Here is a 43,573-nt window from a genome sequence, read left to right as displayed (position 1 = left end):
AAGGCTGGCAACCATGGCCTGACAGGTGTGGCACGTTGCAACAAATGTGGGAGCGGGCTTGCCCCGCGAAGCGCCGCGCGGGCGGCGCTCGATCTCGAATACACAGAAAATCCTCCGCCATGCACCAGCGGACTCACAATCTTTACCTTTTCTTAACATTTCCACACTTGACCTCAGGCATAGATGATAAGCATTATCATTAACCTTTCGTCGGCCAGGTCCCCCCGTGAGTCAGTCCCGGTTCAACTCTGTCTTCCTCGTCCAGCGCCTTACCCTGCTGCGCACCTTGCAGCGCATGGTCGGCAACCCCAGCACCGCCGAGGACCTGCTGCAGGAAACCTACCTGCGGGTGTCCCGCGCCCTGGGCGAGCGGCCCATCGAGCATATCGAGCCATTCGTGTTCCAGACCGCGCGCAACCTGGCACTGGACCACCTGCGTGCGCGCCGGGTGCAGGCCCGCATGCTGGTCGACGACGTGCCCGACGAAGTGCTGCACAGCGTGGCCGCCCCCGCCACCAGCAGCGAGGATGCCGCCCATGCCGAGCAGTTGCTCAAGCACCTCAGCGTCAGCCTCAACCAGCTGAGCGAACGCCAGCAGCGCATCTTCATCCTCAGCCGCCTGCATGGCGCCACCTATCTGGAAATTGCCGAGCAACTGAAGGTTTCAGCCAGCACGGTACAGAAGGAGCTGAAACTGATCATGGCGATCTGCATGGGTGTCGCCGACCGCCTCAAGTGAGCCGACCGCTGCCCGGCGGTTACGCAAAGCCCTTGCCACACCTCGCCTTAGCCTTGATCATTCGCGAAAAACCATTCAAGGACTCACCGTGACTGACAGCCCCGCCCCTCGCCCGTCACCCGCCGGGCCCAACGCCCGTGCTCGTGCCATGGACGAGGCGCTGGACTGGCTGGTGCGCCTGCAATGCGCCAGTGCCGAAGACACCCAGGCCTTTGAAGCCTGGCTCAGCGCCGCGCCGGAAAATGCCGAGGCCTATGTCGAGGCAGAAGCGCTGTGGAACGGTACGCCGCTGCACCAGGTAGCCACGCAGCTGCACCAGCAGCAACGCCGCTCGTGGCGGGGGCGCCTGCGCAGCCACTGGAAACCGTTGGCCACTGCGGCAGTGCTGCTGGTTGGGCTGTTCACTGTCGGTAACCTGCCCATGCGCCTGCAGGCTGACCACCTGACAGTGGTGGGTGAGCGCCAGCGTCTGCAGCTGGATGACGGTGCCAAGGTGCTGCTCAACACCAACTCGGCATTTGCCAGCGACCGTCGCGACGGCCGCCAGGTCGCCCGCCTGCTGCAAGGCGAGGCCTACTTCCAGGTACCCGAGGACGCGTTGCTGCCGCTGGAGGTGGAAGCCGGGCCGCTACGTGCACAGGTGCGTAACACCGACTTTGCCGTGCGCTACCTCGATGGCGAAGCCCAGCTGCGAGTGCAACGCGGTGATGTCGACCTGCAGGGCGCGCGCGACCAGCGCATCCGCCTGAGTGCCGGTGACAGCATCAGTGTCGGCCCGCAGGGCTTCAGCCAGCGCCAGCGCCCCGACATGCACAAGGACCTGGCCTGGGTCGACGGCCGCCTGGTCTTCGAGAACTGCCCGTTGAGCCAGGTGCTGGCCGAAGTGCGGCGCTACTACCCCGGCTGGATCATCAACCGCAATGCGCAACTGGAAGACGTTGCCGTCACCGGCAACTACCGCCTCGACCAACCGCTGGAAACCCTGCGCGCGCTGGCCCACATCACCTCGGCCCAGTTGCACGAGTACCCGGCGCTGGTCATCCTGAACTGACCCGGAAATTATTTTTACGCGATCGCGCTACCCCGCCCGTCTCGTTATAGCCAATGCAACTGATTCTTGTTTGAAAACGAGAACAGCCATCACCTATAACAACCCGCGCGTCTGGGAGCGCTTCCGATGTCCACTGGTCCTACCCGCTCGTCTACCCTTCCCCGTCTGTCCCTGTTGACCTTGGCCCTGCTCGCCAGCGGCGCCTGCAGCCTGCCTGCGCTGGCCGCCGAACCGGCCCAGGCCAGCAGCCCGCGCATGGGTGACTACCGCTTCAGCATCAGCCAGCAGCCACTGGTGTCGGCAATCAATGCCTTCAGCCAGGTCACCGGTTGGCAAGTCGGCTTCAGCGCCGAGCTGGCCGATGGCGTGGCTTCGCCGGGTGTACAAGGCTCACTGGCACCAGAAGCGGCACTCAAGCGCCTGCTGCACGGCACTGGCCTGGGTTTCCGCAAGATCAGCAACGGCAACGTGGTACTTGAGCGCCAGGCCAGCGGCAACGTGGTGGCCCTGCAGCAGGTGACCGTCAGCGCCACCCGTAGCGCCCAGGACGTCAGCCAGGTGCCGAGCACCGTCAGCGTGCAGACCCGCGAGCAACTGGACCGGCAGAACGTCAACAACATCCAGGACCTGGTGCGCTACGAGCCAGGCGTGTCGGTATCCGGCACCGGCCAGCGCAGCGGCCTGAACGGCTACAACATCCGCGGCATCGATGGCGAGCGGATCCTCACCCAGGTCGACGGCGTGTCGATCCCCGACAGTTTCTTCTACGGCCCCTATGCGCAAACCCAGCGCAACTATGTCGACCCGGAAATCGTCAAACGCGTCGAAATCCTTCGCGGCCCGGCCTCGGTGCTGTACGGCAGCAACGCCATCGGCGGCGCGGTGAGCTACTTCACCCTCGACCCGGACGACATCATCAAGCCCGGCAAGGACGTCGGCGCACGGCTGAAGACCGGCTATAGCTCGGCTGACGAAAGCTGGCTGAACTCCGCTACCGTCGCTGGTCGCGAGGGCGACTTCGATGGCCTGCTGCACCTCAGCCAGCGCAACGGCCACGAGACCGAAACCCATGGCAACCACAGTGGCGACGGCCTGTCGCGCACCGAAGCCAACCCGATGGACGTGCGCACCACCAACGTGCTGGCCAAGCTGGGCTGGAACTACGCCGACGACGCGCGCCTGGGCTTCACCTACGAGCGCTACAAGGACGACCGTGACCAGAACATCCTCAGCGCAGTAGGTGGGCCGTTCATACCTGGCTTTGGTGGCATGGGTTACTACAAGGCACGCAGCGGTAACGACACCATTACCCGCGAGCGCTTTGGCATCAACCATGAGTTCGGCCTGGATTCGCTGGTTGCCGACCACGTGAAGTGGAGCCTCAACTACCAGATCGCCAAGACCGACCAGCATACCGAAGAAGTCTACGCACCACCGGGTCGCCAGGTGCTGCGTACCCGCGACACCACCTACAAGGACCGCCAGTGGGTATTCGACGCCCAGCTGGACAAGGCCTTCAGCATCGGCGCCACCGACCACCTGCTGACCTACGGCACCACGCTCAAGCACGAGAAGATCACCGGCTCGCGCAGCGGCACCGGTACCTGCCTGGCCGTGGGCTCGGGTTGCTCGGCTGCCGGCGCCGAGCGCCCGGCAGATGGCCAGGTGCTGGTCAGCGACTTCCCGGACCCGACCGTGAACACCTACAGCCTGTTCGTGCAGGATGAAATCCGCTGGAACAACTGGACCTTCATGCCCGGCGCTCGCTACGACTACACGCACATGGAGCCCAAGTTCACCGAGGAATTCCTGCGTGGCCTGGAGTCCAGCGGCACGGCGCCCACCTCGCAGGACGACTCGGACAAGAAGTGGCACCGCGTCTCGCCCAAGTTCGGCCTGGCCTACGCCTTCAACGACAACTACACCTGGTATGGCCAGTACGCAGAAGGTTTCCGCACGCCGACGGCCAAGTCCATGTACGGCAAATTCGTCAATATCGACCAAGGCTACCGCGTCGAAGGCAACCCGGGCCTGGAGCCCGAGAAGAGCAAAAGCTACGAAACCGGCCTGCGCGGCAACTTCGACGCTGGCAACTTCGATGTGGCGGTGTATTACAACAAGTACCGCGACTTCATCGACGAAGACGCCGTGCAGGGCGCCAACCTGGAACAGACCTTCCAGGCCAACAACATCAAGCACGCCACCATCAAGGGCGCCGAGGTCAAAGGCCGCCTGAACCTCGACCACTTCGGTGCGCCGCAGGGCCTGTACACCCAGGGCTCGATTGCCTACACCTATGGCCGCAACGACGATACTGGCGAGCCCCTGAACACCGTCAACCCGCTGAAGGGCGTGTTCGGCCTGGGTTACGAACAACAGAACTACGGTGGCCTGCTGAGCTGGACACTGGTCAAGCGCAAGACCCGTGTCGACGACAGCACCTTCTACTCGCCGGACGGCTCGACCTCGAAGTTCCGCACCCCGGGCTACGGCGTGCTGGACCTGACCGGCTACTACAAGGTCACCGACGACGTCACCATCAACGCCGGCCTGTACAACCTCACCGACAAGAAGTACTGGCAGTGGGATTCGGTGCGCAGCTACGACGGCCAGGGTGAAGCGGCTGTGACCCAGCCGGCCAACATCGACCGCCTGAGCATGCCGGGGCGTAACTTCGGTATCAATGTGGTGTGGGATATCTGATCCCACTGCATCGTACTGGCCTCTTCGCGGGCACGCCCGCTCCCACAGGTATTGCGCAGGTCTTGAGGCCTGCGGTTTCCCTGTGGGAGCGGGCGTGCCCGCGAAGAGGCCGGTACAAACAACACTAAAACCCGGTTTTTTTACTGTCCCGCCCCCGCTGTTTCGTCTTGTATCTAGACGCCCCTTTTTCCAAGGACTGCCCCATGACCGACCGCCCAGCCCTGCGCTCCCAGCGCCTGAACCAGATCACCCACGCCCCGCACGCCGAGCTGGATGCCCTGGTCAAATCGCACAAGCCGTTCGACAGCCGCGAAAGCTTCGCCCGCTTCGTCGTAGCCCAGTACCTGTTCCAGTCCGAACTGCAAGCGCTGTACAACGACCCGCAACTGATCGCCATCGTCCCCGACCTGGCCGAGCGCTGCCGTGCCGACCAGGCCCGCCTGGACCTTGCCGACCTCGACACCGAAGTACCCGCTGCCGTGCCTGGCGCCTTGGGCAAACCAGGGCTGGGCGAGGCAATGGGCTGGATCTTCGTCTCCGAAGGCTCCAAACTGGGCGCTGCGTTTCTGATCAAGCGTGCCGTGGCCCTGGAACTGTCCGACAGTTTCGGTGCCCGTCATCTGGGCGAGCCGGCCGGTGGCCGTGCCGAAGGCTGGAAGCAATTCACTCGCATCCTCGATGGCCTTGAATTGTCGGCCGAAGAGGACGCCGCCGCCGAGCGCGGTGCAGTTGCCGCCTTCGAGCGTTTCACCGAACTGCTCAAGCATGCCTATGCTGCGGATGCCGCGCTGGCCTGATACGCCGTACCCGGCCACCCTACCGGTGGCCGAACCGCTTTTTGCAGTGAGACCATGACCCGACCTGCCCGCTCGAAGATCGCCCGCCTGTTGTACGGAATCCTGGCTTACGTCAGCCTTGGGGTGGGTTTGGTCGCGATCGTCATTCCTGGTTTGCCGACCACCGAATTCATCCTGCTGGCCGCCTGGGCAGCTACCCGCAGCTCGCCGCGTTTGTCTGCCTGGCTGGAGAACCACCGGCTGTTCGGGCCAATCCTGTACAACTGGCGCAACGGCAAGGTGATCCAGCGCCGGGCCAAGGTAAGCGCGACCATCAGCATGCTGCTGTGCGCAGGCCTGATGCTGACCTTCCTGGAACACCACTGGCCGGTGTTCCTGGCCATCGCCGGCATGACCCTGGGCAACCTGTGGATCTGGTCACGCCCGGAACACGCCTGCCCAGCCCCGTCACAAGCTCAACAGCCCTGAATACAAGGCGTAGGCCGCCAAGGCAGCGCCCGCCAGCACGGCAGCGAAAATCAGCTTTTCCCAGGTGGTGAACAACACCTGCCCCTGCTCGCGCCTGGCCCTGGCGAACAGGATCACGCCCGGTGCGTACAACAGCGCCGAAAGCAGCAAGTACTTCAGCCCCCCCGCGTACAGCAGCCACACGGCATACAGCAAGGCCACCAGCGCCACCAGCAAGTCCTTGCGCCGCAACCCCGGCTGCCCGGCATAGGTTTCTGCACGCGCCGCCAACAGCACGGCATAGGCCGCCGACCACAGGTACGGCACCAGGATCATCGACGAAGCCAGGTAGATCAGGCTGGTGTAGGTGCCGGCCGAGAACAGCGTAATCAGCAAAAAGCCCTGGATCATGCAGTTGGTCAGCCAAAGGGCATTGGCCGGCACATGGTTGGCGTTTTCCTTGGCCAGGAAACGCGGCATGGTCTTGTCCCGCGCCGTGGCGAAAAGGATTTCAGCACACAGCAGCGCCCATGACAGCAAGGCCCCCAACAGCGATACCGCCAGGCCAAGGCTGATCAGCAAGGCCCCCCAAGGGCCGACGATATGCTCCAGCACCGAGGCCAGCGACGGGTTCTGCAACCCGGCCAGTTCCGGCTGGGTCATGATGCCCAGCGACAGCACGTTGACCAGCACCAGCAGCGCCAGTACACCGAGAAAACCGATGACCGTGGCCTTGCCCACGTCCGAACGCCGCTCAGCGCGCCCGGAGTACACGCTGGCGCCCTCGATGCCGATGAACACGAACACGGTCACCAGCATCATGTTGCGGACCTGCTCCAGTACGCTGCCGAACTTGGGGTTGCTCAAACCCCAGATGTCACGGGTGAAGATATCGGCCCGAAAGGCGAACGCCGCAATCACCACGAACATCAGCAACGGCACCACCTTGGCCACGGTGGTCACCTGGTTGATGAACGCGGCTTCCTTGATACCGCGCAGCACCAGAAAATGCACCGACCACAACAGCAGCGAGGCACAGCCGATGGCGACCGGCGTGTTGCCTTCGCCGAACACTGGAAAGTAGAAACCCAGGGTACTGAACAGCAGCACGAAATAACCGACGTTGCCCAGCCAGGCACTGATCCAGTAGCCCCAGGCCGAAGAAAAGCCCATGTAGTCGCCAAACCCGGCCTTGGCGTAGGCATACACCCCCGAATCCAGCTCCGGCTTGCGGTTGGCCAGAGTCTGGAACACGAAAGCCAGCGCCAGCATGCCGACGGCGGTAATGCCCCAGCCAATCAGCACTGCACCCACATCGGCACGCGCCGCCATGTTCTGCGGCAGCGAGAAAATCCCACCACCAATCATCGAGCCGACCACCAGCGCGATCAGCGCGCCCAGGCGCAGCTTCTGTCCCGGTTCGCTCATGCAACCCCCGTTTTTTCGCGCTGTCATTACGCTGAAACAGCCCTGCGGGCCATATAAATGTTGTTACTTATAATGGAACAAGCCATTCAAGCTATAGCACTCATAACTGCTTTGTCTATGCAACAATCCTTATAACGCTAGCAGCTGACCAGCAACTGGAAAAGTTCCCGTTAAAACTGGAAATTCTTGTGAAAAATTTGCGAAAGCGGCAAAAGCGGCTAGCTTCAAGCATCGCAGGCTGAACAGAGCGTTTGCTCTAGAAAGACATGGAGGTGCCAGCGCGCAAGGCCTGCAGCTTAAGCTGTCGGCACTCTCCAGGAGCACCGTGAAGGAAATTTCCTACCTTCACGTCGCCTTAAACTGACACAAGTCAGGTTATGGCAGAGGCGTCAGATTTATTCTTACGTCAACTTTCTCCTGGCAGGAGTTGTTAAATGTCTGATTCATCCGGAAAACTAAAGCTCGGCGCGTTAGTTGCACTTGTCGTCGGCTCGATGATTGGTGGCGGGATCTTCTCGCTGCCACAAAACATGGCCGCCAGTGCTGGGGTTGGTGCCGTGCTGATCGGCTGGGGTATCACCGCCGTCGGCATGTTGACCCTGGCCTTCGTGTTCCAGACCCTGGCCAACCGCAAGCCTGACCTGGATGGCGGGGTGTATGCCTACGCCAAGGCCGGTTTTGGCGACTACATGGGCTTTTCTTCGGCCTGGGGCTACTGGATCAGTGCCTGGCTGGGCAACGTCGGCTACTTCGTGCTGCTGTTCAGCACCCTGGGCTACTTCTTCCCGATCTTCGGTGAAGGCAACACGCCGGCCGCCATCATTGGCGCGTCGATCCTGTTGTGGGCGGTGCACTTCCTGGTGCTGCGCGGCATCAAGGAAGCGGCATTCATCAACCTGGTCACCACCGTGGCCAAAGTGGTGCCGTTGGTGCTGTTCGCGCTGATCTGCCTGTTCGCCTTCAGGCTCGACATCTTCACCGCCGACATCTGGGCCGTAGGTACACCAGAGCTGGGCAGTGTGATGAACCAGGTGCGCAACATGATGCTGGTCACCGTATGGGTGTTCATCGGCATCGAGGGCGCGAGCATCTTCTCGTCCCGGGCGGAAAAACGCTCTGACGTGGGCAAGGCCACGGTCATAGGCTTTGTTACCGTGCTGCTGTTCCTGGTGCTGGTCAACGTGCTGTCGCTGGGCATCATGACCCAACCGGAACTGGCCAAGCTGCAGAACCCGTCGATGGCCGCGGTGCTGGAGCATGTGGTCGGCCACTGGGGCGCGGTGCTGATCAGCGTCGGCCTGATCATCTCGCTGCTGGGGGCCCTGCTGTCGTGGGTGCTGCTGTGCGCCGAGATCATGTTCGCCGCTGCCAAGGACCACACCATGCCGGAGTTCCTGCGCCGCGAAAACGCCAACCAGGTACCGGCCAACGCCCTGTGGCTGACCAACGCCATGGTGCAGATCTTCCTGGTGATCACGCTGTTTTCCAACAGCACCTACCTGTCGCTGATCTACCTCGCCACCTCGATGATCCTGGTGCCTTACCTGTGGTCGGCGGCCTACGCCTTCCTGCTGGCACTGCGCAGCGAAACCTACGAACAGGCCCTGGCCGAGCGCAAGAAAGACCTGATCATCGGTGGTATCGCCCTGTTGTACGCCATCTGGCTGCTGTACGCCGGCGGCGTGAAATACCTGCTGCTCTCGGCCCTGCTCTACGCGCCTGGCGCCATCCTGTTCGCCAAGGCCAAGCGTGAGGTAGGCCAACCTGTCTTCACCAACGTGGAAAAACTGATCTTCGCAGCCGTGGTCATCGGCGCCCTGGTGGCAGCCTTCGGCCTGTACGACGGCTTCCTGACCCTTTGACCCACGTCTTCGTTCAATTGGAGGAATGAAACCATGTCCGCTGAAAAACAGAAGTACGGTGTCCACTCCGAAGCCGGCAAACTGCGCAAAGTGATGGTTTGTGCCCCGGGCCTGGCGCACAAGCGCCTGACGCCGAGCAACTGCGACGAATTGCTGTTCGACGATGTGATCTGGGTCGACCAGGCCAAGCGTGACCACTTCGACTTCGTCACCAAGATGCGCGAACGCGGCGTGGATGTGCTGGAAATGCACAACCTGCTGACCGACATCGTCCAGCAACCCGAAGCCCTGAAGTGGATTCTCGACCGCAAGATCACCGATGACACCGTCGGCGTGGGCCTGAACAACGAAGTGCGCAGCTGGCTCGAAGGCCTTGACCCCCGCCACCTGGCCGAGTTCCTGATCGGTGGCGTGGCTGGCCAGGACCTGCCACAGAGCGAAGGCGCCGATGTGGTCAAGATGTACAACGACTACCTGGGCCACTCCAGCTTCATCCTGCCGCCACTGCCTAACACCCAGTTCACCCGCGATACCACCTGCTGGATCTACGGTGGCGTGACGCTGAACCCGATGTACTGGCCGGCGCGTCGCCAGGAAACCCTGCTGACCACCGCCATCTACAAGTTCCACAAGGAGTTCACCAATGCCGACTTCGAAGTCTGGTACGGCGACCCGGACAAGGAGCACGGCCAGTCCACCCTCGAAGGCGGGGACGTGATGCCGATCGGCAACGGCATCGTGCTGATCGGCATGGGCGAGCGTACCTCGCGCCAGGCCATCGGCCAGCTGGCACGCAACCTGTTCGCCAAGGGCGCGGTCAAGGAAGTCATCGTCGCCGGCCTGCCGAAGTCCCGTGCGGCCATGCACCTGGACACCGTGTTCAGCTTCTGCGACCGCGACCTGGTCACGGTATTCCCGGAGGTGGTCAACGAAATCGTGCCGTTCATCATCCGCCCGGACGAGAAAAAGCCCTACGGCATGGACGTGCGCCGCATCAACAAGTCGTTCATCGAGGTGGTCGGCGAGCAACTGGGCGTCAAGCTGCGCGTGGTCGAGACCGGCGGCAACAGCTTCGCCGCCGAACGCGAACAGTGGGATGACGGCAACAACGTGGTGGCCATTGAGCCAGGCGTGGTCATCGGCTACGACCGCAACACCTACACCAACACCCTGCTACGCAAGGCCGGCATCGAAGTCATCACCATCAGCGCTGGCGAACTGGGCCGGGGCCGTGGCGGCGGCCACTGCATGACCTGCCCGATCGTGCGCGACCCGATCGATTACTAACGCCCATCACCCCCGGCCGCCCTCACAAAGCGGCGGCCGGTGCGTTCACCAAACTCAAGGAGAAATGTCATGGCGTTCAACATCCATAACCGCAACCTGCTCAGCCTCGAACACCACACCACGCGCGAGTTGCGCTACCTGCTGGACCTGTCCCGCGACCTGAAACGCGCCAAGTACACCGGCACCGAGCAGCAGCACCTGAAGGGCAACAACATCGCCCTGATCTTTGAAAAAACCTCCACACGTACCCGTTGCGCCTTCGAAGTGGCTGCCTACGACCAGGGCGCCAATGTCACCTACATCGACCCGAACTCTTCGCAAATCGGCCACAAAGAGAGCATGAAGGACACCGCCCGCGTGCTCGGGCGCATGTACGACGCCATCGAGTACCGTGGTTTCAAGCAGGAAATCGTCGAAGAGCTGGCCAAGTTCGCTGGCGTGCCGGTGTTCAACGGCCTGACCGATGAGTACCACCCAACCCAGATGATCGCCGACGTGCTGACCATGCGTGAGCACAGCGACAAACCGCTGCACGACATCAGCTACGCCTACCTGGGCGACGCGCGCAACAACATGGGTAACTCGCTGCTGCTGATTGGCGCCAAGCTCGGCATGGACGTACGTATCGCCGCGCCCAAGGCACTGTGGCCACATGACGACCTGGTCGACCGTTGCAAGAAGTACGCAGAGGAAAGCGGCGCCCGCATCACCCTCACCGAAGACCCGAAAGCGGCGGTCAAGGGTGTGGACTTCGTGCACACCGACGTGTGGGTCTCGATGGGCGAGCCAATCGAAGCCTGGGGTGAGCGCATCAAGCAGCTCAAGCCTTACCAAGTGAATGCCGAGCTGATGAAGTCCACCGGCAACCCACGCACCAAGTTCATGCACTGCCTGCCGGCGTTCCACAACTCCGAGACCAAGGTAGGCAAGCAGATCGCCGAACAGTACCCGGACCTGGCCAACGGCATCGAAGTGACTGACGACGTGTTCGAGTCGCCGGCCTGCATCGCCTTCGAGCAGGCGGAAAACCGCATGCACACGATCAAGGCGATCCTGGTATCGACCCTGGCTGACCTGTAAGCAGCTCCCGCTACCGCCGAGACCTGCACGGTACCTGTGGGAGCGGGCGTGCCCGCGAAGGCACCAGCCGCATCATCGATGATGCCTGGTCTGGCCCCTTCGCGGGCACGCCCGCTCCCACAGGGAACCCAGCAGCCTTCTGCGCTGCGGCAGTTCATTCCTCTTTCGTTAAAGGACATTCCCCATGCGTATCGTTGTTGCATTGGGCGGCAACGCCCTGCTGCGTCGCGGCGAGCCCATGACCGCTGACAACCAGCGCGCCAATATCCGCACCGCCACCGAGCAAATCGCCAAAATCCATCCTGGCAACGAACTGGTCATCGCCCACGGCAACGGCCCGCAGGTTGGCCTGCTGTCGCTCCAGGCGCTGTCCTACAAGCCCGACGAGGCCTACCCGCTGGACGTGCTGGGTGCCGAAACCGAGGGCATGATCGGTTACATGATCGAGCAGGAACTGGGCAACCTGCTGGCCTTCGAGGTGCCGTTCGCCACCCTGCTGACCCAGGTGGAAGTGGACGCCAACGACCCCGCCTTCAAGGACCCGACCAAGTTCATCGGCCCGGTCTACAGCAAGGAAGAAGCAGAGCGCCTGGCCAAGGAAAAGGGCTGGGTGGTCAAGGCAGATGGCGACAAATATCGCCGCGTGGTGGCCAGCCCCAAACCCAAGCGTATTTTTGAAATCCGCCCGATCAAGTGGCTGCTGGAAAAGCAAAGCATCGTGATTTGCGCGGGCGGCGGCGGCATCCCCACCATGTACGATGAAAACCGCAAGCTCAAGGGCATCGAAGCGGTGATCGACAAGGATCTGTGCTCGGCACTGCTGGCAGAACAATTGGAAGCCGACCTTCTGATTATCGCCACCGACGTCGATGCAGCCTACATTGACTGGGGCAAGCCTACCCAGAAAGCCATTGCCCAGGCCCATCCCGACGAACTCGAACGCCTGGGCTTTGCCGCCGGTTCCATGGGGCCGAAGGTGCAGGCTGCCAGTGACTTTGCCCGCAGCACCGGCAAGGTGGCGGTGATCAGTTCATTGGAAAACATTGAAGACATCGTCAAAGGCACTGCCGGTACCCGTGTTTCCACCGCGAAGCCGGGGATCAGCTACCGTTGAATGCAGTCGGCGGGCCTTCGGTGCCCGCCATTTTCGACCTTCCAAAGGAGCTAGCCATGGCCCAGTACCACCCCGGTCATGTACACATCGAGCGCACTGCGCTGAACCCGGCAGACCACAGCTACGACCTGAGCATCGAATACGAGGCAGTGTCGGACCCCACGGAAGGCAGAGGCATTCAGTTCCACATGCATGGCAGCATCGAAGGCAAGGTGGTAGAAGAAAAGTTCTTCCTGCCCAAAGACCAGGTACTGCCCAGTTTTCTCATGCTGCTGACCCGCAAGGCCCAGTCGTATCTGGTGACACCGAAGAAATTCGAGAACCTGAGTTCGCCGCACAAGCTTTATGACTATATGTTCGCGGACATTCGCGAAAAGCTTGATGTGAAGTCGGGCGATCCGATCAAGCCTGAGCATCTGGAATAGCTCCAGAATTTTGGGGCTGCTTTGCAGCCCATCGCGACACAAGGCCGCTCCTACAGGGGTACGCGTTCCCTTGTAGGAGCGGCCTTGTGTCGCGATAGGGCCGCAAAGCGGCCCCGGCGATGTTGAGGCATACTACCGCCCTCCCCGGCCACCACTTCACCGTCCCCCATGCGCATCCACGTCAGCTTCATCGACCGCGTCGGCATCACCCAGGAAGTCCTTGCCCTGCTCGGTGCCCGCAACCTCAACCTGGACGCCGTGGAGATGGTCCCGCCGAACGTCTACATCGACGCCCCCACCCTCAGCCCCGCCGTTCTCGAAGAACTGCACGACGCACTGTTCGAAGTACACGGTGTGCAATCGGTGGACGTGGTCGACATCCTCCCCGGCCAACGCCGCCACCTGCAACTCGATGCCCTGCTGGCCGCCATGAGCGACCCGGTACTGGCGGTGGACAGCGCAGGCATGGTGCTGCTGGCCAACCCGGCATTGATCGGCCTGTGCGGTCGCGAATCTGCCGGGCGTTCGGTGGGTGACCTGTTCGGCGACCCGGCGCTGCTGCAAGCCCTGCTGGACAACAACTTCCACCTGCCCATGCGCGAGATGCAGCTCAACGGCCAGAGCCTGCTGCTGGACGCCATGCCGATCACCAACGCCGGTGGCCTGCTTACCCTGTACCCGCCTTCGCGCATGGGTGAACGCCTGTCCGCCCTGCACCATGACCACGCCGAAGGCTTCGATGCCCTGCTTGGTGAATCGCCGGCCATCCGTACCCTCAAGGCCCGCGCCTTGCGCGTGGCAGCACTCGATGCGCCGCTGCTGGTGCATGGGGAAACCGGCACTGGCAAAGAGCTGGTAGCCCGCGCCTGCCACGCCATCAGCAGCCGCCACGCCGCTCCGTTCCTGGCCCTGAACTGCGCCGCACTGCCCGAAAGCCTGGCCGAGAGCGAGCTGTTCGGCTACGCCCCCGGCGCCTTCACCGGCGCGCAACGGGGCGGCAAGCCCGGGCTGATGGAACTGGCCAACCAGGGCACGGTGTTCCTTGATGAGATTGGCGAGATGTCGCCGTACTTGCAGGCCAAGCTACTGCGTTTTCTCAGCGATGGCAGTTTCCGCCGGGTGGGGGGTGACCGTGAAGTAAAGGTGGATGTACGCATCATCAGCGCCACCCACCGCGACCTGGAGCGCATGGTCGCCGAAGGCACCTTCCGCGAAGACCTGTTCTACCGCCTCAACGTGCTCAACCTGCAGGTGCCGCCGCTGCGCGACCGGGGCCAGGATATCCTGATGCTGGCGCACTTCTTCATGCAGCAAGCCTGCACGCAGATCCAGCGCCCGCCCTGCCGGCTGACCCCGGCCACCCACTCGGCACTCCTGGCCAACCCCTGGCCGGGCAACGTGCGCCAATTGCAGAACGTGATTTTCCGCGCTGCAGCCATCTGCGAAAGCAACCTGGTGGACATCGGTGACCTGGACATCGCAGGCACCTCGGTGGCGCGTGGCCAGGATGGTGAAGTAGCAAGTCTTGAACAAGCAGTAGGTGACTTCGAGCGCGAACTGTTGCAACGGCTGTATGCCAGTTACCCATCGACACGGCAACTGGCCGGGCGCTTGCAAACTTCACATACCGCTATTGCCCTGCGCCTGCGTAAATATGGAATACCCGGGAAACTTTGACACATGTCGTCAAAACCCACAGTTCATTCAGACTTTTCCTAGCCGCTTGGCCGCAATTGACTGGAAGGCTCGCCGTAGAATGGTGACATCGTAATTTCGCATGTCACCTTGAACGAAGAGTACCTTGATGTTTGAACTCGATTTTTACGGGACACTTGTAGCCGCCTCTTTAGTACTGCTACTGGGGCGCGGACTGGTCGCACGCATTAATTTTTTGCGTGTTTACAATATCCCGGAACCTGTTGCAGGCGGGTTGGTCGTTGCCTTGACACTCCTGGCACTGCGCAGTTTCGATATACACGTCCAGTTTGATACCTCGTTGCAGGCACCGTTGATGCTGGCATTCTTCGCCACCATCGGTTTGAGTGCAGACTTCGCCAGCCTGAAAAAGGGCGGCCGCGTGGTCGCGGTGTTTCTGCTGGTGGTTACAGGCTTGCTGGTGGTTCAGAACGGCATGGGCATCGGCCTTGCTAAAGCATTGGGGCTCGACCCGCTGATGGGCCTGCTGGCTGGCTCCATCACCCTGTCGGGTGGCCACGGTACAGGCGCAGCCTGGAGCACGACGTTCACCGAGAAGTTTGGCCTGGCATCGGCCTCCGAACTGGCAATGGCCTCGGCCACTTTCGGCTTGGTGCTGGGGGGCCTGATTGGCGGCCCGGTCGCCCGGCTGCTGATCAAGCGGGTCAAGATATCGGGAATCAAAGAAGCAACTCCACAACTACCAAAAGGCTTTGAACAGCCGGAAAAAGAACGCCTGATCACCTCGTTTTCATTCATCGAAACCTTGGCGCTGATTGCCGTCAGTTTGCTGGCTGGCACATTACTTAACGCCTTCCTGAAAGGGACGGCACTCGAACTACCGACGTTCGTTTGTGTACTCTTCGTGGGCGTATTGTTGCGCAACGGGCTTTCAGCGCTGGGCTTTTACCAGGTATTCGAACGGGAAGTATCCGTGCTGGGCAATGTGAGTTTGTCGTTGTTCCTGGCGATTGCCTTGATGTCACTCAAACTGTGGGACCTGGCAGCACTGGCCTTGCCGTTCTTCATACTGCTGGCTGCACAGACATTGGTCATGGCACTGTTTGCGATCTTCGTGACATTCCGGGTCATGGGCCGCAACTATGATGCGGCGGTGCTGGCGGCGGGGCACTGTGGCTTCGGCTTGGGTGCAACTCCCACGGCGATTGCCAACATGCAGGCGGTGACCCAACGTTACGGCGCCTCGCACATCGCCTTTCTGGTGGTGCCGATGGTAGGGGCGTTCTTCATCGACATCATCAACGTGATCGTGATCAAACTGTACCTGGCATTGCCGCTGTTCATCACTGGCTAAACCACCGGCCATTCCCGGGCATGGCTAGCCCGGGAATGGCGCATGCCTGGGTTCAGGGACGAACCGCTGTCACCTCGATCTCGACACGCCAGGCAGGGTCGGCCAGGCCGGCAATCTGGAACGCCGAGCGTGCAGGAAGCACTGGCTGCTTGGCGGCTGGCCCGAAGAATTGGGTATAGCCGGCCATGAAGCCGTCAAAGTCCATTTTCCCGCCGTTCTCCGGCCCGCCCACCAGGAACACCTGCATCTTCACCACGTCGGCAAGACCAAGGCCCAGTTCTTTCAGCTGCTGCTGAATGTTGCCAAGCACACTGATGGTTTGTGCCTTGGTATCACCGTAGGCTTGCAGCGAGCCCTTGGGTGCATCAGGGTGAATAACCGACGGCACAGAACCACTCAGGTACACAACCGCCTTGCCGGCAGGCACCTCTACAGCCGACGAAATAGGGAAACTACCTGCGCCATGGCGCACGATTTCTTGTGCATGAACGCCACCGGCACCTGCGAGTGCCACGGCCATTGCTGCGGTCGTTAAAGCAACTTTCATTCTGTACTCCTGATGATTACCAAAAATGTGCACGCATCGACGACGCGCGCACGGGTCATTCCATTGCGCCTGGTGTACTTAGAACCGATACAGGCTGAAGGGTTTGGGGTCTAGCACCGGCGCCTTGCCAAGCAGCAAGTCCGCCGACAATTCGGACGACACGGGGCTTTCGGTCATCCCCCAACCGGTTGCAGTGTTGAGGACCAGCCCCGGGTACTCATTGACCTGCGAAATGATGGGGTTTTCGTCGGGTGCGATGGCCATGGCACCGCTCCACTGATCGATCAGTTTCGCATCGCTGAAGGCGGGGAACTCGACCTTGAGCTTTTCCAGTGAGGCATTCAGTTCCGGCAGGTCCGGGGCTGCGGTCATCAGCCGGTTTTTCTCGAAAGGCGAAACCTCGTCCAGCTTCCAGTGCGTTGGCTGAATGAACGAATCGATCAGTTGCTTGTTGAGTGAGATGTGCACCGGGAAGTCGGGGATGGCCAGCAATGGCAAGTACTTGTAGCCATACATGAACGACTCTTTGACGACCGGGGCAACGACGACGCGTGGCGAGGTGGCGTATGTGCCGTCAGCCTGCTCGCGGAAGTAGATATTCCCCGGCAATGCCACGTTGCCCCCAGGTGCACGGGGTGCCGCGCTGATGATTTGCTGGGACTGGTAGGCGGGCAAGGTAGGCACATCGACGCCCAGGTTCTGCATGAACAGCCGGGACCATGCGCCGCCCGCCACGATCACCCGAGACGCCCTGATGGCGCCCTTTTCCGTCACTACATCGGAGATGGCACCTGCCTGGGTTTCCAGGCCCCTGGCGGCGCAGTGGGTGTAGATCCGTACCCCTATTTTCTTGGCATACTCGGCTATGACGAACGATGCGCGCTCGGCATCCAGGCTACCGGAGTCTTCCTCAAAACCGGCAACCGACCAGCGCGATGACGCACCACGCAGACGCTGTTCGAGTTCACGGCCTTGAATGATTCGCGTCTTGAAAGGAATATCCGCACCAACTTCCCGGGTTTTGACATCGATCCACTTTCTGACGCCTTCCAGGTCTTCTTCATCGAAAGGTACTTCGACCCGACCTTGTGTACGGTAACTTGTATCCACCCCCACTTTGGCATTCATTTCTCGCCAACGTTGCTTGGCAAGATGGTGCAACTGGAATGTCGCATCAGGCATCTTGTAGGTCATGACCTGGCCATAGAACCTGCACGACTGTTCGCCGGCAATCTCACCTTTTTCAACGACAACTACAGAAAGCCCACGCTCGACGAGGTTGATTGCAGTCATCAGCCCCAGAATACCGGCGCCAACGACGACGACATCTGCCTGCCCGGGAAGCGCCCCCGCAGTGCCCTCTACATAGCCAAACCGCGGTTTGCCGGGGATCAACCTGCCTTCGCGGGTCAGCAAGGGGGTTAGAATCCCCGCGGCACCCGCCACCGCCACGACGCCACCGCCAATCATGAATTTACGCCTTGTCATTCCCATGACACTTTCCTTTCCTGGTATTCGGTGTTGGTTGCATGAGCCCAGGCAGCGAGACACATACTTGGCCGAAAGCCGTCTTGGCCAAAGTTGCGTCAGGCTGACGGTTCAAATTGAAGGGCGGCCATTCTGGTGACGCTCCACCGCAGGAAAAATCGCTGAGGGCAAATACTTAGTTCACCCATTTGGAAACTTTCGTGCAGCCGACATAAAAAGTTGATAGAGCGACGCGGAAGTTTCCAAAGTTGCTTCAAGCCCAGGATCTGAATTGCCAATTAACACCACCGACAAGGTCGGTGCAGACCACGCGCATCACGCCGTATCGATTTAAATACAGCGGATTGAAATCGATACACGCCCCTCTCGATGCGCACGCACAAGGGTTTGATCCCGAAACCCTTTTCCCTCGTCAGCTTGCTGTAGCGTTTTCATTCCAGCTGGATGCGCATCGACTCTCAGAAAAATACTAAATTCATGATTTTTAAGGACTTTTTACGATTGGCCGCATTTTTGCTTCGAGAATCCCACCCAAGAGCGCGGAGCCACCGCGCCCAACGCCCTGCTTCCCGAGGATTCCCCATGAGCGAGTTGCGTTTCACTGAAGATCACGAATGGCTGCGCGTCGAAGCCGATGGCCGCGTCACCGTGGGCATCACCGCCTACGCCCAGAACGCCCTTGGCGATGTGGTTTTCGTGCAACTGCCAGAGTTGCAGCAGTATGAGAAAGGCAGCGAAGCGTCCACCGTCGAGTCGGTAAAAGCCGCCAGCGGCGTCTACATGCCCCTGACCGGTGAAGTGGTCGAGGTCAACGCCCAGCTCGAAGACAGCCCGGAACTGGTCAACGAAGACCCGCTGGGCGAAGGCTGGTTCTTCCGCTTCATCCCGGCCGACATGAACGAAGTCAGCGCCCTGCTCGACCAGGACAGCTACGACCGCCTGATCAAAGCCAACGACGACGCCTGAGGAACTCCGACATGACCATCAACCTCAGCACCGCCAACGAATTCATCGCCCGCCACATTGGCCCGCGTTCCGCTGACGAGCAGGCCATGCTCGCTATCCTGGGCTTCGACTCGCTGGAGGCCATGACCGCCGCGGTCATCCCCGACAGCATCAAAGGCACCAGCGTACTGGGCTCGCACGACGGCCAGAGCGAAGCCGACGCGCTCGCCGCGCTCAAGGCCATCGCCGGCAAGAACCAGCTTTTCAAAAGCTACATCGGGCAGGGCTACTACAACACCCACACCCCGGCGCCGATCCTGCGTAACCTGCTGGAAAACCCGGCCTGGTACACCGCCTACACCCCGTACCAGCCGGAGATTTCCCAAGGCCGCCTGGAAGCGCTGCTGAACTTCCAGACCCTGATCAGCGACCTGACCGGTCTGCCGATCGCCAACGCCTCCCTGCTCGACGAAGCCACTGCAGCAGCCGAGGCCATGACCTTCTGCAAGCGCCTGTCGAAGAACAAGGCCAGCCACGCCTTCTTCGCCTCCGTGCACTGCCACCCACAAACGCTCGACGTGCTGCGCACCCGTGCCGAGCCGCTGGGTATCGAGGTTGTAGTGGGCGACGAGCGCGAACTGGGCGATGTCAGCGCTTTCTTCGGCGCCCTGCTGCAATACCCGGCCAGCAACGGTGAAGTGTTCGACTACCGTGAAATGGTGCAGCGCTTCCACGCCGCCAACGCCCTGGTTGCCGTTGCGGCCGACCTGCTGGCCCTGACCCTGCTGACCCCGCCGGGCGAATTCGATGCCGACGTGGCCATCGGCAGCGCCCAGCGCTTCGGCGTGCCACTGGGCTTCGGTGGCCCGCACGCGGCCTACTTCGCCACCCGTGATGCCTTCAAGCGCGATATGCCGGGCCGCCTGGTCGGCGTGTCGATCGACCGCTTTGGCAAGACTGCCCTGCGCCTGGCCATGCAAACCCGCGAGCAGCACATCCGCCGCGAGAAGGCCACCAGCAACATCTGCACCGCCCAGGTGCTGCTGGCGAATATTGCCAGCATGTTCGCCGTGTACCACGGCCCGGCCGGCCTCAAGCGCATTGCCGAACGTACCCATGCCCTGACCGCAATCCTGGCCGCTGGCCTGAAGGCATCGGGCATGCAGGTAGTCGGCGCCAGCGCCTTTGATACCCTGACCCTGGCCACCGGCACTGCCACCGCCGGCCTGCACGACAAGGCTCGCGCCCAGGGTCTCAACCTGCGCCAGGTCGACGCCACCCACCTGGGCCTGTCGCTGGACGAAACCAGCAGCCAGGCAGATGTCGAAGCCCTGTGGCAGCTGTTCGCCGGCGATCAGGCACAACCTGACTTTGCCGCCCTGGCCGCCAGCACAGCCCCGCTGCTGCCAGCCACGCTGCTGCGCCAGTCGGCCATCCTCGAACACCCGGTGTTCAACCGCTACCACAGCGAAACCGAGCTGATGCGCTACCTGCGCCGCCTGGCCGACAAGGACCTGGCGCTGGACCGCAGCATGATCCCGCTGGGCTCGTGCACCATGAAGCTGAACGCCGCCAGCGAAATGATCCCGGTCACCTGGGCCGAGTTCGGCAACCTGCACCCGTTCGCCCCGGCCGAGCAGAGCCAGGGCTACCTGCAGATGACCACCGAGCTGGAAGCGATGCTGTGCGCCGCCACCGGCTATGACGCCGTGTCGCTGCAACCCAACGCCGGCTCCCAGGGCGAGTACGCGGGCCTGTTGGCCATCCGCGCCTACCACCGCAGCCGTGGCGAAAGCCACCGCGACATCTGCCTGATCCCATCGTCGGCCCACGGTACCAACCCGGCCACCGCCAACATGGCTGGCATGCGCGTCGTGGTCACCGCCTGTGATGCTCGCGGCAACGTCGATGTCGAGGACCTGCGCGCCAAGGCTATCGAGCACCGCGAGCGCCTGGCCGCGATCATGATCACCTACCCGTCGACCCACGGTGTGTTCGAGGAGGCGATCGGCGAAATCTGCGCGATCATCCACGACAACGGTGGCCAGGTGTACATCGACGGCGCCAACATGAACGCCATGGTCGGCCTGTGCGCCCCAGGCAAGTTCGGCGGCGACGTGTCCCACCTGAACCTGCACAAGACCTTCTGCATCCCGCACGGCGGTGGCGGCCCGGGTGTCGGCCCGATTGGCGTCAAGTCGCACCTGGCGCCGTTCCTGCCAGGCCATGCCCAGCTGGAAAACACCGAAGGTGCGGTATGCGCCGCGCCGTTCGGCAGCGCCAGCATCCTGCCGATCACCTGGATGTACATCCGCATGATGGGCGGTGCCGGCCTCAAGCGTGCCTCGCAGATGGCGATTCTCAATGCCAACTACATCGCCCGCCGCCTGGAAGAGCACTATCCTGTTCTGTATACCGGCGCAAATGGCCTGGTGGCCCACGAGTGCATTCTCGACCTGCGCCCACTGAAGGACACCAGCGGTATCAGCGTCGACGACGTGGCCAAGCGCCTGATCGACTTCGGCTTCCACGCCCCGACCATGTCCTTCCCGGTGGCCGGTACGCTGATGATCGAACCGACCGAAAGCGAGTCTAAAGAAGAGCTGGACCGCTTCTGCGACGCGATGATCCAGATCCGCGAGGAAATCCGTGCGGTCGAAAGCGGTAGCGTGGACAAGGACGACAACCCGCTGAAGAACGCCCCACACACGGCGGCTGAACTGGTTGGCGAATGGACCCACGGCTACAGCCGCGAGCAGGCGGTTTACCCGCTGCCAAGCCTGGTGGAAGGCAAGTACTGGCCACCGGTCGGCCGGGTTGACAACGTGTTCGGCGACCGCAACCTGGTATGCGCCTGCCCGTCGATCGAGAGCTATCAGGACGCCTGATAGCCCTCTGGCCCGGCACCTGACCTGAGGTGCGGCCCTCTGTGGGAGCGGGCATGCCCGCTCCCACAGGGTTCACCATCCGCCCACTATCCATGGCAGGAGGTCCACCATGTCACTGAGCGTCTTCGACCTGTTCAAGATCGGCATCGGCCCCTCCAGTTCGCACACGGTCGGCCCGATGCGCGCCGCTGCACGCTTCGCCGAAGGGCTGCGCCGTGATGGCCTGCTGACCCGCACCACCAGCGTCAAGGCCGAACTGTACGGCTCGCTGGGCGCCACCGGCAAGGGCCACGGCAGTGACAAGGCCGTGCTGCTGGGCCTGGAAGGTGAACACCCCGACACCGTCGACACCGACATCATCCCCGCCCGCCTGCAAGCCATCCGCGACAGCGGCCGCATCAACCTGTTGGGCGAGCACAGCATCGCGTTCATCGAAAAGCAGCACCTGGCGATGATCCGCAAGCCGCTGGACTACCACCCCAATGGCATGATCTTCCGCGCCTTCGATGACGCCGGCCTGCAGATCCGCAGCCGCGAGTACTACTCGGTGGGCGGCGGTTTCGTGGTGGACGAAGACGCCGCCGGCCACGACCGCATCGTCGAGGACAGCACCGTACTGCCCTACCCGTTCAAGACCGCCAAGGAACTGCTCGGCCACTGCACCACGCAAAACCTGTCGATCAGCCAGGTGATGCTGGCCAACGAGGCCGCCTGGCGCCCAGAGGCACAAACCCGCGCCGGGCTGCTGCGCATCTGGCAGGTGATGCAGGATTGCGTCGAAGCCGGCTGCCAGCATGAAGGCATATTGCCGGGCGGGCTGAAGGTCAAGCGCAGGGCTCCAGCCCTGTACCGCCAGCTGAGTCGCCACCCGGAGGCAAGCTTGCGCGATGCCCTTTCGGTACTCGACTGGGTCAACCTCTACGCCTTGGCGGTGAACGAAGAAAACGCCTACGGCGGGCGCGTGGTCACTGCGCCCACCAACGGCGCGGCAGGCATCGTCCCGGCGGTGTTGCACTACTACATGCGCTTCGTCCCGGGTGCCAGCGATGACGGGGTGGTGCGTTTTCTGCTCACTGCCGCCGCCATCGGCATCCTGTACAAGGAAAATGCCTCCATCTCCGGCGCCGAAGTGGGCTGCCAGGGCGAGGTCGGCGTGGCCTGCTCGATGGCCGCCGGGGCGCTGTGCGAAGTCATGGGCGGTAGCGTGCAGCAGGTGGAAAACGCCGCTGAAATCGGTATGGAACACAACCTGGGCCTGACCTGCGACCCGATCGGCGGGCTGGTCCAGGTGCCCTGCATCGAGCGCAACGCCATGGGCTCGGTGAAGGCGATCAATGCGGTACGCATGGCCTTGCGCGGCGACGGGCAACACTTCGTGTCACTCGACAAGGTCATCCGCACCATGCGCCAGACCGGCGCCGACATGAAAAGCAAATACAAAGAGACCGCCCGTGGCGGCCTGGCCGTCAACATCATCGAATGTTGACCCGACAACAACAGCAAGGAGTCACCGATGTCCGAAACACTGCTCAAGACCCCACTGCACGCCCTGCACCTGGAACTGGGTGCGCGCATGGTGCCGTTCGCCGGCTACGACATGCCCGTGCAGTACCCGCTGGGCGTGCTCAAGGAGCACCTGCATACCCGCGAGCAGGCCGGCCTGTTCGATGTCTCGCACATGGGCCAGATCACCTTGCGCGGTGCCGACGCGGCTAAGGCCCTGGAAAGCCTGGTGCCGGTGGACATCATCGACCTGCCGGCAGGCATGCAACGTTATGCCATGTTCACGAACGACCAAGGCGGCATCCTTGACGACCTCATGGTTGCCAACCTCGGTGATGACACGCTGTTCCTGGTGGTCAACGCCGCCTGCAAGGACCAGGACCTGGCCCACCTGCAGAAACATATTGGCAACCGTTGCGAGGTGCAGCCACTGTTCGAAGAGCGTGCCCTGCTCGCCCTGCAAGGCCCGGCAGCGGTCAAGGTGCTGGAGCGCCTGGCCCCGGAAGTGGCCGGCCTGACCTTCATGCAGTTCCGCCCGGTGAAACTGCTGGGTGAGGACTGCTTCGTCAGCCGCTCGGGCTACACCGGCGAAGACGGCTACGAGATCTCGGTCCCCGCCCACGCCGCCGATGCCCTTGCCCGTCGCCTGCTGGCCGAGCCGGAAGTACAGCCGATCGGCCTGGGTGCTCGCGACTCGCTGCGCCTGGAAGCCGGCCTGTGCCTGTATGGCCACGACATGAACAGCGAAACCACCCCGATTGAAGCCAGCCTGCTGTGGGCGATTTCCAAGGTACGCCGTGCCGATGGCGCACGTGCCGCAGGCTTCCCGGGTGCCGAAGCGATCTTCGCGCACCAGTGTGACGGTGTGGCACGCAAACGTGTCGGCCTGTTGCCGCAAGAGCGTACGCCAGTGCGTGAAGGTGCGGATATTGTCGATGCCCACGATAAACCCGTAGGCAAAGTATGCAGCGGGGGCTTTGGCCCGACACTCGGTGCGCCTGTAGCAATGGGTTATATCGATAGTGAACATGCCACACTCGACACTGCACTTTTTGCCGTCGTGCGCGGCAAGAAGGTTGCCTTGAAAGTCAGCAAAATGCCTTTCGTGGCGCAACGTTACTACCGTGGTTGAAACGGCTTTGTGAAGGTTTAGGGCAGGCCCGTCATATTCGTTTTCGAACCTGCCCAATAACTTTTGAACATGGCGCCAGGCCAGGCGCCATGCCGTTTCCGACAAAGCGGTCGGTTATCGGCAAACGGCCATTTTTCCATACGACCAAGGGCTTGTTTTTCGCTCGGCAGTTGGCGTACATTCAAGGGACTGTGTTTGCATGGGTCGCAACAGTTCGTGACCTGGGCCAGTAGCCGATATTTGCTACAACCCGTTCGACGTCTCTTACTTTCCTGCAACCCAGCCCAGTAATCTTTCGCTTACAAAAAAGTGCGAAAGTAACTGTCATCAAAATTTAAGCTTCATAGGAAATAAGACAATGACTCAGCGTCAGAACGGTACCGTCAAGTGGTTCAATGACGAAAAAGGTTACGGCTTCATCACCCCAGAAAGCGGTGCTGATCTGTTCGTGCACTTCCGCGCTATTGAAGGCAACGGCTTCAAGAGCCTGAAAGAAGGCCAGAAGGTCACCTTCGAAGCAGTCCAGGGCCAGAAAGGCCTGCAGGCTGACAAAGTCCAGGTTCAAGGCTAAGCCGCACCCGACTTCAAAAAGCCCCTGCCAAGTGCAGGGGCTTTTTTTTGCCCGTAGAATAGCGGCTTCGATTTCTGGAGCTGTCCTGCATGACCAAGCCTCTGCTCACACCCCAGGGTGATTTTCCGCCGGTCGGCCTGGGCCGGCGCCTGGCGGCGATGTTCTATGACTTTCTGCTGTGCACGGCGCTGCTGATCGTGACTGCCGGCGCCTACAAGCTGATCCAGATGACGATCATTGGCGAAGCGCGCATGCGCGAGCTGACCGAGGCCGGCGCACTGGATGGCGACCCGTTGCTGTCGACGGTACTGCTGTTTGCCTTGTTCGGCTTCTTTGCCAAATTCTGGACCCACGGTGGGCAGACGCTGGGCATGCAGGTATGGGGCGTGCGGGTGCAGAACGCCGATGGCTCGGCCATCAGCCTGTGGCAGGCGTTGCTGCGCTTCGTGGTGTCGATTGCTTCCTGGCTGTGCCTGGGGCTGGGGTTTTTCTGGGTGTTGATCGACAAGCACAAGCGTGGCTGGCATGACATCTATTCGGAAAGCCAGCTGGTGCGGGTGCCGAAGCTGAAGAAATAAACCAAAGATTTTTGTTGGCGTTGCCGGCCTCTTCGCGGGCTCGCCCGCTCCCACAGGGATCGCACCCACCTTGATGCCTGCGCTGTACCTGTGGGGGCGGGCATGCCCGCGAAGAGGCCGGCACAGGCTGACACCCACAAAAAAGCCGACCCTCAGGTCGGCATTTTTGTGCAGCTCAGGCCACTACCCCGCCCGGCGCAATAACCACAAACCGGCCAAGGCACAGATGCCCGCCGGGATCACCACCGCCAACAGCGGCGGGAAGCCGAACACCTGGCTCGATGGCCCCAGCAGGTCCTGGGCGATGCGGAACACAAAGCCCACCAGCACGCCGGTGAACACGCGCTGGCCAAGGGTGACCGAACGCAGCGGGCCGAAGATGAACGAGATCGCCATCAGCACCAGCGCCGCCGTCACCATCGGCTGCAACACCTTGGTCCAGAACGCCAGCCAGTAGCGGGCATTGTTCAGGCCCTGATCCGACAGGTAGTGAATGTAGTCCCACAGGCCGGTAATCGACAGCGACTCTGGCGCCAGGATTACCGTATTGAGCAGTTCCGGCGTAAGCGAAACGTCCCAGCGCTCCTCTGGCGCGTTGACGACTTCGGTATGGTCGCCACGGAAGTAGGTGGTACGCACGTCGGCTAGCAGCCAGTGGTCGGCCTGGTACTGCGCGCGGCGGGCAAAGCTCGACGTCACGATCTTGCGCTCGCTGTCGAAGCGGTAACGGGTCACACCCAGCAACAGGCCATTAGGCTGCACAGCGTTGATGTGCACGTACTCCTCACCCTGGCGGTGCCACATGCCGCGCTTGGAGCTTTGCGCCTCACCACCGCCCTGGGCCAGGGAACGGTCGGCCTGGGCCTTGTTCTCGGTCACCGGAGCCAGGTACTCGCCGATCAGCAGGCCGACCAGCATCAGCACCAGCATCGGCTTCATCACCGCCCAGACGATGCGGCCGATCGACACCCCGGCCGCACGCATGATGGTGAGTTCGCTGCTACTGGCCAGGCTGCCCAGGCCGATCAGGCAGCCGATCAAGGCGGCCATCGGCAGCATGTCGTACAGCCGCCGGGGTGCAGTCAGCAGGACGAAGTTACCGGCCTCCATCACCGTGTAGGTGTCACTCAGGTCGCTCATCTCGTCGATGAAGGCGAACAGCGAGGCCAGGCCGAGGATGATGCCCAGCACGGCCAGGATGGCCAGCAGCACGCTCTGGCCGATGTAGCGGTCCAGCTTACCCATGGGCCACCTCCGCACGACGGGCAGCGCGCTTGAGGCGCAGCGGTTCCCAATACAACAGGGCCAGGCCGATCAGCAGGAACAGGCCGTGGACCCACCACATGCCCAGGCCAATCGGCAATTTGCCCTTCTCGAGGGCGCCGCGTACGGAAATCAGCATTGTCAGGTAGGCCATGTACAGGAGAATTGCCGGCAGCAGTTTGAGGAAGCGGCCCTGGCGAGGGTTGACCCGCGACAGCGGCACCGCCAGCAGGGTGACGACGAACACCAGGATCGGCAGCGACAGCCGCCATTGCAGTTCGGCACGCTCACGCAGGCCCTTCTTGCCGATCAGCTCGGAAGTGGGGATGGCTTCGCGCTCGGTCACTTCCTCGGCGACTTCCGGCTTGGGCAGCAGCACACCGTACGTGTCGTACTTGATCGCGCGGTAATCGGCCTGGCCAGGGTTACCGTCATAGCGGTAGCCGTTTTCCAGCACCAGGTAGCGGTTGCCGTCGGCCTGGATCTCCTGGTGGCCTTTCTCGGCGACCAGTACCGACGGGGCGCGATCCTTGGTCTTGTCCTGGTTGAAGCGCTTCTCGGAGATGAACACCCCGGCCAGGTTGACGCGGTCGTCCGACAGCTGCTCGGTGTAGGTGACCCGCGAGCCGTCACGCAAGGTCTGGAAGCGGCCCGGCACCAAGGTGTCGAACTCGGTCAGCGTGTCCTGCTGGGCGATGATCTGCTGCACCTGGGCCACGCCCAGCGGTGCCAGGCTCAAGCTCAGCCAGGCGACCAGCAGGGCGACCAGGGCAGCCGGCGCCATGGTCAGGCCCAGCAGGCGCTGCTGGCTCATGCCGGTGGCCGACAGCACGGTCATCTCGCTTTCCAGGTACAGCCGCCCGTAAGCCAGAAGAATGCCAAGGAACAGCCCCAGAGGCAGGATCAGCTGCAGGAAGCCCGGCAGCCGGAAGCCCATGATCAGGAACAGCACGCCCGGGTCGAGCACGCCCTGCGCAGCCTGGGCCAGGTACTTGATGAAGCGCCCGCTCATGATGATCACCAGCAGCACAGCGCTGACGGCGCTCAAGGTCACCAGGACCTCGCGGGACAGATAACGAAAGACGATCAAACCAGACACTCCTGGGTTGTCAGGGCGGACTGCCATGCAATGGCGCCAAACAATGACTTAGTACATCCAAGACCAATGCCGGTTCGCCAAAGGCGAACCTCCATGTAAAGTGCGCGCATTATCCTGTGATTGACCGCCCCTGTCACTTGGCCGCGCATGAAGGCGCAAAACGGGGTTGTCAGCACGCTTGCCGCAGGCTCAAACTGGCAGCTTTTCTGCTGGCACGCGACTACGCGGCCAGGCCCGTCCAGAGCGCTGGCACACACAGCGTCATTGGTATCGAACATTCGGGGATCCTGACATGGAACTGGTTGTAAAAAGCGTAGCTGCTGCATCGGTAAAAACTGCCACCCTGGTCATTCCGGTAGATGAAAACCGCAAGCTCGGCGCCGTTGCCAAGGCTGTCGACCAAGCCTGCGAAGGTGCCATCAGTGCCGTGCTCAAGCGTGGTGACCTGGCCGGCAAGCCGGGCCAGACCCTGCTGCTGCAAAACCTGCCTGGCCTGAAGGCCGAGCGCGTGCTGCTGGTAGGCAGCGGCAAGGACGAAGCCCTGGGCGACCGCGCCTGGCGCAAACTGGTTGCCAGTGTCGCTGGCGTGCTCAAGGGCCTGAATGGCGCTGACGCCGTGCTGGCCCTGGACGATATCGCGGTCAGCAACCGCGACGCGCACTACGGCAAATACCGCCTGCTGGCCGAAACCCTGCAGGACGGCGAGTACGTGTTCGACCGTTTCAAAAGCCAGAAAGCCGAGCCACGCGCCCTGAAAAAAGTCACCCTGCTGGCCGACAAGGCCGGCCAGGCCGACGTCGAGCGTGCCGTCAAGCACGCTACCGCCATCGCCACCGGCATGGCCTTTACCCGCGACCTGGGCAACCTGCCGCCTAACCTGTGCCACCCGAGCTTCCTCGCCGAACAGGCCAAGGACCTGGGCAAGGCGCACAAGGCGCTGAAGGTCGAAGTGCTGGATGAGAAAAAAATCAAGGACCTGGGCATGGGCGCTTTCTACGCCGTGGGCCAGGGCAGCGACCAGCCACCACGCCTGATCGTGCTCAACTACCAGGGCGGCAAGAAGGCAGACAAGCCGTTCGTGCTGGTGGGCAAGGGCATCACCTTCGATACCGGCGGCATCAGCCTCAAGCCAGGCGCCGGCATGGACGAAATGAAATACGACATGTGCGGCGCCGCCAGTGTGCTGGGCACCCTGCGTGCAGTACTCGAGCTGCAACTGCCAATCAACCTGGTGTGCCTGCTGGCCTGCGCCGAGAACATGCCGAGCGGCGGCGCTACCCGCCCAGGTGACATCGTCACCACCATGAGCGGCCAGACCGTGGAAATCCTCAACACCGACGCCGAAGGCCGCCTGGTGCTGTGCGACACCCTGACCTACGCCGAGCGCTTCAAGCCACAGGCGGTGATCGACATTGCCACCCTGACCGGCGCCTGCATCGTCGCACTGGGCAGCCACACCTCTGGCCTGATGGGCAACAACGACGACCTGGTCGGCCAGTTGCTCGATGCCGGCAAGCGCGCCGACGACCGTGCCTGGCAGCTGCCGCTGTTCGACGAATACCAGGAGCAGCTGGACAGCCCGTTCGCCGACATGGGTAACATCGGCGGACCGAAAGCCGGCACCATCACCGCAGGCTGCTTCCTGTCGCGCTTTGCCAAGGCTTACAACTGGGCGCACATGGACATCGCCGGTACCGCCTGGGTCAGCGGCGGCAAGGACAAGGGCGCCACGGGCCGCCCGGTGCCCCTGCTGACCCAGTACCTGCTGGACCGCGCTGGCGCCTGACGCCGTGAGACCGGTGGTGCCTTGCGCGCCACCGGCCGGCGATTCCCACCATGAGCAAAGTCGACTTCTACATCTTGCCCACCGACTCGCTGTCGGCGCGGCTCGATTTCGCCTGCAAGCTGTGCGAAAAGGCCTGGCGCCTGGGGCATCGGGTCTACCTGCATTGCCAGGACAGCGAGCAGCGCAACGCGCTGGACCAACGGTTGTGGCACTTCAAGGGCGAGGCCTTCGTGCCCCACGACCTGGCCGAAGCGCATGCCGATGCCAGCGTAGCCCTGGGCCTGGCCAGCGACAGTGCCGGCGATCATCGCGACCTGCTGATCAACCTGGGCGCCAGCGTGCCGGGCTTTGTCGGCCAGTTCGAGCGGGTGGCCGAAATCGTGGTCGAGGAGCCTGGCATCCGCCAACCGGCCCGCGAGCGATTCCGTTTCTACCGTGAACAGGGCTATGCTCTGCAAGACCACCGCTTACAGCGACTTTGACGACGATGGACAAGCCCTCACCCCTGCCCGACTCCGCCCATCTGCTCGATGATCTCGAGTCGATTCGCCAGCTGCTTGGCGACGCCGACCTGCAACCGCCGCTGCTCACCGAAACGGTGGAACAAATCCCGTTGCTGCTGGAGGAGCCTGCCGGCAACCCGGCACGGGTTGTCGAGCCGGTGGCTGCCGAGCCCGCGGATGACCCCCAGGCCCGCCGCCAGGACACCCTGCTGCACCTGGAAAGCGAGTTGCGCGCAGCGGCACAGATGATCATGCAGGACGTGATCAACGACTTCACCCCGCATATCGAGAACGAGATCAAGCGCCGGCTGGATGCGCGGATCGAACGGTTGATCAAGCGTTCCGAGTAAAACCTGGCATCGGTGTTGCCTGCTTCGCGGGCATGCCCGCTCCCACAGGACCTGCGGTGGACTTGTGGGAGCGGGCGTGCCCGCGAAGCAGGCGACACAGTTCCGACAGTTGTCAGCAGCTTGTCGCCTGCGGCCCCCAGCTTGGTTATACTTCCCGGCTTTCCCGAATAAATGCACAGGGTCCCGCCGCGCATGGATAAGACCTACCAGCCGCACGCCATCGAAACTTCCTGGTACAACACCTGGGAGTCCGAGAACTATTTCGCCCCACAAGGTGCAGGCGAGTCCTACACCATCATGATCCCGCCGCCGAACGTGACCGGCAGCCTGCACATGGGCCACGGGTTCAACAACGCGATCATGGACGCCCTGATCCGTTTCCGCCGTATGCAAGGCCGCGACACCCTGTGGCAGCCAGGCACCGACCACGCTGGTATCGCCACGCAGATGCTGGTCGAGCGCCAGCTCGAAGCCAAGGGCCAGAACCGTCATGACCTGGGCCGCGAAAAGTTCCTGGACAAGGTCTGGGAATGGAAGGACCAGTCCGGTGGCAACATCAGCCGCCAGATCCGCCGCCTGGGTTCGTCGGTCGACTGGAGCCGTGAGCGCTTCACCATGGACGACGGCCTGTCCGGCGCGGTCAAGGAAGCCTTTGTGCGCCTGCATGAAGACGGCCTGATCTACCGCGGCAAGCGCCTGGTCAACTGGGACACCAAGCTGCACACGGCCATCTCCGACCTCGAAGTGGAAAACCACGACGAGAAGGGCCACCTGTGGAACCTGCGCTACCCGCTTGCCGATGGCGCCAAGACCGCCGAAGGCCTGGACTACCTGGTGGTTGCCACCACCCGTCCGGAAACCCTGCTGGGTGACGCTGCCGTTGCGGTCAACCCGAACGACGAACGCTACCAGGCACTGATCGGCAAGTTCGTCGAACTGCCGCTGGTCGGCCGCCGCATTCCGATCATCGCCGATGACTACTGCGACCCCGCGTTCGGTACCGGCTGCGTGAAGATCACCCCGGCCCACGACTTCAACGACTATGAAGTCGGCAAGCGCCACAACCTGCCGCTGCTGAACATCTTCGACAAGAACGCCTTCGTGCTCGCCAGCGCCCAGGCCTTCAACCTCGACGGCAGCGTCAACGAGCAGGTCGATACCAGCCTGCCAGCCCAGTACGCCAACCTTGACCGCTTCGTCGCGCGCAAGCAGATCGTTGCCGACCTGGATGCCCAGGGCCTGCTGGTGAGCATTGATGACCACGCCCTGAAGGTGCCCAAAGGCGACCGTTCGGGCACTGTCATCGAGCCATGGCTGACCGACCAGTGGTATGTCTCCACCAAGCCGCTGGCAGAGCCGGCCATCGCTGCCGTGGAAGATGGCCGCATCCAGTTCGTGCCCAAGCAGTACGAGAACATGTACTTCTCCTGGATGCGTGACATCCAGGACTGGTGCATCAGCCGCCAGCTGTGGTGGGGCCACCGCATCCCGGCGTGGTACGATGAGGCCGGCCAGGTCTACGTTGGCCGCGACGAGGTAGAAGTGCGCGCCAAGCACAAGCTGGGTGCCGACGTGGTCCTGCGCCAGGACGACGACGTACTCGACACCTGGTTCAGCTCGGGCCTGTGGACCTTCTCCACCCTGGGCTGGCCGGAACAGACCGAGTTCCTCAAGAAGTTCCACTCCACCGACGTACTGGTGACCGGCTTCGACATCATCTTCTTCTGGGTTGCGCGCATGATCATGCTGACCATGCACCTGATCAAGAACGAAGACGGCACCCCGCAGGTACCGTTCAAGACCGTGTACGTGCACGGCCTGGTCCGTGACGGCCAGGGCCAGAAGATGTCCAAGTCCAAGGGCAACGTACTGGACCCGCTGGACATCGTCGACGGCATCACCCTCGATGCCCTGCTGGAAAAACGCACCAGCGGCATGATGCAGCCCAAGCTTGCCGAGAAGATCGCCAAGCAGACCAAGGCCGAGTTCCCGGAAGGGATCGCCAGCTACGGCACCGACGCCCTGCGCTTCACCTTCTGCTCGCTGGCCTCCACTGGCCGCGACATCAAGTTCGACATGGGCCGCGTCGAAGGCTACCGCAACTTCTGCAACAAGATCTGGAACGCCGCCCGCTACGTGCTGGACAAGGGCGAGGACTGCGGCCAGAACGGCGAAGCCTACGAACTGTCGCTGGCTGACCGCTGGATCATCTCGCAGTTGCAACGCACCGAAGCCGAAGTGACCCGCCAGCTGGAGCAGTTCCGCTTCGACCTGGCCAGCCAGGCGCTGTACGAGTTCATCTGGAACCAGTACTGCGACTGGTACCTGGAGCTGTCCAAGCCGGTACTGTGGGACGAAAATGCCCCGGTCGAGCGTGCCCGTGGCACCCGCCGTACCTTGGTACGCGTGCTTGAAGTGGCGCTGCGCCTGGCGCACCCGTTCATGCCGTTCATTACCGAAGAAATCTGGCAGCGCATCGCGCCGCTGGCGGGCATCGAAGGCAAGACCATCATGCTGCAACCTTGGCCTGTGGCCAATGAAGCACGCATCGATGCCGCCGCCGAAGGCGACATCGAGTGGCTGAAAGAGCTGATGGTTGGCCTGCGTAACATCCGTGCCGAAATGAACATCGGCCCGGGCAAGCCGCTGCCGCTGTTCCTGAAGAACGCCAACGCCGAAGACCAGCGTCGCCTGCAGGAAAACGAAGCCCTGCTGAAGAAGCTGGCCAAGGTCGAATCGTTCACCGTACTGAGCGACGCCGACGAGGCGCCGCTGTCGGCCACTGCACTGGTCGGTGACCTGCAAGTGCTGGTGCCAATGGCCGGGCTGATCGACAAAGATGCCGAACTGGCGCGCCTGAACAAGGAAATCCAGCGCCTGCAGGGCGAAGTGGCACGCGTGGGTGGCAAGCTGTCCAACGCGGCCTTTGTCGACAAGGCACCGCCTGCGGTGATCGAGAAGGAACGAGCCAAGCTGGCCGAGTCCGAGCAGGCCCTGGCCAACTTCACCGAGCAGCATGCGCGGATTGCAGCGCTGTAACCAAAAGTGAAGCCATAGCGGGCTGCTTCGCAGCCCATCGCCGGCAAGCCAGCTCCCACAGGAAAGCGTCATACCTGTGGGAGCTGGCTTGCCGGCGATGCTTTTCAGGACCCAATCATGACCGAAAAACCCACCCTGCACCCGCGCAACCGCCACCAAGGCCGCTACGACTTCCCCAGCCTGATCAAGGCCCACCCTGACCTGGCCCGTTTCACCATCACCAACCCCCACGGCAAACCCAGCATCGACTTCGCCAACCCCGAAGCCGTGCGCGTATTCAACCGTGCCCTGCTCAAGGCCCAGTACGGCATCCAGCACTGGGACATCCCCGCCGACTACCTGTGCCCGCCCATTCCCGGGCGCGCCGACTACATCCACGTGGCCGCCGACCTGCTAGCAACAGACAATGCCGGCGAAGTGCCCAAGGGCGCACAGGTGCGGGTGCTGGACATCGGCGTGGGCGCCAACTGCATCTACCCGCTGCTGGGTCACAGCGACTACCGCTGGCGCTTCCTGGGCTCGGATATCGACCCGCTAGCCCTGGCATCGGCCAAGGCCATTGTCCAGGCCAACAACCTGGGCAAGGCCATCAGCCTGCGCCAGCAGGCCAACCGTGCGCACATCCTCAGCGGGCTGCTGCAGGAAAACGAACGCTTCGACCTGACCCTGTGCAACCCGCCCTTCCATGCCTCACGGGACGAAGCAACCCGTGGCAGCCAGCGCAAATGGAAGAATCTTGGCAAGCAGGACCCCAAGCGCAAGTTGCCGGTGCTGAACTTTGGTGGCCAGAACAATGAATTGTGGTGCGAGGGCGGCGAAATCCGCTTTGTCACCCAACTGGTAGGCGAAAGCGTGCAATACGCCGAACAGGTGTTGTGGTTTACCAGCTTGGTGTCCAAGGCCAGCAACCTGCCGGGGATCGAAGCGGCGCTGAAGAAGGCCGGTGCCAAGGCCGTGCGCATTGTCGAAATGGGCCAAGGGCAGAAGCAGAGCCGCATGGTCGCCTGGAGCTTCCACGACGACGCCGCACGCCAGGCCTGGCACGCCCAGCGTAAATCACAGGCATGAAAAAACCGCGCCCGGGCAAGCCGGGCGCGGTTTCGTCAAAGCGTCAACAATTACTTGTTGACGGCGTCGGTCAGCACTTTGGCTGGAACGAACTTGACGACTTTCTTGGCAGCGATTTCGATGGCAGCGCCAGTCGAAGGGTTGCGGCCGGTACGGGCAGGACGCTCGGAGACTTTCAGCTTGCCGATGCCTGGCAGAGTGATTTCAGCGCCGTTTTCCAGCTGGTCGGCAACGATCTGGCCCAGTTGCTCCAGAGCGTTCTTGGCGGTGGCTTTTGGCGCGGCGATCGATTCGGCGATGTCGGCAATCAGTTGGTCTTTGGTCAATGCCATGGTGATGTTCCTTCCCTATCAAATTCGATGGTTATGCAGCGAACTACGACGTTATCGGGCCAGCCCCTGAAAGTGGAGGGCCGCGCCAATCGCGTATGTAGATACGTAAATCGGCGTTTGGTTCGACACGACGACAGCACGCTGCCAGCAATGCGCCACACGCGGGGCACAAGACCGCGCAAAGCTACCACAGGAATGCATAAATATCCGCTGCGCACTTCGATTTAATGCAGGTTTTTCGGGGGTTTTAGCCTAAAACGCAGAAAACTGAACAAAAAACGAACAACCGACATATCCGCCAACATACGGCCACTGCATCACCTTGTGTCTAGGGTAAACTTGACGACTTTTGCAGCTCGCCGAGAATCCCATGCCAATCCGTCATTGCATCGTTCACCTGATCGACAAAAAGCCCGATGGCAGCCCCGCTGTACTGCACGCCCGCGACGCGGAGCTGGCCGCTTCCGACGCCATCGAAAACCTGCTGGCAGACCTGAATGACAGTTACAACGCCAAGCAAGGCAAGGCCTGGGGGTTTTTCCACGGTGAGTCTGGTGCCTACCCGCTGAGTGGCTGGTTGAAGCAGTACCTGGACGAGGAAAAGGACTTTACCGCCTTCAGCCGCATGGCGGTGGAGCACCTGCAAAAGCTGATGGAAGAGTCCAACCTGTCCACCGGCGGCCACACCCTGTTTGCCCACTACCAGCAAGGCATGACCGAATACCTGGCGATTGCCCTGCTGCACCACAGCGAAGGCGTGGCGGTGAACGCCGAGCTCGATGTGACGCCTTCGCGCCACCTCGACCTCGGCCAGTTGCACCTGGCGGCGCGCATCAACCTGTCGGAGTGGAAGAACAACCAGAACTCCAAGCAGTACATCTCCTTCATCAAAGGCAAGAACGGCAAGAAGGTTTCGGACTATTTCCGTGACTTCATCGGCTGCCAGGAAGGTGTCGACGGCCCAGGCGAAACCCGCACCCTGCTCAAGGCCTTCAGTGACTTCGTCGAGAGCGAAGACCTGCCGGAAGAGTCCGCCCGCGAAAAGACCCAGACCCTGGTCGACTATGCCACCAGCCAGACCAAGATGGGTGAGCCTGTGACCCTGGAAGAGCTGTCCAGCCTGATCGACGAGGACCGGCCCAAGGCGTTCTACGACCACATTCGCAACAAGGACTACGGCCTGTCGCCGGAAATTCCCGCAGACAAGCGCACCCTCAACCAGTTCCGCCGCTTCACCGGGCGTGCCGAGGGGCTGTCGATCAGCTTCGAGGCGCACTTGCTGGGCGACAAGGTGGAGTATGACGAGGTGGCGGGCACCCTGATCATCAAGGGGCTGCCGACAACGCTGGTGGATCAGCTGAAGCGGCGCAAGGACTGATGGCCAGGGGGGGGCGCTTCGCGCCCCTTTCGCGACACAAGGCCGCTCCTACAGGTATCGCGATCTCCTGTAGGAGCGACCTTGTGTCGCGATGGGCCGCAAGGCGGCCCCGGCAATCTCAAGCCGAGCCGATCAGGTAAGACGCCACCAACGCTTCTTTCGCCGACTTGCGCAGCCGTTTTACCAAGCGTTCCTGGCGCAACGCTTCGCCCTTGTCCGGCCATTGTTCTACATAAACCAGCGCCTGGGCCGGGCTGGTCTTGAAATAGCGCGCACCCTGCCCCTTCTGGTGGGCGGCAAAGCGCCGTTGCGGGTCATCGCTGATGCCGCAATACAACGAACCATTGGCCGCCCTTACCAGGTACACATACCACGGTTTGCCAACGACAGATTCGACAGCTTCACTCACCTTGGGCCTGCTGGAATGCGCGCAAACCCTTGAATGCCTGCAGCCGTACCTTGTTCTGCACCAGTGGCGACCAGCCGAGCAGCACGCCTGGCGCACCCAACGCCTGCCGCGACCAGCGCCACAGGTCGAAGGTGTCGTCGTGCTGGCAGATCAGCCCATCGCGAATGACAAAGCGCGCCTGGATGTCGTTGACCACAACACGGCCGGTCTGGCTGAACAGGTAAGTCGCCACCCAGTGCGCGCCGCCGCCACGCTCATCGGCGCGGACGCTGTCGAAGGTCAGAGTAAAGTTTTTGGCGCGAGAAGTGAGCATGCGCCACATGTCGCCCGCATCCCTGCCGCGCAGGGTGCCGAAAACCGGGTCACTGAAAACGATATCGTCGCTGTAGCAGGCGATCATCGCCTCGGCGTCCAGGCGCTGGAAGGCCTGGTAAAAGCGCGTGATCAGATCGCGGTTGGCGTCGCTCATGGGGGCTGGTCCGTCCTGGGTCGAAAGCAGCACGATAATCTGCCCCGAATGTATATGCCAGTACCGGCCTCTTCGCGGGCACGCCCGCTCCCACAGGGAACGCACAAACTGTGAATGTGTGGTGATCCCTGTGGGAGCGGGCGTGCCCGCGAAGAGGCCGGTACTGCAAATACATGCCTCAGACTTTTTCGCTGGTCACCTGCACATGCAACGCCCGTCCGGCACCTAACCCGAACACGATGGCACCCACCCCCAGCACGGCAAAAATCCACCCCAGCGCAGCCCAGCCACCGGTCATGTCATGTACCAGCCCCACCGCAAACGGCCCCATCGACGCCAGGGTATAGCCCACGCCCTGAGCCATGCTCGACAGGTTTGCCGCCACATGGGAGTCTTTCGAGCGCAACACGATCAAGGTCAGCGCCAGGGCAAAGGTGCCACCCTGCCCCAGGCCCAAGACCACTGCCCAGCCCCACAGCCCCGAAATCGGTGCATACAGGCAACCGAACAGGCCTGCCAGGGTAATCAGCATGACCAGCACAATCGCCAGCCGCTGGTCCTTGCCGCGGGTGGCCAGCCAGGGTGCACTGAGCGAGCTGACCAACTGCACGATCACCGACCCCGACAACACCAGCCCCGCCTCGGTCGGGCTCAGGCCGCGGCCGATCAGGATCGATGGCAACCAACCGAACACGATGTAAGCCAGCGATGACTGCAAGCCCATGTACAGGGTTACCTGCCAGGCCAGCGGGTCACGCCAAAGGCCACGCACGCGGTAGGCCACCTTGTGCAGGCCATGCCCCTGCCGGGCTTGCGGCAGCCACACCAGCATGGCCAGCAGGGCCGGCAGCATCCAGAAGCCCAGCCCCAACGCCCAACTGCCCTCAAAATGTTGGGTCAACGGTACGGTGGCACCCGCAGCCATGGCCGCGCCCAGGCACAAGGCCATCGTGTACACACCGGTCAACGTCCCTGCGTGCTTCGGGAAGTCGCGCTTGACGATACCCGGCAACAGCACGCCGATAATGCCGATGCTGGCCCCGGCCACCAGGCTGCCGAGAAACACCCCGATTACCCCCAGGCTACTGCGCACCACAATGCCCAGCGCCAGCGTGACGAGAATACCCAGGATTACCCGTTCGCTGCCGAAGCGTCGCGCCAGCAAGGGTGCCAGCGGGGCGAACAGGCCCAGGCACAACACTGGCAACGTGGTCAGCAGGCCGGCTTGCGAGGCACTCAGCCCCAGGCCCTCGGACACCTGCCCCAGCACCGGCGCCATGCTCGACAGCGCAGGGCGCAGGTTCAATGCAACCAGCACCAGGCCAAGCAGCAACAGCCAGGGCCGGCGCAAAACCACAGGCTGTTGCTGAACCTGTTCGTCGTCAGCTTCGGCGTCGATCAGCAGTTCATCGAGGTCCCGCTCGTTCGGCGGAGTTCTACGGGTGATGGATTCAGCCATGGCCTTCTCGGGGTCAGGATTCAATGAGGGTACGGCTCAGGCACTTGGCCCGCTCCGCATCACGTTGCTCGATGGCGTCGAGGATCTGCCCATGCAGATCGAACGTGGCCTGGCAACGGGGCACGGTTGCCATGTTGTGCTGCAGGGCGGCAGCCACCACACCGGAAAAGTACCGGTACAGCTCGCTTAATGCCGGGTTGTGCGCAGCATCGACCAGCCGCTGGTGAAAGACCAGGTCACACGCTACATAGGCATCGACATCGCCGTGAAAGTGCCCGGCACTGCCGGCCAATGCATCACGCAGCGCTTGCAGGTCGGTCTCCGTGCGGCGCAACGCGGCCAAGCCGATGGCCTCGGCCTCGAGGATGTGCCGGGTTTCCCGGGCCTGCTCGGGGGTGCAGCGGGACATCGCCTGTACCGCCTGCAATGGGTCCTGAGCCGTGCGCAGGTAGCTGCCGTCGCCCTGGCGTATTTCCACCAGGCCGCTGAAAGCCAGTACACGCATGGCCTCGCGCACGGTGTTGCGGCTGATGCCCAGTTGCAGGGCCAGCTCTGGCTCGGTGGGTAAACGCTGGCCGACTTGCCAGTCACCCAGCACGATGCGCTCGCGCATACGCTCCACCGCCAGTTCGACCAGGGAACGCTTGGTCAACTCGGTACTCATGCTACTCAACCAATCATCCGATGAATTCGCACAGCTTACTGGATGCCGGACATCCCCGCAAACCACCTGGTATTTCTGCCAGTTGTGAACAAAACCCTTTGTTGCAACGCTCGTGGCGTACTTTCAAGGACGTACCTACATGCGACTGGTGAGCCTGCTGTTACTGCTATTTCTGACCATGCTGCCGGGTTGCGACCCAGCCCGGAGCCCGAGCCGGCCCAAAGCCTTGTTTATCGGGCTCGACGGTGTGCAATTGCAGCAATACCTGCAGCTGGGTGACGCCACCAACCTGAAACAACGGCTGTACTACGGCAAGGCCTACGCTGGGGGGATCAATGGTAAAGCCAGCGAGCAACCCACCTTGAGCGGTCCCGGTTGGGCCACCTTGCTGACCGGCGTGTGGAGCAACAAGCATGGCGTTGACACGGACGCCGACTCGCAACGCCTGAACCCGGCGTTTCCGAGCCTGTTCAAGCGGCTACGCTCGGCCTTGCCCAATGCCTACCTCTCCAGCATCGTCAACTGGCCCCTCATCAACACCGCCTTGCTACTGGAGGACGCGCATGGCGCCGATGTACGCGAAAGTGGCTTATCGGATGAACAGGTGATCGAACGAACCTTGAAGGTTCTGGACAACACGCCCGCTGACTTCACGTTCATTCAACTGGGCGAACCTGACGAGGTTGGCCATGACAAGGGGTTCGGCGACAGCTATCAGCAAGCATTGCGCCATGCCGACAGCCAGATCGGGCGATTGCTGGACAAGGTAGAGCAGCGACATCGCCTGTTCCCGAACGAAGACTGGCTGGTAATTGTCAGCACCGACCACGGCCGAGACTATTGGGGCAAAGGCCATGGCAGCGTTTCCGAGCAGGAGAAGAGCATCTTCATCGCCAGCAACAAGCCGCTGAATCAGGAGCTGACCGACCTGAGCACTCCTGTGGAAATGCCAGGGCCAAACAACCTGTACGGGCTACCCGCACAAACATCGGTAGCGCCCACGTTGCTACGCCACATGGGCCTCAAGCTACAACCAGAATGGCTATTGGACGGCACCCCTTTACTGGGCGATACCGGCGTGCGCAAGGCACGGGCCGATGAGAATAAAGGGCGGCTGCGCTGGAACAGCAATGCCAACGGCTACCTGACGATTATCAAGAATGGGCACGTGGTTGCCCAGGTTGCGGCCAGAGACGGCAAATGGACTGATCCGGAGGGCATGGGGCAGCAAAATGACTATGTGCTGGTGCTTGATGGTACGCCGGCAGCGGTGCGTAACCGGCCGGCGGCCAAGGCATTTGTCATTGAAGAACGCAGCTATTAAGGCCGGAAACAGCAACTGCTGCGCTCATTTCTCGTAGGCTGACACTCCACCTGTGGGGGTAACTGTCTTGTTCAAGATCTGAAAGCTTGCGCAATCCCTGTGGGAGCGGGCGCGCCCGCGAACACCGGCAAAGCCGGTGCCATCCACCGCGTAGCCTGTTTCGCGGGCATGCCCGCTCCCACAGCGACTGCGCTGGCTTCGAGTTAACGCGGTATCTGTGGGAGCGGGACTGTTTCCAGGATACCTTCAGTTCAACGCATCCAGCAGCGCCTGATTCATCTCTGGGGTGCCGATGGTGATACGCAGGAACTGAGCGATACGCGCCTGCTTGAAGTGGCGCACGATCACCCCCTGCTCGCGCAGGCGGGCCGCCAGCTCTGCGGCATCCTGCTGCGGGTGGCGGGCGAAGATGAAGTTGGCCGCCGACGGCAGTACCTCAAAGCCCTTGGTCTCCAGCTGCCCGACCAACACTTCGCGGCTCTCGATCACCTTGCGGCAGGTTTGCTCGAAGTACTCGCGGTCTTCGAACGCCACCGCCGCGCCAACGATCGCCGCACGGTCCAGCGGGTAGGAGTTGAAGCTGTTCTTGATCCGTTCCAGTGCCTCGATCAGGTCCGGGTGCCCTACCGCCAGGCCAACCCGCAAGCCAGCCAGCGAGCGCGACTTCGACAGGGTCTGGGTAACCAGTAAATTGTCGTAGCGGTCCACCAGGCTGATGGCTGTTTCGCCACCAAAGTCGATGTAGGCCTCATCGACCACCACCACCGAGTCACGGTTGGCCTGCAGCAACTGCTCCACCGCCTGCAGCGGCATCAGGCAGCCCGTTGGCGCGTTGGGGTTGGGGAAGATGATGCCGGCATTGGGCTTGTTGTAGTCCTCAATGCGGATCTGGAACTGCTCGTCCAGCGCCACCTGTTCGAAGGGGATACCGTACAGGCCGCAGTACACCGGGTAGAAGCTGTAGCTCACATCCGGGAACAGCAGCGGACCACCGTGCTGGAACAGGCCGTGGAAGATGTGCGCCAGCACTTCGTCCGAGCCATTGCCTACAAACACTTGCGCCGCCGTCACACCGTAATAGTCGGCAACCGCCTGCTTCAGCCGGTCGCCGTTGGGGTCCGGGTACAGGCGCAGGTTGTCGTTCAGCTCGCCGCGCATGGCCTCCAGCGCCTTGGGCGACGGCCCATAAGGGTTTTCGTTGGTGTTGAGCTTGACCAGGCGGGCCAGCTTGGGCTGCTCGCCCGGCACGTAAGGCACCAGGTCCTTGACGAAAGGGCTCCAGAATCGACTCATGCTCAGTTCCCCTTCTCTTGGGTCAGGATACGGTATTCAGCGCTACGGGCGTGGGCAGTCAGCGACTCGCCACGGGCCAGGACCGATGCGGTGTGGCCCAACTCGGAGGCACCCTGCTCGGAGCAGAAAATGATCGACGAACGTTTCTGGAAGTCATACACCCCCAGCGGCGACGAGAAACGCGCAGTACCGGAGGTCGGCAACACGTGATTGGGGCCTGCGCAGTAATCGCCAAGCGCTTCACTGGTGTGGCGGCCCATGAAGATCGCCCCGGCGTGGCGGATGTGCGGCAGCCAGGCTTGCGGGTCGGCCACCGACAACTCCAGGTGCTCGGGTGCGATACGGTTGGCCACGTCCATGGCCTGTTGCATGTCACGCACCTGAATCAGCGCCCCACGGCCGTTGATCGACTTCTCGATGATCTCGGCGCGCTCCATGGTTGGCAGCAGCTTGTCGATGCTGGCGGCAACACGGTCAAGGAATGCCGCATCCGGGCTGACCAGGATGGCCTGGGCGTCTTCGTCGTGCTCGGCCTGGGAGAACAGGTCCATGGCGATCCAGTCCGGGTCGGTCTGGCCGTCGCACACCACAAGGATTTCCGACGGGCCGGCGATCATGTCGATACCGACCTGGCCGAACACGTGGCGCTTGGCGGTGGCGACGTAGATGTTGCCTGGGCCGACGATCTTGTCCACCTGCGGCACGCTTTCAGTACCGTAGGCCAGTGCAGCAACGGCCTGTGCTCCGCCGACGGTGAACACGCGGTCGACACCGGCAATGCAGGCGGCAGCCAGCACCAGCTCGTTGACCTCACCACGCGGGGTCGGTACTACCATCACCACTTCAGTCACGCCGGCAACCTTGGCCGGGATGGCGTTCATCAGGACCGAAGACGGGTACGATGCCTTGCCGCCCGGCACATACAGCCCGGCACGGTCCAGCGGGGTAACTTTCTGACCCAATACGGTGCCATCGGCTTCAGTGTACTGCCAGGAGTCCTGCTTCTGCCGCTCGTGGTAAATACGCACACGGTTGGCGGCTTTTTCCAGGGCTTCGCGCTGGGTCGGAGTGATACGGGTCAGCGCCAGCTCCAGGCGCTCGCGATTGAGGATCAGGTCATCAATCGACTTGGCATCGACACCATCGAAACGCTGGGTGAATTCCACCAGCGCCGCATCACCGCGCTCGCGCACGGCCTTGATGATGTCGAGCACGCGCTGGTTGACCGCGTCATCGGACACACTTTCCCAGCTCAGCAGATGATCCAGATGTCGGGCGAAATCCGGATCAGCAGCGTTGAGACGGGCAATTGCAGTGGACACGGTCATGGCGGGGCCTCGATTATTAGCGAATGCTCAGGCGCCCTAGGCTACCAGTCCATCCGCGCGGGCACCCGAGAAAAGTGGCTATGACGCGGATAGACGGGCGCGACAGCGAAGGTCGCGCACAGGAATCAACCGCGGTGTCGAGATTCGACCGCTTGACGCAGCGTGTCGATCAGGCTCTGGATACGGGCGTGCTGCATTTTCATGGAGGCCTTGT

The 43,573-nt window shown here is 62.2% G+C and carries 38 protein-coding genes (1 of these 38 cut by a window edge); 25 read left to right on the top strand and 13 right to left on the bottom strand.

What is annotated here, in order from left to right; translation table 11 throughout:
- Positions 1-226: 226 nt before the first annotated feature.
- The 5 genes from ACIQUI_RS15915 to ACIQUI_RS15895 all read left to right on the top strand — a co-directional run bounded on the left by ACIQUI_RS15915 (position 227) and on the right by ACIQUI_RS15895 (position 5,758).
- On the top strand, positions 227-739 hold the full coding sequence (locus ACIQUI_RS15915) for an RNA polymerase sigma factor (protein ID WP_403200183.1): 513 nt from the start codon (positions 227-229) through the stop codon (positions 737-739).
- Between the two features lie 88 nt (positions 740-827).
- On the top strand, positions 828-1,790 hold the full coding sequence (locus ACIQUI_RS15910) for a FecR family protein (protein WP_403200180.1): 963 nt from the start codon (positions 828-830) through the stop codon (positions 1,788-1,790).
- Between the two features lie 126 nt (positions 1,791-1,916).
- Positions 1,917-4,493, top strand: coding sequence for a TonB-dependent receptor (locus ACIQUI_RS15905; RefSeq protein ID WP_403200177.1), 2,577 nt, complete (start codon positions 1,917-1,919; stop codon positions 4,491-4,493).
- Between the two features lie 203 nt (positions 4,494-4,696).
- On the top strand, positions 4,697-5,290 hold the full coding sequence (locus ACIQUI_RS15900) for a biliverdin-producing heme oxygenase (protein ID WP_403200174.1): 594 nt from the start codon (positions 4,697-4,699) through the stop codon (positions 5,288-5,290).
- Between the two features lie 54 nt (positions 5,291-5,344).
- Positions 5,345-5,758, top strand: coding sequence for a YbaN family protein (locus ACIQUI_RS15895; protein WP_016501292.1), 414 nt, complete (start codon positions 5,345-5,347; stop codon positions 5,756-5,758).
- On the opposite strand, the gene arcD (ACIQUI_RS15890) is transcribed toward ACIQUI_RS15895, so the two are convergent.
- On the bottom strand, positions 5,738-7,165 hold the full coding sequence (gene arcD, locus ACIQUI_RS15890) for an arginine-ornithine antiporter (protein ID WP_403200171.1): 1,428 nt from the start codon (positions 7,163-7,165) through the stop codon (positions 5,738-5,740). The two genes, ACIQUI_RS15895 and arcD (ACIQUI_RS15890), sit on opposite strands and share 21 nt — an antisense overlap.
- Positions 7,166-7,599: 434 nt before the next feature.
- On the opposite strand from arcD (ACIQUI_RS15890), the gene arcD (ACIQUI_RS15885) reads away from it, so the two are divergent.
- The 7 genes from arcD (ACIQUI_RS15885) (at position 7,600) to gltS (ending at position 15,943) form a co-directional block, all read left to right on the top strand.
- A complete protein-coding gene (gene arcD / locus ACIQUI_RS15885) occupies positions 7,600-9,027 on the top strand; it encodes an arginine-ornithine antiporter (protein ID WP_105946906.1) in 1,428 nt (475 codons plus the stop codon).
- Between the two features lie 33 nt (positions 9,028-9,060).
- The gene (gene arcA / locus ACIQUI_RS15880) at positions 9,061-10,314 is read left to right on the top strand and encodes an arginine deiminase (protein ID WP_403200168.1); all 1,254 of its coding nucleotides are present in this window, start codon (positions 9,061-9,063) and stop codon (positions 10,312-10,314) included.
- A gap of 69 nt (positions 10,315-10,383) precedes the next feature.
- Positions 10,384-11,394, top strand: a complete 1,011-nt coding sequence (locus tag ACIQUI_RS15875; protein WP_391124713.1) for an ornithine carbamoyltransferase — start codon at positions 10,384-10,386, stop codon at positions 11,392-11,394.
- A gap of 184 nt (positions 11,395-11,578) precedes the next feature.
- Positions 11,579-12,508 carry a carbamate kinase gene (gene arcC, locus ACIQUI_RS15870; RefSeq protein ID WP_403200165.1) on the top strand — a complete coding sequence of 310 codons (930 nt, stop codon included), beginning with the start codon at positions 11,579-11,581 and terminating at the stop codon, positions 12,506-12,508.
- Between the two features lie 56 nt (positions 12,509-12,564).
- Positions 12,565-12,933 (top strand): DUF5064 family protein, encoded by a 369-nt coding sequence (locus ACIQUI_RS15865; protein WP_403200162.1) that lies wholly within the window; start codon positions 12,565-12,567, stop codon positions 12,931-12,933.
- Positions 12,934-13,101: 168 nt separating this feature from the next.
- A complete protein-coding gene (locus ACIQUI_RS15860; protein ID WP_403200159.1) occupies positions 13,102-14,610 on the top strand; it encodes a sigma-54-dependent transcriptional regulator in 1,509 nt (502 codons plus the stop codon).
- A 127-nt stretch (positions 14,611-14,737) separates the two neighbouring features.
- Positions 14,738-15,943 (top strand): sodium/glutamate symporter, encoded by a 1,206-nt coding sequence (gene gltS / locus ACIQUI_RS15855; RefSeq protein ID WP_403200156.1) that lies wholly within the window; start codon positions 14,738-14,740, stop codon positions 15,941-15,943.
- A gap of 52 nt (positions 15,944-15,995) precedes the next feature.
- Here gltS and ACIQUI_RS15850 read toward each other — a convergent pair whose 3' ends face one another.
- Entirely contained in the window at positions 15,996-16,490 is a 495-nt protein-coding gene (locus ACIQUI_RS15850; RefSeq protein WP_403200153.1) for a RidA family protein, read from the bottom strand.
- Between the two features lie 78 nt (positions 16,491-16,568).
- Positions 16,569-17,960, bottom strand: coding sequence for an NAD(P)/FAD-dependent oxidoreductase (locus tag ACIQUI_RS15845; protein WP_403200194.1), 1,392 nt, complete (start codon positions 17,958-17,960; stop codon positions 16,569-16,571).
- Positions 17,961-18,560: 600 nt separating this feature from the next.
- On the opposite strand from ACIQUI_RS15845, the gene gcvH reads away from it, so the two are divergent.
- The 6 genes from gcvH to ACIQUI_RS15815 all read left to right on the top strand — a co-directional run bounded on the left by gcvH (position 18,561) and on the right by ACIQUI_RS15815 (position 25,595).
- On the top strand, positions 18,561-18,944 hold the full coding sequence (gcvH, locus tag ACIQUI_RS15840; RefSeq protein ID WP_403200151.1) for a glycine cleavage system protein GcvH: 384 nt from the start codon (positions 18,561-18,563) through the stop codon (positions 18,942-18,944).
- A gap of 11 nt (positions 18,945-18,955) precedes the next feature.
- The gene (gcvP, locus tag ACIQUI_RS15835) at positions 18,956-21,811 is read left to right on the top strand and encodes an aminomethyl-transferring glycine dehydrogenase (protein WP_403200149.1); all 2,856 of its coding nucleotides are present in this window, start codon (positions 18,956-18,958) and stop codon (positions 21,809-21,811) included.
- A gap of 109 nt (positions 21,812-21,920) precedes the next feature.
- The gene (locus ACIQUI_RS15830; protein WP_403200146.1) at positions 21,921-23,297 is read left to right on the top strand and encodes an L-serine ammonia-lyase; all 1,377 of its coding nucleotides are present in this window, start codon (positions 21,921-21,923) and stop codon (positions 23,295-23,297) included.
- Between the two features lie 27 nt (positions 23,298-23,324).
- Entirely contained in the window at positions 23,325-24,446 is a 1,122-nt protein-coding gene (gcvT, locus tag ACIQUI_RS15825; protein ID WP_403200144.1) for a glycine cleavage system aminomethyltransferase GcvT, read from the top strand.
- 358 nt (positions 24,447-24,804) lie between these two features.
- The gene (locus ACIQUI_RS15820) at positions 24,805-25,017 is read left to right on the top strand and encodes a cold-shock protein (RefSeq protein ID WP_403200141.1); all 213 of its coding nucleotides are present in this window, start codon (positions 24,805-24,807) and stop codon (positions 25,015-25,017) included.
- 89 nt (positions 25,018-25,106) lie between these two features.
- Positions 25,107-25,595, top strand: coding sequence for an RDD family protein (locus tag ACIQUI_RS15815; RefSeq protein ID WP_403200139.1), 489 nt, complete (start codon positions 25,107-25,109; stop codon positions 25,593-25,595).
- Between the two features lie 183 nt (positions 25,596-25,778).
- On the opposite strand, the gene lptG is transcribed toward ACIQUI_RS15815, so the two are convergent.
- Positions 25,779-26,840, bottom strand: a complete 1,062-nt coding sequence (lptG, locus tag ACIQUI_RS15810; protein ID WP_391124680.1) for an LPS export ABC transporter permease LptG — start codon at positions 26,838-26,840, stop codon at positions 25,779-25,781.
- Positions 26,833-27,948, bottom strand: coding sequence for an LPS export ABC transporter permease LptF (lptF, locus tag ACIQUI_RS15805; RefSeq protein WP_403200136.1), 1,116 nt, complete (start codon positions 27,946-27,948; stop codon positions 26,833-26,835). Before lptF ends, lptG begins: the two co-directional genes overlap by 8 nt.
- Positions 27,949-28,249: 301 nt before the next feature.
- Between lptF and ACIQUI_RS15800 the strand changes: the two genes are divergently transcribed.
- The 5 genes from ACIQUI_RS15800 to rlmF all read left to right on the top strand — a co-directional run bounded on the left by ACIQUI_RS15800 (position 28,250) and on the right by rlmF (position 34,703).
- A complete protein-coding gene (locus ACIQUI_RS15800; RefSeq protein WP_403200134.1) occupies positions 28,250-29,743 on the top strand; it encodes a leucyl aminopeptidase in 1,494 nt (497 codons plus the stop codon).
- Between the two features lie 50 nt (positions 29,744-29,793).
- Positions 29,794-30,225 (top strand): DNA polymerase III subunit chi, encoded by a 432-nt coding sequence (locus tag ACIQUI_RS15795; RefSeq protein WP_403200131.1) that lies wholly within the window; start codon positions 29,794-29,796, stop codon positions 30,223-30,225.
- A gap of 5 nt (positions 30,226-30,230) precedes the next feature.
- Positions 30,231-30,596: a DNA polymerase III subunit chi gene (locus tag ACIQUI_RS15790; protein ID WP_403200128.1), complete on the top strand. Its 366-nt coding sequence runs from the start codon at positions 30,231-30,233 to the stop codon at positions 30,594-30,596.
- Between the two features lie 192 nt (positions 30,597-30,788).
- Positions 30,789-33,635, top strand: coding sequence for a valine--tRNA ligase (locus ACIQUI_RS15785; RefSeq protein ID WP_403200125.1), 2,847 nt, complete (start codon positions 30,789-30,791; stop codon positions 33,633-33,635).
- A 117-nt stretch (positions 33,636-33,752) separates the two neighbouring features.
- Positions 33,753-34,703 carry a 23S rRNA (adenine(1618)-N(6))-methyltransferase RlmF gene (gene rlmF, locus ACIQUI_RS15780; RefSeq protein WP_403200123.1) on the top strand — a complete coding sequence of 317 codons (951 nt, stop codon included), beginning with the start codon at positions 33,753-33,755 and terminating at the stop codon, positions 34,701-34,703.
- Positions 34,704-34,753: 50 nt separating this feature from the next.
- Here rlmF and ACIQUI_RS15775 read toward each other — a convergent pair whose 3' ends face one another.
- Positions 34,754-35,035: an HU family DNA-binding protein gene (locus ACIQUI_RS15775; RefSeq protein ID WP_229608855.1), complete on the bottom strand. Its 282-nt coding sequence runs from the start codon at positions 35,033-35,035 to the stop codon at positions 34,754-34,756.
- Positions 35,036-35,405: 370 nt separating this feature from the next.
- Between ACIQUI_RS15775 and yejK the strand changes: the two genes are divergently transcribed.
- The gene (gene yejK, locus ACIQUI_RS15770; protein WP_403200119.1) at positions 35,406-36,413 is read left to right on the top strand and encodes a nucleoid-associated protein YejK; all 1,008 of its coding nucleotides are present in this window, start codon (positions 35,406-35,408) and stop codon (positions 36,411-36,413) included.
- 118 nt (positions 36,414-36,531) lie between these two features.
- Here the strand turns inward: yejK and ACIQUI_RS15765 are convergent, their stop codons facing one another.
- The 4 genes from ACIQUI_RS15765 to ACIQUI_RS15750 all read right to left on the bottom strand — a co-directional run bounded on the left by ACIQUI_RS15765 (position 36,532) and on the right by ACIQUI_RS15750 (position 39,414).
- Positions 36,532-36,822, bottom strand: coding sequence for a GIY-YIG nuclease family protein (locus tag ACIQUI_RS15765; RefSeq protein WP_403200116.1), 291 nt, complete (start codon positions 36,820-36,822; stop codon positions 36,532-36,534).
- On the bottom strand, positions 36,815-37,291 hold the full coding sequence (locus tag ACIQUI_RS15760) for a nuclear transport factor 2 family protein (RefSeq protein WP_403200114.1): 477 nt from the start codon (positions 37,289-37,291) through the stop codon (positions 36,815-36,817). Before ACIQUI_RS15760 ends, ACIQUI_RS15765 begins: the two co-directional genes overlap by 8 nt.
- Positions 37,292-37,469: 178 nt before the next feature.
- Complete coding sequence (locus ACIQUI_RS15755) at positions 37,470-38,750, bottom strand: CynX/NimT family MFS transporter (RefSeq protein WP_403200111.1); 1,281 nt, start codon at positions 38,748-38,750, stop codon at positions 37,470-37,472.
- A 13-nt stretch (positions 38,751-38,763) separates the two neighbouring features.
- On the bottom strand, positions 38,764-39,414 hold the full coding sequence (locus tag ACIQUI_RS15750; RefSeq protein ID WP_403200109.1) for a FadR/GntR family transcriptional regulator: 651 nt from the start codon (positions 39,412-39,414) through the stop codon (positions 38,764-38,766).
- A gap of 139 nt (positions 39,415-39,553) precedes the next feature.
- On the opposite strand from ACIQUI_RS15750, the gene ACIQUI_RS15745 reads away from it, so the two are divergent.
- Positions 39,554-40,738 (top strand): alkaline phosphatase family protein, encoded by a 1,185-nt coding sequence (locus ACIQUI_RS15745; RefSeq protein ID WP_403200106.1) that lies wholly within the window; start codon positions 39,554-39,556, stop codon positions 40,736-40,738.
- A 246-nt stretch (positions 40,739-40,984) separates the two neighbouring features.
- On the opposite strand, the gene hisC is transcribed toward ACIQUI_RS15745, so the two are convergent.
- The 3 genes from hisC to hisG all read right to left on the bottom strand — a co-directional run.
- A complete protein-coding gene (gene hisC, locus ACIQUI_RS15740) occupies positions 40,985-42,031 on the bottom strand; it encodes a histidinol-phosphate transaminase (protein WP_403200104.1) in 1,047 nt (348 codons plus the stop codon).
- A 2-nt stretch (positions 42,032-42,033) separates the two neighbouring features.
- Positions 42,034-43,359 carry a histidinol dehydrogenase gene (hisD, locus tag ACIQUI_RS15735; protein WP_403200101.1) on the bottom strand — a complete coding sequence of 442 codons (1,326 nt, stop codon included), beginning with the start codon at positions 43,357-43,359 and terminating at the stop codon, positions 42,034-42,036.
- 125 nt (positions 43,360-43,484) lie between these two features.
- On the bottom strand, positions 43,485-43,573 hold the final stretch of the coding sequence (gene hisG, locus ACIQUI_RS15730; protein ID WP_403200099.1) for an ATP phosphoribosyltransferase. It continues 547 nt past the right edge of the window; only the last 89 of its 636 coding nucleotides appear in the window; its start codon lies off the right edge, out of view; it ends in the stop codon at positions 43,485-43,487.

Source organism: Pseudomonas sp. NPDC090592 (genome assembly GCF_044769185.1).
Lineage (GTDB): Bacteria > Pseudomonadota > Gammaproteobacteria > Pseudomonadales > Pseudomonadaceae > Aquipseudomonas.
The sequence above is the reverse complement of the archived record's forward strand: the minus strand, read 5'-3'. Positions and strand labels throughout refer to the sequence as shown.

What these genes read in the sequence shown, in the direction of transcription:
- ACIQUI_RS15905 (WP_403200177.1), top strand. Translation starts at nt 1,917, where the DNA reads ATGTCCACTGGTCCTACCCGCTCGTCTACCCTTCCCCGTCTGTCCCTG.
- ACIQUI_RS15900 (WP_403200174.1), top strand. Translation starts at nt 4,697, where the DNA reads ATGACCGACCGCCCAGCCCTGCGCTCCCAGCGCCTGAACCAGATCACC.
- ACIQUI_RS15895 (WP_016501292.1), top strand. Translation starts at nt 5,345, where the DNA reads ATGACCCGACCTGCCCGCTCGAAGATCGCCCGCCTGTTGTACGGAATC.
- arcD (WP_403200171.1), bottom strand. Translation starts at nt 7,165, where the DNA reads ATGAGCGAACCGGGACAGAAGCTGCGCCTGGGCGCGCTGATCGCGCTG.
- arcD (WP_105946906.1), top strand. Translation starts at nt 7,600, where the DNA reads ATGTCTGATTCATCCGGAAAACTAAAGCTCGGCGCGTTAGTTGCACTT.
- arcA (WP_403200168.1), top strand. Translation starts at nt 9,061, where the DNA reads ATGTCCGCTGAAAAACAGAAGTACGGTGTCCACTCCGAAGCCGGCAAA.
- ACIQUI_RS15875 (WP_391124713.1), top strand. Translation starts at nt 10,384, where the DNA reads ATGGCGTTCAACATCCATAACCGCAACCTGCTCAGCCTCGAACACCAC.
- arcC (WP_403200165.1), top strand. Translation starts at nt 11,579, where the DNA reads ATGCGTATCGTTGTTGCATTGGGCGGCAACGCCCTGCTGCGTCGCGGC.
- ACIQUI_RS15865 (WP_403200162.1), top strand. Translation starts at nt 12,565, where the DNA reads ATGGCCCAGTACCACCCCGGTCATGTACACATCGAGCGCACTGCGCTG.
- ACIQUI_RS15860 (WP_403200159.1), top strand. Translation starts at nt 13,102, where the DNA reads ATGCGCATCCACGTCAGCTTCATCGACCGCGTCGGCATCACCCAGGAA.
- gltS (WP_403200156.1), top strand. Translation starts at nt 14,738, where the DNA reads ATGTTTGAACTCGATTTTTACGGGACACTTGTAGCCGCCTCTTTAGTA.
- ACIQUI_RS15850 (WP_403200153.1), bottom strand. Translation starts at nt 16,490, where the DNA reads ATGAAAGTTGCTTTAACGACCGCAGCAATGGCCGTGGCACTCGCAGGT.
- ACIQUI_RS15845 (WP_403200194.1), bottom strand. Translation starts at nt 17,960, where the DNA reads ATGATTGGCGGTGGCGTCGTGGCGGTGGCGGGTGCCGCGGGGATTCTA.
- gcvH (WP_403200151.1), top strand. Translation starts at nt 18,561, where the DNA reads ATGAGCGAGTTGCGTTTCACTGAAGATCACGAATGGCTGCGCGTCGAA.
- gcvP (WP_403200149.1), top strand. Translation starts at nt 18,956, where the DNA reads ATGACCATCAACCTCAGCACCGCCAACGAATTCATCGCCCGCCACATT.
- ACIQUI_RS15830 (WP_403200146.1), top strand. Translation starts at nt 21,921, where the DNA reads ATGTCACTGAGCGTCTTCGACCTGTTCAAGATCGGCATCGGCCCCTCC.
- gcvT (WP_403200144.1), top strand. Translation starts at nt 23,325, where the DNA reads ATGTCCGAAACACTGCTCAAGACCCCACTGCACGCCCTGCACCTGGAA.
- ACIQUI_RS15820 (WP_403200141.1), top strand. Translation starts at nt 24,805, where the DNA reads ATGACTCAGCGTCAGAACGGTACCGTCAAGTGGTTCAATGACGAAAAA.
- ACIQUI_RS15815 (WP_403200139.1), top strand. Translation starts at nt 25,107, where the DNA reads ATGACCAAGCCTCTGCTCACACCCCAGGGTGATTTTCCGCCGGTCGGC.
- lptG (WP_391124680.1), bottom strand. Translation starts at nt 26,840, where the DNA reads ATGGGTAAGCTGGACCGCTACATCGGCCAGAGCGTGCTGCTGGCCATC.
- ACIQUI_RS15800 (WP_403200134.1), top strand. Translation starts at nt 28,250, where the DNA reads ATGGAACTGGTTGTAAAAAGCGTAGCTGCTGCATCGGTAAAAACTGCC.
- ACIQUI_RS15795 (WP_403200131.1), top strand. Translation starts at nt 29,794, where the DNA reads ATGAGCAAAGTCGACTTCTACATCTTGCCCACCGACTCGCTGTCGGCG.
- ACIQUI_RS15790 (WP_403200128.1), top strand. Translation starts at nt 30,231, where the DNA reads ATGGACAAGCCCTCACCCCTGCCCGACTCCGCCCATCTGCTCGATGAT.
- ACIQUI_RS15785 (WP_403200125.1), top strand. Translation starts at nt 30,789, where the DNA reads ATGGATAAGACCTACCAGCCGCACGCCATCGAAACTTCCTGGTACAAC.
- rlmF (WP_403200123.1), top strand. Translation starts at nt 33,753, where the DNA reads ATGACCGAAAAACCCACCCTGCACCCGCGCAACCGCCACCAAGGCCGC.
- ACIQUI_RS15775 (WP_229608855.1), bottom strand. Translation starts at nt 35,035, where the DNA reads ATGGCATTGACCAAAGACCAACTGATTGCCGACATCGCCGAATCGATC.
- yejK (WP_403200119.1), top strand. Translation starts at nt 35,406, where the DNA reads ATGCCAATCCGTCATTGCATCGTTCACCTGATCGACAAAAAGCCCGAT.
- ACIQUI_RS15760 (WP_403200114.1), bottom strand. Translation starts at nt 37,291, where the DNA reads ATGAGCGACGCCAACCGCGATCTGATCACGCGCTTTTACCAGGCCTTC.
- ACIQUI_RS15755 (WP_403200111.1), bottom strand. Translation starts at nt 38,750, where the DNA reads ATGGCTGAATCCATCACCCGTAGAACTCCGCCGAACGAGCGGGACCTC.
- ACIQUI_RS15750 (WP_403200109.1), bottom strand. Translation starts at nt 39,414, where the DNA reads ATGAGTACCGAGTTGACCAAGCGTTCCCTGGTCGAACTGGCGGTGGAG.
- ACIQUI_RS15745 (WP_403200106.1), top strand. Translation starts at nt 39,554, where the DNA reads ATGCGACTGGTGAGCCTGCTGTTACTGCTATTTCTGACCATGCTGCCG.
- hisC (WP_403200104.1), bottom strand. Translation starts at nt 42,031, where the DNA reads ATGAGTCGATTCTGGAGCCCTTTCGTCAAGGACCTGGTGCCTTACGTG.
- hisD (WP_403200101.1), bottom strand. Translation starts at nt 43,359, where the DNA reads ATGACCGTGTCCACTGCAATTGCCCGTCTCAACGCTGCTGATCCGGAT.